Source organism: Leptospira haakeii (assembly GCF_002812045.1).
GTDB classification, from domain to species: domain Bacteria; phylum Spirochaetota; class Leptospiria; order Leptospirales; family Leptospiraceae; genus Leptospira_B; species Leptospira_B haakeii.
The window spans coordinates 1-57671 of record NZ_NPEG01000007.1; the positions used below are offsets into that span (position 1 = coordinate 1).

The 57671-nt window shown below is 38.8% G+C and carries 48 protein-coding genes (1 of these 48 running past the window's edge); 15 read left to right on the plus strand and 33 right to left on the minus strand.

Annotated features, from left to right (window positions below):
* The 6 genes from CH377_RS12100 to CH377_RS12125 all read right to left on the minus strand — a co-directional run.
* The coding region (locus CH377_RS12100; RefSeq protein ID WP_100724055.1) for a sulfurtransferase at positions 1–1379 on the minus strand (1379 nt) is incomplete at its 3' end.
* 13 nt (positions 1380–1392) lie between these two features.
* A complete protein-coding gene (locus tag CH377_RS12105; RefSeq protein WP_100724056.1) occupies positions 1393–2364 on the minus strand; it encodes a hypothetical protein in 972 nt (323 codons plus the stop codon).
* 18 nt (positions 2365–2382) lie between these two features.
* Positions 2383–2751, minus strand: a complete 369-nt coding sequence (locus tag CH377_RS12110) for a hypothetical protein (protein ID WP_100724057.1) — start codon at positions 2749–2751, stop codon at positions 2383–2385.
* 81 nt (positions 2752–2832) lie between these two features.
* Positions 2833–4380 carry a sulfurtransferase gene (locus CH377_RS12115; protein WP_100724058.1) on the minus strand — a complete coding sequence of 516 codons (1548 nt, stop codon included), beginning with the start codon at positions 4378–4380 and terminating at the stop codon, positions 2833–2835.
* Positions 4381–4784: 404 nt separating this feature from the next.
* A complete protein-coding gene (locus CH377_RS12120) occupies positions 4785–5369 on the minus strand; it encodes a helix-turn-helix domain-containing protein (RefSeq protein WP_100711761.1) in 585 nt (194 codons plus the stop codon).
* Between the two features lie 129 nt (positions 5370–5498).
* Positions 5499–6773 (minus strand): MptA/MptB family glycosyltransferase, encoded by a 1275-nt coding sequence (locus tag CH377_RS12125; RefSeq protein ID WP_243402039.1) that lies wholly within the window; start codon positions 6771–6773, stop codon positions 5499–5501.
* Between the two features lie 244 nt (positions 6774–7017).
* Between CH377_RS12125 and CH377_RS12130 the strand changes: the two genes are divergently transcribed.
* The 3 genes from CH377_RS12130 to CH377_RS12140 are packed head-to-tail and all read left to right on the plus strand — an operon-like array spanning position 7018 to position 9999.
* On the plus strand, positions 7018–7902 hold the full coding sequence (locus tag CH377_RS12130; RefSeq protein WP_100724060.1) for a sulfurtransferase: 885 nt from the start codon (positions 7018–7020) through the stop codon (positions 7900–7902).
* 10 nt (positions 7903–7912) lie between these two features.
* On the plus strand, positions 7913–9271 hold the full coding sequence (locus tag CH377_RS12135; protein WP_100724061.1) for a multiheme c-type cytochrome: 1359 nt from the start codon (positions 7913–7915) through the stop codon (positions 9269–9271).
* 5 nt (positions 9272–9276) lie between these two features.
* Positions 9277–9999 (plus strand): glycosyltransferase family 2 protein, encoded by a 723-nt coding sequence (locus CH377_RS12140; RefSeq protein ID WP_100724062.1) that lies wholly within the window; start codon positions 9277–9279, stop codon positions 9997–9999.
* On the opposite strand, the gene CH377_RS12145 is transcribed toward CH377_RS12140, so the two are convergent.
* From CH377_RS12145 to CH377_RS12155, 3 genes are read right to left on the minus strand one after another with little or no spacing between them, the layout of a single operon-like run.
* Positions 9974–12676 (minus strand): PAS domain S-box protein, encoded by a 2703-nt coding sequence (locus CH377_RS12145; RefSeq protein ID WP_100724063.1) that lies wholly within the window; start codon positions 12674–12676, stop codon positions 9974–9976. The two genes, CH377_RS12140 and CH377_RS12145, sit on opposite strands and share 26 nt — an antisense overlap.
* A gap of 19 nt (positions 12677–12695) precedes the next feature.
* Positions 12696–13901: an EAL domain-containing response regulator gene (locus CH377_RS12150; protein ID WP_100724064.1), complete on the minus strand. Its 1206-nt coding sequence runs from the start codon at positions 13899–13901 to the stop codon at positions 12696–12698.
* Positions 13898–15757 carry a PAS domain S-box protein gene (locus CH377_RS12155; RefSeq protein WP_100724065.1) on the minus strand — a complete coding sequence of 620 codons (1860 nt, stop codon included), beginning with the start codon at positions 15755–15757 and terminating at the stop codon, positions 13898–13900. The genes CH377_RS12150 and CH377_RS12155 overlap by 4 nt, the downstream gene beginning before the upstream one ends.
* Positions 15758–15894: 137 nt before the next feature.
* Between CH377_RS12155 and CH377_RS12160 the strand changes: the two genes are divergently transcribed.
* The gene (locus CH377_RS12160; protein WP_100724066.1) at positions 15895–17952 is read left to right on the plus strand and encodes a PP2C family protein-serine/threonine phosphatase; all 2058 of its coding nucleotides are present in this window, start codon (positions 15895–15897) and stop codon (positions 17950–17952) included.
* On the opposite strand, the gene CH377_RS12165 is transcribed toward CH377_RS12160, so the two are convergent.
* From CH377_RS12165 to CH377_RS12175, 3 genes are all read right to left on the minus strand, one after another.
* A complete protein-coding gene (locus tag CH377_RS12165) occupies positions 17949–19190 on the minus strand; it encodes an SMP-30/gluconolactonase/LRE family protein (protein ID WP_100724067.1) in 1242 nt (413 codons plus the stop codon). The two genes, CH377_RS12160 and CH377_RS12165, sit on opposite strands and share 4 nt — an antisense overlap.
* Positions 19187–20074 carry a M24 family metallopeptidase gene (locus CH377_RS12170; protein ID WP_100724068.1) on the minus strand — a complete coding sequence of 296 codons (888 nt, stop codon included), beginning with the start codon at positions 20072–20074 and terminating at the stop codon, positions 19187–19189. The genes CH377_RS12165 and CH377_RS12170 overlap by 4 nt, the downstream gene beginning before the upstream one ends.
* A gap of 86 nt (positions 20075–20160) precedes the next feature.
* Entirely contained in the window at positions 20161–20955 is a 795-nt protein-coding gene (locus tag CH377_RS12175) for a helix-turn-helix transcriptional regulator (protein ID WP_243402040.1), read from the minus strand.
* Positions 20956–21103: 148 nt separating this feature from the next.
* Here CH377_RS12175 and CH377_RS12180 point away from each other — a divergent pair, with 148 nt between their 5' ends.
* From CH377_RS12180 to CH377_RS12200, 5 genes are all read left to right on the plus strand, one after another.
* Positions 21104–22282 (plus strand): NnrS family protein, encoded by a 1179-nt coding sequence (locus tag CH377_RS12180; protein WP_100724070.1) that lies wholly within the window; start codon positions 21104–21106, stop codon positions 22280–22282.
* A 75-nt stretch (positions 22283–22357) separates the two neighbouring features.
* Complete coding sequence (locus CH377_RS12185) at positions 22358–23356, plus strand: sterol desaturase family protein (RefSeq protein WP_100724071.1); 999 nt, start codon at positions 22358–22360, stop codon at positions 23354–23356.
* A gap of 102 nt (positions 23357–23458) precedes the next feature.
* A complete protein-coding gene (locus CH377_RS12190; RefSeq protein ID WP_100724072.1) occupies positions 23459–23905 on the plus strand; it encodes an LIC_11090 family protein in 447 nt (148 codons plus the stop codon).
* An 84-nt stretch (positions 23906–23989) separates the two neighbouring features.
* Positions 23990–24772 (plus strand): hypothetical protein, encoded by a 783-nt coding sequence (locus CH377_RS12195; protein ID WP_100724073.1) that lies wholly within the window; start codon positions 23990–23992, stop codon positions 24770–24772.
* Positions 24773–24833: 61 nt separating this feature from the next.
* Positions 24834–25991, plus strand: coding sequence for a transporter (locus tag CH377_RS12200; protein ID WP_100724074.1), 1158 nt, complete (start codon positions 24834–24836; stop codon positions 25989–25991).
* 50 nt (positions 25992–26041) lie between these two features.
* On the opposite strand, the gene CH377_RS12205 is transcribed toward CH377_RS12200, so the two are convergent.
* From CH377_RS12205 to CH377_RS12235, 7 genes are read right to left on the minus strand one after another with little or no spacing between them, the layout of a single operon-like run.
* Complete coding sequence (locus CH377_RS12205; protein ID WP_100724075.1) at positions 26042–26827, minus strand: ABC transporter permease; 786 nt, start codon at positions 26825–26827, stop codon at positions 26042–26044.
* The gene (locus CH377_RS12210) at positions 26824–27534 is read right to left on the minus strand and encodes an ABC transporter ATP-binding protein (RefSeq protein WP_100724076.1); all 711 of its coding nucleotides are present in this window, start codon (positions 27532–27534) and stop codon (positions 26824–26826) included. Before CH377_RS12210 ends, CH377_RS12205 begins: the two co-directional genes overlap by 4 nt.
* Positions 27531–28823 carry a nitrous oxide reductase family maturation protein NosD gene (locus CH377_RS12215; RefSeq protein WP_100724077.1) on the minus strand — a complete coding sequence of 431 codons (1293 nt, stop codon included), beginning with the start codon at positions 28821–28823 and terminating at the stop codon, positions 27531–27533. The genes CH377_RS12210 and CH377_RS12215 overlap by 4 nt, the downstream gene beginning before the upstream one ends.
* Positions 28807–29247, minus strand: a complete 441-nt coding sequence (locus CH377_RS12220) for a nitrous oxide reductase accessory protein NosL (protein ID WP_100724078.1) — start codon at positions 29245–29247, stop codon at positions 28807–28809. The genes CH377_RS12215 and CH377_RS12220 overlap by 17 nt, the downstream gene beginning before the upstream one ends.
* On the minus strand, positions 29234–29842 hold the full coding sequence (locus CH377_RS12225; protein WP_100724079.1) for a hypothetical protein: 609 nt from the start codon (positions 29840–29842) through the stop codon (positions 29234–29236). Before CH377_RS12225 ends, CH377_RS12220 begins: the two co-directional genes overlap by 14 nt.
* A gap of 12 nt (positions 29843–29854) precedes the next feature.
* Positions 29855–31777, minus strand: a complete 1923-nt coding sequence (gene nosZ / locus CH377_RS12230; protein ID WP_100724080.1) for a Sec-dependent nitrous-oxide reductase — start codon at positions 31775–31777, stop codon at positions 29855–29857.
* Between the two features lie 12 nt (positions 31778–31789).
* Positions 31790–32236 (minus strand): c-type cytochrome, encoded by a 447-nt coding sequence (locus tag CH377_RS12235; protein WP_100724081.1) that lies wholly within the window; start codon positions 32234–32236, stop codon positions 31790–31792.
* A gap of 214 nt (positions 32237–32450) precedes the next feature.
* Between CH377_RS12235 and CH377_RS12240 the strand changes: the two genes are divergently transcribed.
* Positions 32451–33074 carry a Crp/Fnr family transcriptional regulator gene (locus CH377_RS12240; protein ID WP_100724082.1) on the plus strand — a complete coding sequence of 208 codons (624 nt, stop codon included), beginning with the start codon at positions 32451–32453 and terminating at the stop codon, positions 33072–33074.
* 23 nt (positions 33075–33097) lie between these two features.
* Here the strand turns inward: CH377_RS12240 and CH377_RS12245 are convergent, their stop codons facing one another.
* From CH377_RS12245 to CH377_RS12255, 3 genes are read right to left on the minus strand one after another with little or no spacing between them, the layout of a single operon-like run.
* Positions 33098–33589 (minus strand): copper resistance protein CopD, encoded by a 492-nt coding sequence (locus CH377_RS12245; protein ID WP_100724083.1) that lies wholly within the window; start codon positions 33587–33589, stop codon positions 33098–33100.
* A gap of 12 nt (positions 33590–33601) precedes the next feature.
* Positions 33602–35335, minus strand: a complete 1734-nt coding sequence (locus CH377_RS12250) for a thiamine pyrophosphate-binding protein (protein ID WP_100724084.1) — start codon at positions 35333–35335, stop codon at positions 33602–33604.
* A gap of 17 nt (positions 35336–35352) precedes the next feature.
* Positions 35353–36981 carry an FAD-binding dehydrogenase gene (locus tag CH377_RS12255; RefSeq protein ID WP_100724085.1) on the minus strand — a complete coding sequence of 543 codons (1629 nt, stop codon included), beginning with the start codon at positions 36979–36981 and terminating at the stop codon, positions 35353–35355.
* 210 nt (positions 36982–37191) lie between these two features.
* On the opposite strand from CH377_RS12255, the gene CH377_RS12260 reads away from it, so the two are divergent.
* The 3 genes from CH377_RS12260 to CH377_RS12270 all read left to right on the plus strand — a co-directional run bounded on the left by CH377_RS12260 (position 37192) and on the right by CH377_RS12270 (position 39916).
* Positions 37192–38082 (plus strand): patatin-like phospholipase family protein, encoded by an 891-nt coding sequence (locus CH377_RS12260; protein WP_100724086.1) that lies wholly within the window; start codon positions 37192–37194, stop codon positions 38080–38082.
* Positions 38079–38438, plus strand: coding sequence for a hypothetical protein (locus CH377_RS12265; protein ID WP_100724087.1), 360 nt, complete (start codon positions 38079–38081; stop codon positions 38436–38438). The genes CH377_RS12260 and CH377_RS12265 overlap by 4 nt, the downstream gene beginning before the upstream one ends.
* A 77-nt stretch (positions 38439–38515) precedes the next feature.
* The gene (locus CH377_RS12270) at positions 38516–39916 is read left to right on the plus strand and encodes an OmpP1/FadL family transporter (protein WP_243402041.1); all 1401 of its coding nucleotides are present in this window, start codon (positions 38516–38518) and stop codon (positions 39914–39916) included.
* 11 nt (positions 39917–39927) lie between these two features.
* Here the strand turns inward: CH377_RS12270 and CH377_RS12275 are convergent, their stop codons facing one another.
* From CH377_RS12275 to CH377_RS12325, 11 genes are all read right to left on the minus strand, one after another.
* Positions 39928–40290, minus strand: a complete 363-nt coding sequence (locus CH377_RS12275; RefSeq protein WP_100724089.1) for a response regulator — start codon at positions 40288–40290, stop codon at positions 39928–39930.
* Between the two features lie 6 nt (positions 40291–40296).
* Positions 40297–41781 (minus strand): MASE3 domain-containing protein, encoded by a 1485-nt coding sequence (locus CH377_RS12280; RefSeq protein WP_100724090.1) that lies wholly within the window; start codon positions 41779–41781, stop codon positions 40297–40299.
* A 203-nt stretch (positions 41782–41984) separates the two neighbouring features.
* Positions 41985–43361, minus strand: coding sequence for an MBOAT family O-acyltransferase (locus CH377_RS12285; RefSeq protein ID WP_100724091.1), 1377 nt, complete (start codon positions 43359–43361; stop codon positions 41985–41987).
* Positions 43362–43383: 22 nt separating this feature from the next.
* Positions 43384–44520, minus strand: a complete 1137-nt coding sequence (locus CH377_RS12290) for a DUF1574 family protein (protein WP_165780474.1) — start codon at positions 44518–44520, stop codon at positions 43384–43386.
* Positions 44521–44545: 25 nt separating this feature from the next.
* Complete coding sequence (locus CH377_RS12295) at positions 44546–44803, minus strand: hypothetical protein (RefSeq protein WP_243402042.1); 258 nt, start codon at positions 44801–44803, stop codon at positions 44546–44548.
* A 200-nt stretch (positions 44804–45003) separates the two neighbouring features.
* Positions 45004–47112: a choice-of-anchor D domain-containing protein gene (locus CH377_RS12300; RefSeq protein WP_100724093.1), complete on the minus strand. Its 2109-nt coding sequence runs from the start codon at positions 47110–47112 to the stop codon at positions 45004–45006.
* 143 nt (positions 47113–47255) lie between these two features.
* Positions 47256–47885: a hypothetical protein gene (locus CH377_RS12305; protein WP_100724094.1), complete on the minus strand. Its 630-nt coding sequence runs from the start codon at positions 47883–47885 to the stop codon at positions 47256–47258.
* Positions 47882–48529, minus strand: a complete 648-nt coding sequence (locus CH377_RS12310) for a hypothetical protein (RefSeq protein WP_100724095.1) — start codon at positions 48527–48529, stop codon at positions 47882–47884. Before CH377_RS12310 ends, CH377_RS12305 begins: the two co-directional genes overlap by 4 nt.
* Before the next feature lie 116 nt (positions 48530–48645).
* On the minus strand, positions 48646–49224 hold the full coding sequence (locus CH377_RS12315) for a hypothetical protein (protein WP_125172167.1): 579 nt from the start codon (positions 49222–49224) through the stop codon (positions 48646–48648).
* A gap of 23 nt (positions 49225–49247) precedes the next feature.
* Positions 49248–49859 (minus strand): hypothetical protein, encoded by a 612-nt coding sequence (locus CH377_RS12320; protein ID WP_100724097.1) that lies wholly within the window; start codon positions 49857–49859, stop codon positions 49248–49250.
* A complete protein-coding gene (locus CH377_RS12325) occupies positions 49846–56460 on the minus strand; it encodes an RHS repeat-associated core domain-containing protein (protein ID WP_165780475.1) in 6615 nt (2204 codons plus the stop codon). The genes CH377_RS12320 and CH377_RS12325 overlap by 14 nt, the downstream gene beginning before the upstream one ends.
* Positions 56461–56591: 131 nt before the next feature.
* Here CH377_RS12325 and CH377_RS12330 point away from each other — a divergent pair, with 131 nt between their 5' ends.
* Positions 56592–57539 carry a hypothetical protein gene (locus CH377_RS12330; protein ID WP_100724099.1) on the plus strand — a complete coding sequence of 316 codons (948 nt, stop codon included), beginning with the start codon at positions 56592–56594 and terminating at the stop codon, positions 57537–57539.
* Positions 57540–57552: 13 nt separating this feature from the next.
* Positions 57553–57671 carry the beginning of an LA_3334 family protein gene (locus CH377_RS12335; RefSeq protein WP_100724100.1) on the plus strand. Its footprint extends 754 nt past the window's final position, so the window shows 119 of its 873 coding nt (coding positions 1–119); the start codon lies at positions 57553–57555; its stop codon lies beyond the right edge, outside the window.

A 57671-nucleotide genomic window follows, 5' to 3' on the forward strand; every position in this document is an offset into this window, starting at 1 on the left:
CCTCCGGAGGATGCAGAACCAGAAAGATATTTTTTATCCTGATCTATGATATCGTTCGTACCTTTTGCAAAGTTGCGGTCCGGAGTAAAATATCCCCCTAAACTGGAAATATTCGAGGCGTCTATTCCGCCTTTTCCTACGTTATACGTAATTGCTTCCGAAACTGTTCCTCTATCTGTTCTCCAAGGAGAAACTGCGCTCAAGTTGGACCAAGTCGCGCCAGTATCATATGCGAGTGATCCCCATTCTACCCAGGAGCCATCGTAAAACCTCGTGGGATATCCTAGAATTGCGAGAGTGGCGAATCCTGTGATGGAAGATCTTACATTTGTCCTACAATATGCGATAATCGTTTGTCCTGAAGTATATCCGTTAGAACTCAAAAGATTCGCAAGATCCGTTTTAGGTAGGAACTCCTTATTTGCGTTTATAAAATTCGCGAAAGGAAGGTTTTTCGCACCCTTAACATGTCCTTCAAAAGGTGTATAGCAGCTAGGAGTATCCGCACAGGTAAGATTAGAAGGCCCTACAGTACTTCCAGTTCCGTCGTATTCAGTAGAAGATCTAGCATCCATAATGAAACTTCCACCCGAAGGAGCAGGAGTAGAATTCGTGAATGTCGGACTAGTGATACCTTGGACTGCATTAAAAACATCCGCGAGCGTCGCTTGCAAAATTGTATGATCTCGATACAAACTTCCTAGAGTTCCAGCCCCGCTGGATGTAGGAATTGTATATATAGAACCGCCTGTTAATTGAGATGCAGTGATTTTTGTGGATGCAGCTCCATTTAAAACCGCTAAGTGAGTTTTCTCCACTCCCCAATAATACAGTGTATACCAAGAACGTAGTGTTAACATTAAGTTTCCATCTGTAGGAACATCTTGTGCAAGAACGATCAGATCACTCGCAGGATTTACGCCGAAACGTTTCAAGAATGCATCGATATTCGCTCCTTCCGGAACGATGGTCTCGGTATCGATCAGACCGTTAAATCTGGTCTGACCAAAAAATGTATAATCCGTAGAAGTTGCAGTGATCCCATACACTCTTACACCTTCCTCAGGTCTTATATAAGAACCTGAAAGCGCTCCTCCATTGATCTGAAAGATGATCAATCTTCCGCTAATCCCAGAAGGACGGTTTGATGCCCAATTCGATCTCCAAGATTCCAAAGTGGGCGCAGTTATAAGTCCGTATGTATTACCATTATAATCGTCATTCGATACGGACAAAAGTTGGGATGTATTAAATACCTCAACAGGCTGCACCAGAGCAAGCTTTTGATACGGAGTGAGATACTCCGGAGCATCGCAGGCTTCCAAAAAAGGAATTAGTAATAAACAAATTCCTAAATTTCTAATTTTTAAACCGAACATATTCTCCTCCGATCTATAAGTTAAATGGAAAATTGATCAGGAACCCGAAGGTTCTTAAGATTGCGGTGTTATACCCGGCATACGTATGAGAATAAAAGAAGTTATAGTAATTCCCATACTTATCCGTATAACCTAAACTCACTTCTAAGTTATGATAGATTTCCTTTCTTCCCCAGGCAGGCCTTTCATGTTCCAGATAATAGTTATACCAATCCGTTCCAAAAGGTGCTATGGAAGGTGGATTTACTTGGATCAAGTTTAATGGAGGGGTTCCTCTTGGATCCGCAAATGCATATCCTCCCTGCCCGATCTGTCCTCTACTTCCAACTATGAAGATAAACGAATCCCAGAAACGTTTGTATAACGCTCCGTAATAAAGGACATCATCTGGTACCGGCTTTTCTCTTCTTCTATAACTCCATTCACCTAAAGCACCAAGCCCCCAAACATTGAAGTCTTTACCTAAGTAGATATTTACTTCAGCGCCGTTTGCTCCATCTCCTAAAGCCTGCGGGTTTCTGTCATAATCACCTTTTTTGATCCCACCAATCCTAACGCTGACAGTTGGAACCCAAATAGAGTCATAATCATATTCATCTAGGACCTTGTAACGTAAACCTGCTCTGGAATCTATGATCCCGTACTTATCCGGTTGTTCAGGAGAAGTTAAGGTACCAAAATAACGATCTATCAATTGGACCCTTCCTAATTTACCAAAACCAGTTTGTAGGTCCACGGTAAGTCTATCAGTGATCCCATATTCAAAAGCGAGAGCACCTACATTGATTCGAACATCATCATCGTACGTGTTATGGTATTTTCCCACATACGCTGAATTATAAACCGAATTTACTGCAGTAGTCCGAACCCATAATTGTCTTTGGTAAGGGGCCCAAACCGTCTGTGAAAATAATTCCCCAATAAAAAGTGGTTGGGCCAAAAATAGAAGGGGAAGAAAAACTCCCTTCTTAAATAATAATTTCATTATATGATGATTCCCTGATTAATCCTTTTTCTCCTCCAACTTCACGTTGAAGCGGATACTTACGAAAAATTCCAAAGCGGAAATCTGTTCTTCGGATAATTTGCCTGCCAGATCCTCCAAATTCACCCTTCCCTTTTCGGAGTTAGGCAAAGAACCTTGTAGGTATTCCAAACGGTTTTTCTGGGATTTTGCTAGATCTTCTTTTTTAGCGTCTAAGGCGACCTCTGCATTATAGATTGCCTTGCCTAGATTGAACTTTTCCCTTTCCTTTCCGCGAAGTGCTTGTCCAGCAACCCCCCCGCCGCCGAATCCACCGGAGGCCCAAACTACTTCCAGAGAAGAGAAGAATAATGCGCCGATCAGCGCGTAGATATATAAAGTTTTCATAAAGCAGTAACTCCCTCTTTTTATTTTATGTTACAGAATTGAAAAGAGCGGGGGTCCCCCGCCCTTTTATGTAAGTTGTGGTTATTGGTTTTTGTAATTCCAGTCCTCTACGAACGCTTTCTTGGTAGTAGTTGCAGAAGAATTGATTTGGAAATAATCCACAGTGGATTTTTTCACGCCTGAGTTATAGTGAGCGCCTAAACCGGATCCTCTCGCACCTGACTCTATCGCGCCCTGAACATCGGGAGCGAATTTAGCCGGAACTGATGGATAAGTAGAAGCTCCCGCAGTTACGTCGTCGTTAAAGTTTCCAGATGGAAAGCTTCCAGCCAATAATCCAAAGATACTCCATCCGTCTTCCAAGAACACGGAAGGACGTCCCAAAATCAACTGAGTGGAAATACCGCTTGTCTGAGTTCTTGTGTTTGTTCTGCAATATTGAAGAATAGTTTGTCCTTCTACATATGCAGGAGCGCCTGAGTTAGGCCCACCGGTAGTTCCATAAGTGTCCCAGATATCCTGAACATCAGCTTTGGATTTAAATTTCAAAGTATTGAAAGTTCCTGCGGCAGACGCACCATAGGCATAGGTGTTATCAAGATTTGCACGTTCTACTACGTTGTAATGGGGAACAAAGACTGCACCTTTCAAGTGACCTTCAAAAGCGATCGCTCCTCCGGAAGTTTTTGTAGTTCCGGTAGCATTTTCCGCACCGTCAAACTCTTGCCATCCTGCAGAAGAAGTATAAGACCCGATCGTATTAGTAGTATTCTTAGTTCTGTTATCAGATATCAAAACTGTGGAAGAAAGTCCCTTCACGCTATGATGTCCGTTATTCTTAGCAACTTCGATCGTATCTTCGATACTCAAAGTTAAAATTCTGTTATCCACATTTTTCAGTTGTTTAACAGAGAAAGTTCCATTCAAAGGAGGAACAGATTCATCTGTATCATTACCTAATTCAGCTTCAGGAAATTGCCCTTTGATCGTTCCATTCAGGATAGCGAGATGCTCGTGAGCCACACCCCAATATCTTAATGAGTAATGTTGGTGACCTATCGAACCGTAGTTGTCCCCGCTACCGCTTGCAAATACGATTAAGTCCTTAGTAGGATCCACTCCATAAGTCTGGAACCAAGCGTCGATATTCGCACCGCTAATAAGACCAAAACCCCCGGTAGTAGAAGTTCCGCCTGGTATAGAGATAAGTCCGTTGTCTCTAGTCTCTCTGAAAGTTTTCCAGGAATACAGAGCGGAATTGTTTCCATCTACTGCAAAGAATACTTTTACTCCAGTCTTCGGTAGAATTAAACTTTTATTAGCATCCGCTCCGGCTTTGCTTGTTTGATAGATCACCAAGTTTCCGGTAATACCCGCAGGCTTATTGTTTGCCCAATCGTTTACCCAACTTCTGAGAGTATCTGCAGAAATAAGACCGTATCGGTTATCATTATAATCATCTGCAGACTCGATCGCTAGATCGGAAGCGCTTGCTACTTTTACACTGGAAGTTCCTCCTCCAATTGCAGCTAACGCGAGTGCGGAACTGTCAGAAGATCCCTCTCCACAATTCCCGAATAATCCCAGCACAATTGCCAGGAGGCTCGTATGAATGAGCGTATTTTTCATTTTGTTCTCCTTTGCTGGTCCGGTCAGGGTTCCCTCTTGTTTATTCCACAGCGGACTCTAAGCACAAAGTCGAGACAAGGCTCCGTTTTTACCAAGATTATTTCAATATAACGAACATATTATCCAATTAATTGAACAATATATTATAATAAGAGACCAATTTTTTAAACAAAACGGAATAAACTCCTAAAAACAGGAAACAAAATGACTATAGAAAATACTTTTTGTAACTTTAAGATGCGACATTTTCCGTTAAAACAGAATATTCAGAAAATCGAAATTACCTTTTTATAAAGTATTCGATTCAAATGGAGAGAAGTAGCCCTTGATTAAATCAAGTCCACTTCTCATATTTATTAAAAGGGATTTTGCCCAAAGTGTGTTAGGCCGGTCGGGGATCTATTTCAATCGTCGGAAAGAGAAGAGGACCAGATCAGATATGAATCCTTCTCTCCTAAATTTGCAAGTTCTTGTAAATCCTTGCCCAAGAAGGTCATACTGTCCCCTTCTTGCAGATCGAACCATTTGCCTCCTACCTTTAAACGAAGTGCGCCCGACTGTAGGAACAAATTTTGCCTTTGCTTAGATTGTACTTTTGTAATAAAGGTTTTGGCTACTCCAGGAAGAAGTCTAATCTCAAACAGTCTAGTTTGAAATCTAGTTTCTTCATGGAGAAGAGGACGGATCACGTACTGATTCTCTTCTACAGAATTTTCACTAGAGTCTTCTTTCCTAAAAATTTTAGGAAATTCTTCCTTAGAAAATTCCATGAGGCTGGACAAAGGTAAACGAATCGCCTTTGAAATTTTCCATAACAGTGCAATAGAAGGTGCAGCCTTTCCGGATTCCACAAGGCTTAACATTCCTCTACTCACCTGAGATAACTCAGCAAGTTTTCCAAGAGAAAGACCTAACTCTTGTCTCCTCTTACGAACCAAGGTCCCAATAGATTGGATCAGACCTCTTTCAATCGGATCGATCGTTGGCATACTCGGTTCTCCTCAACTGAACCGGAATTTTGTTTATTCCGAACAGTTATAATAATAATTTATCCAACTTATTGGAAATACTGTTCAAAATAACAACCAAAATTCTTTCAAAGGAGAAAAAAATCTGATTTAGCCCAAAAGAGATGGTTTTTCGAGGGAATTGCTGATTTTAGAAGGAAACCGGACCCTATACCAGACAAGAAGGATGGGAAGAAAGAGTAAGCCGATCAAAATTAAAAGCCAATTCGGATGCGCATAATAACCTTTTTCTAATACGGATTTCCAATCTCCCAGATTCGCGTAGTTCAGGTAAGAAAGCTGCCCTAAGAATAAAAACACCCAAGAAGGCCAAAAAACTTTGGATTCCTTAAGTAAAAATGGGAACATCCAAAGAAGATACCAAGCATTTACCACCGGAGAAAAATAAAAGAATAAGAAGAATGTAATCCCTATCCTCTCCTCCTCTTCCAAATCCGAAGAATATCTTTTATTCAAAAAGAATAATATACTTAAAATCGCAGGAAGTGCCCAGAAAGTCCGAGAGAATTCTCCGAATAGGTCATGAAGGATATTATAACCCAAGGGAAAGAATGTAAAACTCCCTATAAACCTGCTTAAAGCGGTGAAATCTGTTTCCTTGGAAAATAACAGAAAAGGGAAATATGCTAAGATTATTCCTAAAATGGAAAAAGTTATATCTATCCCTATTCTTTTCCAATTCCGAATTTTATCCCAATACAACTTGAATATAAAAGGAAAGAGGAATACTCCGAATCCTTTTACAGCAATACTCAGCCCCCAAATAAAAAAGCCTAAACGAAACCTGCTCTTCTCCGCTAAATAAAAAGAATAAAATAGAAGAAAGATCCCTATAATATCAGGATGAGAATTTAAAAAGATCTCTTTGATCAGAATTGGATTCCAAAAATATAAAGAAGATGCTCGAGTCCCATATTTAGTTCTGATCAAGAAGAATAGAAGAATGTCAGGAACCAAAAGAAAAAGTTTCAGTGCCCAGAGCTTCCAAGGAAATAGAATATGAACGAGATAAAAATAGATTTCTAATACCGGTCCATAAATTGTGGGCCAATCTGGATGATTGATCCTGGAAAGTATTTCAGTTCTAGTTGGATCCAGTTCTCCAAAAAATGATTCCGGAGTGATCCCATAAGGGCTTCCTTTTTCGAAACTAATCCATCCATCCCAAAGATAACGTGCCCAATCGTCCTCGAAAATCGGAGTCGAAAAGATCAAAACAATACGAATAAGAAGTCCTAAAGCAAAACTTAATCTTCCGGGAGTTTCAAATGTTTTAGAAAGAAATAAAAATCCATAAACAATACTTAATCCGCAAAAACCAAAAATGTATATACTTCCGGTTAAACTTCTTCCTTGGTTCTTCATTTCCCAAAAGAGAAAAATACATAGATAAACAAAAGAAGCCAGGATCCAAATCAGGTTTCCGCGGTTTAGAATCTGGCTACTTCTTTCTTTATTCCTTTCAAATCCCAAGGTACATTTCCCTTTTCACTGTTAAATACCATTAAAAATACAGGACATTTGTCTGTAATATTAAAAATATTCTGTTATATAGGATTTTTTGTATTACTTATTGACGAATTTTAAGCCGTTCATCAAGTTAGCCCAAATGAAACTCATAATCTCTTTCGCCTTAGTTTTCCTAATTTCCTCCTCTCTTTTCGCCTCCGAAAAACTTTCTGGAGTCAGAGGATGGTTTATCAGCGCACCCGAAGCATTATATTTGCACGGGCAAGGTGCAGTGTTTGTGGATGCGAGAGATGGGATCAAAGTATCTACATTCTCTAAGTCAGTTCCTTTAGGTTGGCAGGAAATCTCTCAAAAAGAATTTCCTAACCAAGGAAATTTAGTCCATACTTCCGAAGCGAAGGAACTCTTACGAAAAAAAGGATTGGATGCCAATAAGATCGTATTGGTATTCGGAGATCCTACAGGAGGATGGGGAGAAGAAGGAAGGATTGTATGGTCTCTTAGAACATTAGGTTTCTCTAAAGCATTTATCGTAGATGGAGGCATTAATGCTTTGCTGAAGGCTTCTAATTCTCCGGTCCCAAATCGTCCTGAAATCTTTTCTAAAATAAATGTTTCCGTTTCTGAAAATAAAAATTGGTCTGCAGATTCAAAATTGATCCAATCCGAACTTTCGGATAAAAAGTTCGCATTCATAGATACCAGAGAAGAAAGAGAGTTTTTAGGCCAAACTCCTTACGGGGAATCCAGAGGGGGCCATCTTCCTGGAGCTAAGTGGATCTATTATAAACAATTCTTGGATAAAGACGGATATTTATTAAGTGAATCCAAAATTGTTTCTAAATTATACGAATTAGGGATTTCCAAAGATAAGACCGTGATCTCCTATTGTACTGGAGGGGTCAGATCAGGTTGGATGACCTCCGTTCTTGTCTCTTTGGGTTATAATGCAAAAAATTATGCAGGGTCTATGTGGGAATGGTCATCTAAAGGGGATCAAAACCATCCTTTAGTAACTAGATAATATTTTTATAATGTTCCTAAACAAAAGAAGAAGTTCAATATTAGCGGTTCTATCTTTATCCATAGCCGCTAGTTTATTCTATTGTATTTTTACAAAACCTAAAGATAAACCGATTCCGGTAGACGAGGTGTTTTCTCAGGCTCCCTGGTCCAAACCTTTGCCTCATCTTCCGCCTCTTGCAGGAGTGGGAGAAGTTCGAGCAGAAAATTGCGGGAAATGCCACGTAGAAATTTATGCGGAATGGAAAACATCTACTCATGCAAACGCTCTTTCTGATCTTCAGTTCCAATCCGAACTTTCTAAATCCTCTTCTCCACGTTGGCTTTGTTTAAACTGCCATACTCCAGTTGCAAACCAACGGGAAACTCTGGTTAATTATCTAAATAACGGGGATTATAGGACTCCTGTAGAAGAACCGAATCCTAACTTTGATCCTAAAATGAAAGCGGAAGGAGTTACATGCGCAGTATGCCATGTTCGTTTGGATGAACAAGGGAACTCCTACGTATTGGGCGCAAATGGAAATACTCGACCTCCTCATCCAATTAAGATTGATCCTGGTAAATTGAGGAATCGATGTCTAGACTGTCATAATGCAAATTATGTTTTGGACGATCAATTGGTATGCGCTTTCAAAACAGGGATTGAGCTGGAACAAAAGGGGAATTCGCACGGGAAGATCGCCTGCGGTTCCTGTCATATGGGAGAATTGCAGCGTAAGTTTGTCAAATCGGAACTAAACACTCCGATCAGAACTTCTCATAAACATTCCTTCATTGGAGGAGGAGTTCCGAAAAAATTCGAACTTTATGAGAAACAAATCCCTGGAGGTTATAAAACAGGGTTAAAGATAAAACCGCTCCAATGGAATAAAAAAGGAACTGATCTAGAATATTCAGTTTCTCTTGCGAATGAAAAAGCAGCCCATAATATTCCAACGGGCGATCCTGAAAGATTTATACTTCTGAAAATTTCGGTATTGGACTCTAAAGGTAAATCCATCTCCACAAAAGAGATCAAATTCGGACAAGAATGGGAATGGTATCCTAAGGCAAGGCTCGTTGCAGATACACGTATCCTTCCCGGAGAAACAAAAGTTTGGAAGGATCTGTTTACAGGGATCGAAGGCCAGTCTAAGATTGTATTCGAAATTTATCATACTCGATTGAAAGAATCGAATGCGGAACATATGAGAAAAAATAGTGAAAATGTAGGTCCGGATCTTCGTAAAAAGATCTCAGAGATAGAAAATTTTTACCCTTTCTCAAGCTTAATCCATAAAGAAGATATAGATCTAAATTCCGGAAAAAGTAGAATCTATTCTCCTGAGGAACTTTTCAGGATCTCTAAAAATAAAAGAGGAGAATAAAACTTTTGAAACCTCCTTGGGCAAATTCTAAATTTCTGATCCCTGCCCTAAACGAAGAAGAATCCTTACCCAAGGTTTTGGATTCTCTTTTTGGATTTGGGATCCTGCCTGGACAAATTTTGATTTTAGACAATGGCTCCCAGGACTTAACTCCTCAAATTGCAATCGATGCAGGAGTGATCTTGGTCCAAGAACCAAAAAGAGGTTATGGGGCTGCATGTTTAGCGGGGATCAATTATCTTCAGGAAAGAAAAATTACTCCTGAATTTATTATATTCATGGATGCAGATGGTTCAGACGATCTAAACAATTTAAAAGATCTATTTTCTCCATTCTCCCAAGATCCAAATACGAATTTTGTAATAGGTTCTCGAACTTTAGGAAATGCAGAACCAGGCTCATTATCTTTCTTACAGAAATTCGGGAACTGGCTTTCTTGCTTTTTGATCCGAATATTCTATGGGGTAAAATTCACCGATCTAGGCCCGTTTCGCGTCCTAAAATGGCAATCCCTATTGGATTTGGATCTGCAAGATCCTACTTGGGGATGGAATCTTGAAATGCAAATCAAAGCGATCCGGAAAAAATTTAAAATCAAAGAAGTCCCGGTACATTATAATAGAAGAAAGGGTGGAAAGTCTAAGATCAGTGGTAATTTGGTTGGAAGTCTGAAAGCAGGCGTAAAAATACTTTATATTTTCTTTAAGTTAACATTTTTTTCAACTTAGTCCAATTATAAGGTCTTTTTAAAACTTTCAAAGAAGGATCAAAGTCGGTTTCGGAATTCCATTCAGAGACTATAATGATTCGATCCTTATTTTTAAACTTCTCCCAAGCTGGATTTTCGGATAAAATTTCCTCTTCTGCAAAGATAGCATACATTTCAGGATAATTTTCCAAAATGGTTTTTGCCTCTTGTAAGTCATAAGCTGGAAATATTTCAAATCCTAATCTTTTTAATAAAGCAGTTAAGTAGGTTTGTCCTTTTAAATTTCTCTCCAATACCAAGATCTTTTCGTTTCTATTTTCATCATTGATCTCTGGATTTTTACTTAGGGGTAGAAAAATTTCAATACAGGTACCTTTTCCAACCTCGCTATGTACATGAACCATTCCGTTGGACTGCTTTACAAATCCGTAAACCATCGGCATTCCAAGCCCGGTTCCCTTTCCAGATTGTTTGGTGGTAAAGAATGGTTCAAATAATCTTTCTAATACTTTAGCATCCATTCCGGAACCTTCGTCTCGGACCGAAATAATACACGCGTCTTCCATCTCCACAAATCCTGGGATCATAGATCTATGTTCTTTTCCTGCGGGAGAAAATCCTGTACTTACTAAAATTTTTCCTCCATGAGGCATTGCATCTCTTGAATTCAAACAAAGATTTAGAAGTGCATTTTCCAAACCATTCTTCTCGAAAGAACAAATCATAGGAAAATCTTCTAGGCAGAATTCGATACTGATTATATCGTTTCTAATCCTAGTGAGTATGTCTGCAAAATCAGAGATCACATTACTTACGTCTGCTTGTTCAGGATTTAATGCCTGTTTACGCGAAAATGCTAATATTCTTCTGTTGAGCTCGACACCCCTTCTAACTGCGTCTTGGGCAGAGAACACCCTTTTTAATAGTTCAGGCGCTTCCCTAAGGTTTAATTCTAAAAGATCCAAATTTGCTAAAATAATATTCAGAAGATTATTAAAATCGTGAGCCATTCCTCCCGCAAGTTGGCCGACCGCTTCCATCTTCTGGAATTGTCGAAGATAAGCATTCCATTCCTTCTCTTCGGTAATATCCTGCATGGTTCCGGTTCCACCTATGAATTCTCCTTTTCGGTTTAGTAAACCTTCTCCTTTGACAGAAAGAAATTTCTCTGTTCCATCTTTCGAAACGATACGAAGTTCAGTTTCTTCAAAGATACCTTGCGAAAGAAATTTTTCATAATTTTGGATGATACGGCCTCGATCATCCTGAGGAATAAATTGGATAAAATCCTCGAAACCAGGAGGAGAATCACTCGGTTCCAAACCGAATATTTCGAACAAGCCCGGTGACCAACTTATTGTTCCGTCGAACTCCATTGTCCAACTTCCCATCTTTGCAAGCTTTTGTGCATTATATAACTGTTCACGATTTACATTCAATTGATCTGCAAAAGATTCCAATTTCTGAATGGTCAATCTGTCTTCTGTAATATCCCTGCCAAAACAAAACACAGTTCCCGATTCATGAGAATGAGATATATGCCAATAGATAAACCGGACTTGCCCGTATTTTGTTATATAACGATTTTCGAATCCTTCTCTAACACCTGAAGCTATCTTAGCCTTTGTGCGCTCTACATCGTCCGGATGTATGAATTCCAACAAACTTTTGTTTTTTACGTATTTCCTCTCGTAACCTAAAATCTTTTGGAAGGCAGGATTTGTTTCCCTGATTGTACAGTCTAAACCTATGGTGAGTATAATCTCGGAAGAAAAGGCTATCAGTGTCTTTCTTTCTTCATCTGCAACCCTTCTACTTACTATCTCAGCGAATCTTTTTGAAACAACTCCAAGTAAATCTAGGTATGCTTCTTCCGGATTCAAAACTCTTTCGGAAAGAAGTTCTATTTCATAAAATCTTCCATGAGAAAGTATAGGGATCCCGATCCAAGAACGAAAACCCGCTGCTATGGCCGCATCCTTTCTTTTTAATTCCTTGTCTGTTACTAGATCCGGTATAAAATATAATTCTCCGGATTCACTGACCTTCTTTAATATGCCTTCTTTCGTACTGAAAAATTTGTTTATGGATTCTTTGCGGAACAGAAGTTGAAGATCGGAGTCATAAACATACGGGTCTTCTTCATTTATATATACTGTATTGTCTTTGGATCTCCAGATCTGTCCGTAAGTCCATGCAGTATTCTTAATTAAGGTTTTAAGTACTTTCCCAAATGCGGAACTTAGAGTGTCAGAAGTCGAGATGTCCCAAAGCAAACTTTCTCCGATTGCCCACGAGATCTCTTTCTTTTTTCTCTGAGTAATATCCAGATAATAAACTAAAAATCCCTCAGGATTCGGATAAATCCTAACTTCTATCCATGAATTGAATGGTCCGAAGAATGTTTCGAATACGGAAGAAACTCCTGTCTCTTTTGCTTTTTTGTATTGAGCCTCGAACTCCGTCCCAAACAGTCTCGGAAAATCTCTCAGTAGATTTTTGCCGATCAGACTTTCTTTCGGCCTACGTATGATTTCTTCAGCTTTTTCATTTACATACGTTAGGTTCCATTCGCGGTCTGCGAGGATAAATGCGTCAGGTATATGATCCAATACCGAGCTTGTTTGTAGATTTGTTTCGGGATTTTGATCCGGAACCGCTTGCTCCGATGGTTTGTTACTCTTTCCCGAGGACATTCTGCCAAGGGTACTATTGTTAACCGAATTTGGAAAGAATTTCTGGGATTTTTTCCGGATGAACAGGTTTAGAATAATAATAACCCTGCCCCACATCACAACCGGCTTCTTTCATCAATCTTTCCACTTCTACAGTCTCTATTCCTTCTGCGACAACATTCATTCCTAACTTATGCCCTAAATCAACGGAAGCCTGACAAATAAACAAGGATTCCCTATCCCTTGGGGAATCCATAACGAAGGATTTGTCTATTTTCAGTTCAGTGAATGGAAATCTATGCAATTGTTTTAGAGAAGAATAACCTGTGCCGAAATCATCGATAGACAGGCCGATCCCTCTGATCCTAAGTCTAGTTAAAATATCCTGAGTAAAACGAATGTTCTCTAAAAAGCCAGTTTCCGTGATCTCCATTTGGAATTGGCTTTGTGGGATCCCTTTATTCTTAATTTTAGCAAGGATCCTCTCCGGAAAGTCCAACTCAGTCAAAGTCACTGGAGAAACGTTAACCGCTACACGTAATTTTCGTCCGTTTGTATGCCATATCCTTGTTTCATCTAACGCGAGATCTATAATTTTCTCCGTCATTAAATTCAAGATGGTAGTTTCTTTTTCCATCAAAGGTAAAAATGAATCCGGGAACACTAACCCCAATTTAGGATGGTTCCATCTTACCAGAGCCTCGAAACCTTCTACCCTTCCTGTTTTTAGGTCAAACTTGGGTTGATAGAATAATACGAACTGATCGGAACGGACTGCGTCTAAAACTTCTTCCTTCTCGAATGTTGGCCCTGATTTTCCTTTTCCACCGGCTTTAGTGCGAGAAGAAATATCAGATTCTTTTTCAGCAATTGCAGATAATGTATTTCGGATATCGGAAACTCGGATTGGTTTTTCCATAACTGCAGCGATATGCAGACCGTATTCCCCTGCCAATGTCTCTGCGCTATGAAGTGTTCTTCTATCCGCACCAGAGATCAGGATCACGTCAGGATGAACATCTTTTTCGGACAAGAAGCGGATCACGTCCACCCCGTCCATTCCTGGGATCATCAGATCCAAGATCACACAATCAAAACTTGGATCTACCTTATCTAAAAAATCAGGGGCCGTATGAGATAATGAAACTTCGAAACCGCAATCTACTGCGATCTCTCCCAAGATCTTTGCGATCTCTTCTTCGTCGTCCAGGATCAGAAGTTTTTTAGAATTTCTTGAATCCGTCATGGAAGAATTTCTCCGATATTGCGAACCGCTTCTTTCAATGAGGTTTTGGTATAAGGTTTTCGAACCAGAGGAATAGTATTAGGAAGTTCTAAACTTTCTCCTCGGCTCGAAGAAGTAGCGATTATTTTTCCGGAACCAAATCTTTCCAGTTCTTTTTTCAGATCTATCCCTTTAGAATCCGCTAGTTGGAGGTCCAACAATACGAAAGAGATTTCCGGATCACCTGAGAAAAATTTTGCCAATCGTTTCATATCCGAACTCACATGAGGTTCGTAACCCAGTTCTTTTAAGTATACACAAGCCAATTCAGCAGTTTCTCGATTTTCTTCCATGACCAAAGTTTTCTTTTTGGTCGCGATAAGTTGTTCGTCCTTTGCCTGCTCATGCAAAGGCAAGAATATTAGAAAACTGGAACCATATTCCGGCGCAGTGATAACTTTTAAAAAACCGTTCGATTGTTTTACAAAACCATAAACCATGGTCAATCCCAAACCGGTTCCTTTTCCTCCTCCCTTGGTCGAAAAAAAAGGATCAAAAATACGGGCCTTAGTGATATCATCCATGCCTGTCCCTGTATCAGTGACAGTGACCAAAAAATAATCCTTTGCTTCCAAACCGGAAATTTTGGGACCTTTTGTATCTCCATTACGAACAAATCCGGTAGAAATAAATATTTTACCACCTTCGGGCATAGCATCCCGTGCATTTAACGCTAGATTGAGTATTGCATTCTCTAATCCGGTCTTTTCTATGTCGCAAACCGTCTTCTCATCAGCAATCTCGTATTCTATTTCTATTTTTTCAGTTTTGATCCTGTCTAGAATAGGAAGGAAATCCTTTAATACCCGGTTTACGTCGCATGGTTCCGGATTCAAGGCCTGCTTTCTAGAAAAGGCAAGAAGTCTTTTATTGATCTCGACCCCTCTCTGTATAGCGTCCTGCGCAGATCTCACCCTTTTCATCAGATCTTCGGAGTCTTTCAACTTCATTTCAAGAAGATCCAGATTTGCTAATATTACATTTAATAAATTATTAAAGTCATGAGCCATTCCACCTGCAAGCTGCCCTACAGCTTCCATCTTTTGGGAATGCCTGATCCTCTCTTCCGAATTTCGTCTCTCCGTGATATCCCTTTCTATCCCCATCAAATGAGTGACGATACCTTGTTCATTCACGATAGGAAAGATATCCATCTCGATCCAATATTCTTTTCCATCTTTATCGTAATTAATTATCTCTTCGAAACAAGGTTTAGCTTCTGAGATTGCTTTTCGGATCCGATCCAGTACTGCTCTGTCCGTTTTAGGTCCTTGCAGGATCCTAGGAGTTTTTCCCAATACTTCTTCCCGTTTATAACCCGTTAGCCGTTCAAAAGCCCCGTTGACATATACGATCTTCGGTCCTGGTTCATCTATAGGAGACGCTTCCGTGATCAGAAAAATATCTTTGGATCTCTCGATCCCTATCTTAAGAAGATTTATGTTTTCTTCGGTTGTCTTAGCTTGTAGTACGAGTCTTATAGAACGGTCCAAAAGATCAACGTTCACATTCTCTTTGAACAATATATCAGAGAAATTGATCTTGGAATTTTTGAGTACTTCTCTATTTTCCAGATTTTCAGAGATCACGATCAATGGGGGAAGGATCTGGGCCTTCTTCAGAATATCTAAACTACTTTGGGAATTGTATTGGAATAATATAACGTCAAAAAATTCAGTCTTAGTCTTTTCCAAGGCTTCTTGAAAATCCAAGGCTCGTGTACAGTTAGGGGTAAAGGACTCGATCCCCCCCAATAGAGTTCGGATCCATATATATTCTTCTTCCCTATCTTCTATGATTAAAATACTGGACCGCATCAGGCATTCGACGAAAAAACGAGACGTTTAACCTGCGTTTCTCTCCCTAAAAAAAATCCGATCTAAATATTTTTAGCTATCAGAAATCTATATAGAACATAAGCCTATTGAAATTTCACAGCAGGAAGATCCGAATTTTGAGCAAGAATAGAATATCGCAGTGGCTCTTAGGATCTATACTATTCTTCTTTTTTTTAGGCTGCCAGCCTGGAAAAGAAAGCCCAAAAGTCATACAAGGTATCTTGGATCTTAGGCAATGGAATTTCCAAACGGATGGAAATATCAGCCTGGAAGGAGAATGGGAATTTTATTGGGATAGGCTTCTTCCAGATACAAATCCTAAAGAACAATCCTCATCAATCTCTTACATAAAAGTCCCGGCAAAATGGGATAAAGGACGTAACGTCACTCATAAATATCCGAGTTATGGTTTCGCAAGTTATAGGGTAAAAGTATTATTGCCGGAATCGAATACCCAATTGAGCCTTAAGATCTCTTCTATCAGTTCCTCTTATACTTTATTCATAAATGGAAAAGAGATCTCCAAAGGCGGAAATGTAGGAAAAGAAGAATCAGAATATTCTCCAGGTTATAAACCGGGTGTTTTTAGTTTTATCTCCGACAAACCGGAGTTAGAGATACTAATTCATGTTTCGAATTATAAATATTCAAATGGCTCTGGGATCTGGAATCCAATCCAGTTAGGAAACACAGCCGATATCCAACAACTTTCTTTAAGAGCGACAATGTTGGATTCAATCACGTTCGGAACCTTGTTCGTGATGTCATTATATCATTTTACGTTTTATTTAATGAGAAGAAGGGACCCTTCCGCTCTATTCTTTGCTGTACTCTGCCTGTGTATCGCGCTTAGAGTTTCTTTTTATGGAGAAAGGATCTTTTATAATGTATTTCCCATTTTCAAAAATTACGAGTTTTCCGTAAGGGGCGAAATATTATTCTTATTCTTACTTTTGCCAGGGACAATTTTGTATGTCCAATCCATATTCAAGGAACAATTCAGAAAGGACAAAGTATTTAATATTATATTTTACTTAAGTTTACTTTTAGTTTTCTCAGCCGCATTCTTTCCGACAAAATTATTCACAATGTCCTTCTTCATTAATTCTTTAGAAATAATGATGTTAGGAATTTTGACCTATCTATTTTTTAGATTGGCATTTATGTCCTTCAAAAAAGTAGAAGGAGCCAGAATCTGCTTTTTCAGCCTAGTTGTAAATTTGATCACAGTAGCGAACGATGTCTTATATCTGAATAAGTTTATAGATTCTTTCTACATGGTTCCATACGGGGTTTTAGCATTGGTTCTTTCCCAATGTGTATTACTTGCCTCACGGTTCTCCAAAGGATTCGTGCTTGCGGAAGATCTAGGAGAAGAACTCAAAAAACTGAATGTAAATCTAGAACAAATCGTAGTAGAAAGAACGGAAAACCTAAACGAATCTTTGAAACTTTTAAAGGGAGATCTTTCTCTTGCCAAAAAGTTACAGCAGAAAACATTACCTACTCTCAATTTAAACGGAAAGAATGTATCCATCCATCCTTATTACCTTCCCATGTCCGAGATAGGAGGAGATTATTACGATATTTTTGAACTGGAACCTGGGTATTTCAGATTGTTTTTGGTAGATGCGACAGGTCACGGAGTGCAAGCGGCTCTACTTACAATGACTATTAAAGCGGAATTTGAAAGTATTAAGTTTATTAAGGACCAACCGTCCCGTATATTAGAATTATTAAATGCAGCCTGTTGCCAAAAATATAAAAGTATTAATATCATATTCTCCGCAGTTTTGGCTGATATAGATCTGAATAATAATGTATTATATTATTCTTCAGCGGGGCATCCTCCTCAGGTTCTAAAACAAAAACAAGAAGGCGCGGACTATTTGTATTCCAGAGGGCCGATCATAGGCCTGAAAAAAGAGGCTACTTATAAAAATGTGACCGTACCTCTTCTTTCCGGAAATCGGATCTTCTTCTTTTCGGATGGTATTTTCGAAGAGTTCGATCAGGAAAAAAAGGAATTCGGAGAGAACCGGGTCTTATCCATTTTGAGTAGAAATACAGGCATCCAAGAAGTAGCGGAAGATCTGATCTCGGAGCTACAAATTTTTGTAGGCCCGAGAGGATTCCAGGATGATGTTACTTTACTCGCAGTAGAAGTTCATTAAAATTCCTTAATTTTCAAAGAAGATATAGGCAGAGAATAAAGCCCTCTTGAAGTTTTATCGAAGGAAGGGAAATACACTCTATCTTCGAATGGAACAGAAACGGAAATGTCCTTAATTTTAGTGCCATCATGCATTGAATAATAGAGAGGTTTTTTGCCACTCGGATCGATTACAAGTATTCCTGTATTATGGGATATAGGCAAAATTTTCTGAGGCAATGATAGGATCACTCTCTTAAGCCAAGGATTTTTGTGCACAAAATTCACAAGCCCCGATCTTCTTTTAATAATCCCGGCCCAGATCCTTCCGCTTTCGTCTCTCTCGAGTCCATCCGCAAGACCTGGAAGATTTTCGAATAATATTACCGAACTCCCTTGATCTTTTCCCGATAAAAAAGCTCGGATAATCCTAAACTTCGTTGTTTCCGTAAATACTACGGACTCTTCCTTTCCACCGGCGCTTTTTTCTAGAAGTATCCCATCCACAAAAGTGAATCCATTTAACACGAGTGAGATCGTATTTTTACTTCTATCCAACATCCAAAGTTTTCCATGAGGATAAAGCCCGATTGCCTCAGGAACAGCCCCACTTCCCATAGCTGCATCCACTCTTTCGAAAGGTTCCGTGATATAGATACGATTTCCGTCCTCGGATATCGCAAGATCGTTGCATAAAGAAAAAGGTCTTGAATTAGAAGAATTTAGATCTTTCAGGGAAACAGTAGGCATTTCCGAAAAAGAATATACTTTTTCAAATTCTTCTTTTTTTAATTTAGGAAGATCTAAAATAATCGGATCTATATTCTTATTTTCAGTATCTACTTCGTATAGCCCTACTCTATTTATTTCTTCGTAGGTCTCTCCCCCTAGCCTGGAGGCACATACTAAAATTTTATTCTTTTTCTCATCTGAATATTGCATTCCGGCTGGGTTGACCGGCGGTTTCAGCCATTGTTCTGCTTTTCCGGTTTTAAAATTAAGTTTCCAGATCCAGCCATCCATTCCGGAAGCATATCCCAATCCTTTCGAACGATCGAAAATTAGATCATCATGCCCAGGTAAATCGGTCATCTCCACTTTTAATCCGCCTATGAACGGATCTTGTTTATCCTGAACTTCTGAAATGGAAGAAGGTACATCTCCCAATTTATAAGGCTCCCCTATCTTAATCCCGGAAGGATTACATGCACCCGCAATGGCAAGATTACATAATATTATAATTATATGATTTAGTTTCATACTGCTTCCAATAATTTTCCGTATTTCTGAACATGAGGAACTTCTTCATCCAGCCAATAAGCCTTGTCTTTTTCCACAACTAAGATCTCTTCGAATTTAAAACCGGTTTTCCCTCTTCCTAAATGAGGCTCTATCGCCCATAGACCTGTTTTTTCCCCTTCATGATCCGGAGTGAGAAGTTCAGGAAGAACCTTATGACTTAAGAACTCTAAAGATCCTTGCAAACTGAACCAACTTGCGAAACTAATCGGCAATACAGGAAAAGAAATATTAGGCAAATGAACTTTATAAACTCTATGACCAAGAACTGCAAATGGATACAAAGAGTGAACATTATCGAACCCATTCTGTTTGGAATCTTGGTCAATCTTATGCCAGATCTCGGAAGAACTCATGGAAGAGGAAAATAATTTGGGAAGTTCTGCCCTAAGTTTTAATAGATATCTCATTCCATTATCCAACTCGGGATTTTTATCCAAAGAAGAAGAATATCCAATGTCACCTATATATCCGTCCACAACAGGAGAAACATCCAAGATGAAAGATTCGTTGGCTTGTAATCTTCTTTTGCTTGGATGGAATTGAGTGAATCTTTTGTAACCGTCAAATCTTGCGTGCTCCCCGAACCAAGCAAAAGGACGATGTAGGAATACTTTAACTCCATGGTCTTTTAAGAATGTTTCCATTCGTTTGACTGCTTGTTTCTCGGTCCAACCTTCTTGCATTTCCTTTTCCGTTTCGGTAACACATTTGTATGCTAACCTTTGCGCCTTTAGAAATCCTTCCTTTTCTTCTTGTGTAGGAGTATGGATGGATTTGGAAGTGTATCTGGAAATTTTTGAGGAAAGTTTGGATAATAATCCTCTTCGTCTTTCTATTGGCATATAGTTTCCCTAAGCTCGTATGAAGGAAGAGTAACAGAGAGAAGAAGATCCTGCTTGAACGATTCCGGTATAGGGTGAAATTTAAATTAGATCAGATCTCCTGATTCACAAAATCGAACTTCGATCGCTTTTAAGTGTCCAAAAAATAGAGAAGGCACAAATCCGAAATTTTCTTTGAAGGTTCGGGTGAAATGAGCTGAGTCGGAAAATCCCGCGGAATGTGCAGCTTCCGTCAAACTTTTTCCTTCTTTCAAAAGTTTTGCCGCTTCTATAATCCGAACCCATAATAGATATCTACGCATCGGAATTCCCATATTTTCTTTAAAAAGACGGATAAGCCGATCCTCCGAGACGGAAAAATTTTTACCTATCTCTTTCATTCTGATACTATCAGGCATTTCCTTACGGATCATATTTGCGATCTGAACAATCCTTTCATCCATTACCTTTTCCAATTTTTGGAAAGGAAACACTGAGCGCAGAATATCTAAATGTAATTCCCAGGCTTCTTCATCATTTAATTTTCCGTAATATAATTCCCATAGTCTTTCTATTAAAGGTAAAAAAGGAGAAATTTCCAACTTCTTCACTTCTCCTACTCTAGCAAACTCTGAGATGGATGAATATTCATAGGTTTCCGGATCGATCAATAGTGCAACCATCTCCACTCCCGGCGAAACAGTCTTATGATATGTATTAGGTCCGACCAAGGCGACACGATATTCTTCTCTTCCTTTTTCAGTTTCGATATGGATATTATCTTTTAAAGAAATGGCCAAGGTAGCCGCATAATGGGAATGAAAGTCCGTCTGCATGGAATTTGTGGCAAACATCACACGACCATTCCATAGATACAAAATCCCTCTGCTTGTAAAATCCATCTAGAATTATAACTCGTCTTTCTTACTTTAAAGAAACAAGGAAAACGATTCTCCTTGCGAAATGAGGAAGATCAAGGAAAAAAGTTAGAAGGTCCGTTTTTGATTCATATCAAAGACAAAGGAAGAGCCCCATCTTATAATAGAAGGGATGAAATCAGTTCTGGATTTTCGTTCTGCAATCTGGTCGGTTGCATTTCGCCCGTTTTTTTTATTTAATTCGTTTCACGCTGTATTTGCTGTACTCGTTTGGATCTTGATCCTATTTTCCATTATACCTTCTCCATTTCTAACCGGAGGAATTCAAATCCATTCGTATGAGATGGTTTTCGGTTTTGGAAGAGGAGCAATTATAGGATTCCTTTTTACAGCAGGCCAAAATTGGACAAAAAGAGTTCTGGCCAAAGAAGGATATCTAGCACTTCTATTCGGACTCTGGTTTTTTGGTAGATTCGGATTTTTATCCAATCAGTATCTTTCCTATTTCGCACTTACTGCAGATCTGTATTGTGATCTACTGGTCCTTTTCTATCTCGCTCCTCCTTTATTCGCAAAAGGTCAGGAACATAACCGAGTCGTTGTGGTTACTTACTTTCTATTATTCTTACTTCATATATTGACCGCATTTTCATTTTTGAATATTTTACCGGAAGTATGGAGTTTACATTTCATTCATCTTTCTCTTTTTGTAATACTTCAATTTGTGATACTGATAGGCGGAAGGATTATGCCCTTCTTCACCTCGGCTGCTATCCCGGGTTCAAATCCGAAAAGATTCCTAAAATTAGAGAGTTTGATTAGATATGGAGGATTTATATTTTTAGCGATAGAAACTTGTGCTTTCTGGTTTCCTCAGATCATTCCATTTGCAGGATTATTTTGTCTCGCTTTCGGAATGTTAAACTACTCTCGCTGGCTTTTCTGGGAACCTTGGAAATCAAAAAAGGTACCTATTCTCTGGATCTTACATTCAGGTTATTTCTGGTTATGCTCCGGATTTTTAGTATATGGACTTTCTCATTTAGGGTTTTTTCCGACTTCTTCCGCTTTTCATGTCTTCACTGTGGGAGGAATTGGAGTTTTCGTATACGGTATGATCACTAGAGTCTCACTTGGTCACACAGGTAGACCGATTAGAGCCTCAAGATTGATAATCCTTGGATATATTTTGATTAACTTAGCAGTTGTCGCCAGGGTGTTTTTTCCTTTAATGAATAAATACAGAGAAGCTTACCTATTTTCAGGCATATTCTGGATAACCGCATTTTTGATCTTTGCTGTTAAATATTCTAAAATTCTAATAAGTCCCAGAGCATTCACCAGTTCTTGAGATTTCTCAGACTTAAGCCCCGAAATTTCGATTTGACTGCATTATTCCCAATAAAGAGAATTCAAATTGAGTTCTATGCATTCGTATTTCATGGAGATTTTTCGTTCTCTTCTTAGTCCGATACGGATCGTATTTCTGCCTTCCGTAAAGATATATTGGTTCTATATTTTAAGCTCAATCCTAATCACTCTACTGTTGATCCTATGGAGAAGCTGGAAGGAAAAAGGATTTAGATCAAAGGATTATCTTCGTGAAAATTTATCGAAGAAGATATGGCTGCATAAATCTGCCGTATTGGATTATAAATATTATTTAATAAATACGTTCCTATTTGCGCTCTTCTTTAGCTACTTCGTTATATCAGGCGCAGGCGTATCCTCAGTCGTAAGCGGATTTCTATTCAAAATATTCGGAGAGATGAATCATACTTACTCTTCCGGAACTTTTTTCATTTTGATTTATTCTATCCTATTTTGGCTTGCAAACGATTTCGGAAGATTTTTCGCCCACTGGCTTCTTCATAAAACATTTCTCTGGGAATTCCATAAACTACATCACTCTGCGAAAGTATTAAATCCTCTCACAGTGTATAGAGTTCATCCTGTGGAAGCAATCCTAGTAAATTCATTAGGAGCTTTTTGTTCTGGGATCGTGACCGGGTTAGCAGTTTTCCTATTTCCGAATGGTATCAATATGTTGTCTTTCTTAGGAGTGAATACCGGAATTTTCGTATTCAATCTATATGCCAATTTAAGACATTCTCATATAGGTCTTCGATTTCCTAAATGGTTGAGCAAAATATTTTTAAGTCCCGCTCAACATCAAATCCATCATAGTACAGATATTAATCTTCAAAATAAAAATATAGGAGTATCTTTCGCATTTTGGGATATTCTTTTCGGAAGTCTTTATATTCCGAAGGAAGGAGAAGCAGAACATACAATTTTCGGTTTAGAGGAAGAAGAGGATTCCAACTTCGAAAATCTTTTTAGGATCTATTTTTTACCTTTTCAAAAAATTCTGAGTAAGGCCGGAGCATTAGTCACTCTTTCCAAACACGAATCTAAATCTTGAGATAAATCAAAATACTAAACCAGTTTTTAACCCTTCAGATTGACCGCAGTCAATGCATTTCGATCGTAAGGAGTTAAACTTAATTCGTTAGAGTCTTTCGAGATGAAAACGATTATAATTTGGTTTTTAATTCTGATCTTTTTTCCACGCTTGCTTGTCCCTGCAGAAGGAAGCTTGTTCGAAAAATTATTTTTAGGAAATTTGATCTGCCAATGTAACCACAATTCAAATCGAGAGACTCACCCAAATAAGGAGGATGATTTTTTTAGAACCAAGACGGGACTTGTAAAATCTACCGATTCTGAAAAACAGAATCGTCCAAACTGTCATTCTAATTCTGAATCGACTGCACATGAATGTGGATGCAAAAAGGAAAATTCAGATCGGATCTTCTCCCAAATTAGAATATTCTCCTATTATGTAATTGCTCCTCGAATTTATATTATTCCGGTCCTAGGATCTACCTTCGGAATGAAGGAATTATACTCCATAGAATTATCCCAAGCCCATAACAGAAAATTCGAACGTCCACCTAAACATATTTCCTGAGCTTAATCATGTCATCTTCGAAAACAGCGCATGCTGTTTCGGGGAATTATTAAGTGTATATTCATAATATAAAGGAAAGTAAATATGCTGTTTCGCAATATTTCAACAACCGTGATCATTCTCTCTTTTTTCCATTTCGATTGCTCCCAGTTAGGTTCGCTTTCGAACGGAACTTCTTCAGAACAACAACTTATGCAGACTCTCATCCTCGGAGTAGCCGCAAAGGAAGGATGTTCTATCCAAAGTCTAACTCCAATTTCGAATACTCTCTCTTATGTACATCCAAAACGCACAAGATATGATATCCAAAATTGTTCTCCGAATGATTTAGAAGGACTAGGATTTGCCGGAAATACATCCAATCTACAAAAGGGACTGAGCGGAAATTCTTCGGACTCTTCATTCTATAGCGTAGGAAATGTTGTTCTCTCTAGTTCAAGTGGAGGGACAAATTTAGAAGTATCTTTCTCAGTTAAAACGGGTGGGAGTTTGACTGCCTATGTTTATGGGTCAGGCACTCCAATCTCAGGCCCAGCATTCCGGCTATCGGACTCAACCAAAGAACAATTCTATTCCGATATGTCAGGAAACTTTGAAGTAGTAAGTAAAGGAACAACGGCCTTGTCCGCCGACACGAAATACACATACTGTATCGATTTTCAATACGCAAATTCAGAACAATGGATCAATGCCTGGCCAAAAGCCTGCTCCGAAGTCACTCAGTCGGAAAGAAGTTCCATGATGATGTTCCCCGTCATGCAAATGATGAATGTACCTGCTTATTCCGGAAATAAGATCGGTTTCATTTTGAATGGAGCAAAACTAACGTCTTTTACGATTGGCTCGATTTTGTCCCAAGTCGACTGATCGTCTCCACTGGGGGCCGCTTAGCGGCCCTCTTTTTTTATCCTGGTACTTGGAGGCAATCATGAAGTATCATTTTTTCATTTTTCATTTTTTAATTATATTTTCTTTTCATAATATTTTCCCCGGCGAAATCGAAATTCCTAAACCTACGGAAGAAATAGATCCTCATGCCCACCACCGTAAAGAATCTAAAGAACAAAGCCATCATCACGAATTGAGGGCCGACCAAATTGCGCCTGCAGGCCTAATGTTCCCTCATGTTCATCGCAAAGGTTCTTGGGTTTTAGATTTTCGTTATATGGGAATGCAAATGTCGGGACTTCTGAATGGGAGCAAATCTATGGGAACCTATGAGGCCCTTTGGTTTCCTCAATTCGACCCAAGTGTTTCTATGCCGAGTGGAAGTTTGCTGACAGGAGGACCTAACATTCCTCAGACATCGGCCAACGGATATCGTTATATGTCGGTTCCGAAGTCCATGTTAATGGAATCATATATGACAAGTGCAATGTATGGAATTTCGGATGATACGATGATCATGTTCATGGTTCCAGTCGTAAAAAACCAAATGATGATGGAAACCAGCAACTTTGATTCTTCTGCAATGAAATCCGGAGGTGTAGGAGATATTTCTTTTTCTGCAGCACATCGTATCTTAAAACGGAATGATCACGAATTCTTTCTAAACTTTGGGATCTCTCTTCCCACCGGTTCGATTGATGAACGAGATTGGATGCCAATGATGGGAAACCAAAAGGTTCCTTATAATATGCAACCAGGAACTGGGACGATCAATTATTTACCCGGGATTGCTTACTCAGGAAAATCGGATCGTTTCTCTTGGGGATTAGGAGCAAATGCAAATCTTCGAAGTTCCAAAAATCAAAACCAATATCGTTTCGGAAATATATATGAACTTAATTCCTGGATCGCTTACTCTATATTTTCTTGGACAAGCATTTCTATCCGAGTCCAAGCGGTTTATTGGGATAATATAAAAGGACAAGACGGTTCATTAGACCCAAAAATGGATCCTCAAAACGATCCGAATCGACAAGGGGGAAATCGAACAGACTCTTTAGTAGGCATGAATTTTCTTTTAGAAGAAAAAATCAGATTCGGTTTTGAAGTCGGGAAACCTTTTCACCAACATCTAAACGGACCTCAACTTGCAATGCAAACAATGTTCAATGTATTTGTTCGTTATGATCTAAATTGACAAAAAGTGTAGAAGGCCCGGATCAGTTTGTATAGCGGGCCTTCTTCTTTTTAGAAATTTCGGACTAAAAATCTTTTATAAGAAATACTTAATGGCATCATAACCCAGAACATTATGAATAGCATAGATAATAGAACCACTATCGATGTACCTAAACTTCTGATTAAAAATGCTCCAGAGAATCCGAGTAATACGGAAGCCTTTGTCTGTAGAATGATCAAAATTCGCACGAGATCAACTGGATTAAATAGAATAACGAGCAATGCAGGGATCTCTACCGGGTAATCACCCAGATAGATGCTTAGCATAAATACAAAAGAATCAAAAAGTAAAAAGAAATATAGCCAGACAAGCAATGCTCCGGAGACAATCAATTCTCCTTTTTTAAAAAAAGATGCAAGCAAGAAGCCCAAAGAAACAAACACTAGGATTAATACAGTTCCGAAAAGGATCAACTCGGAGAATAAGATCGCAAGTTTAGGTTCGCTAAAGAAGAGAGGAATGCCCGGAATTCCTAAACCGATCAGAAAACTTAAAAAAAGAGATAAACTTACCCCACAATATTTTCCGAAAAAGTATTGGGACCTGGTTAATGATTTAGAGAGAAGCACTTCTGCAAAAGGAAGAGACTCGTTAAATGTTAATCCAGAAAATGTAATAGAAAATAAAGGAACGACGAATAATACCAGATTCATCTGGCTTATTACCAATCTTCCCCCACTTTCATCTCCGAAATAGTTAAGTGCTCCTGCAGAAATCGCAAGAAAACCTGCAAACACAAACATCCATTTACTTCTGATATTTTCCCGCAGCTCGAATAGGATTAGTTCTTTCATCTTCTTTCCGAATATTTGGTATTCCAAAATTCCATTAATGTGTTCTGAAGATTCCCGCCAGATTTATTTTTTACGAAATTTCCCGGTGAATCATCAATTAATAAAGAACCTTCAGACATAAGCAAAAAACGATCCGCTATCTCTTCCACTTCACTTAGGATATGAGTTGAAAAAACAAGCAAAGCCCCTTCTTTCTTTTTCCTGAGTAATATTTCTTTTAAAAGATTAGAGATATAAGGATCTAAACTTGCAGTAGGCTCATCTACTATATATACAGGCTTACGGACCGAAAAACATTGTAGAATATTTACTTTTTGTTTTGTACCCCCGGATAAGGCCCCGAATTTTATATTTTCATAATTCTTCAAACCGAGTAACTCGAATAATTCATTAAATTCTTCCGGATCAGAAGACTCCAGTTTTTTCAAAAAATCAACAAGTTCGGACACCTTCACATTTTTAGGAAATAAAGGAGCCTGGGGCATATATCCGATCTTAAAACCAATCTGCCCTTCTTCCCTTCTCGCAAACTTTATACTACCATGACTAGGTTTCACTAAACCCACTATACTTTTGAGAACTGAACTTTTTCCGGAGCCATTCGGGCCGATCAAAGACAAAATATTTCCTTCTTTCGCATCGAAAGAAATCCCTTTAACGGCAAGAGATTTTCCATATTGAACGGTTAGATCTTGCACCTGCATCATACACGGCTCCTCATCTTAGGTTTTGGATCTTCCAGATCAATAGGAGTAACGATCGGGAACGCCTTTTCGATTGCTTGTAAAAAGTTCACGACCGGGGAATTATAAAGAACCATTAGAAAAGGATAAACTACTACCCAATATCCGAAAAAATGAACAGGTTTATGAGGAATATCCCCAAACCTGTCCAGATCGAGATCATAACCATCGTAACTATCCCAAAAATTCTCCCTAAATGAATTCGTACTATGTTTTGTATTTGTACTAATATCGAATACATTCTCCTTAAATTCATTTTGCACGAACTGATTAGATTCGCTATTTCCTAATATACGGACTCCCCAACCGTTATCTTTCAGGACATTATGAGTAAAATAATTTCGACTACATCCGTCCGCAAAGATCGCCACTGTATTATGTACGAATAAGTTTTTTGTAAGAATACTTTCCGAAATTTCCTTTAACAAAAGACCGTAGGAGCTATCTCCCCAATTGTTCTCGAAGCGGTTATTTTCGATGAGTATATTTTTACTGTACATCACAGCAACTCCAGCGGAGTTATTTTCGAATTTGTTCCCTCTAAAATCATTATCCGAAGAAAACATAAAGTGCATTCCATAGCGGATATTATCCTGTGAGAAATTATCTTCTATTTTGAGATTACTCGAAAATTCCAGATAAATCCCATCCCTATGTTTTTTTAATTCGTTCCCTTCTATCCTGACCCCTTTGGAGGACCAAAGATGAATCCCATTCCCGCCGGAAACTTCATTGACCGCATTTCCTGTGGAAATATTTCCTCTTACATTACAATCCTCTACTTCTGCCAGATAGATTGCGTAAGCATTGTCCTCGAATATATTATTCTCTATTACGCAGTACATTATTTTTTCTGCATGAACTCCGGAATACTCCGAAGTATCCGATACCCCGCTCCCTATAATGTTCAATCCGCGGATTACGACATTATTCGATCGAATATCCAATACATGTTTTTCTTTTTTACCATCTAAGATAACGCCGTTGGAGCCTTCCAAAACTAATGGTTTCGAAATGGATATCATTCCTTCTTGGTAAATTCCTTTTCTGATCCGAATCGTATCTCCAGAACTTGCAGAATCGACTGCAGTTCGGATAGAGGAGAAATTACACTTATCCTTACACACTTCTAACTCTTTGGAAAAAATATCAAAAGGAGTTAAGCAAAAGAGGAAGGACAACATTACAATCAATCGAGAATATCTAAAACCGATCCGAGAATTTTCATGATGCCAATCAGCGGTTTTTTTCATTCTTGCGACTCCAGATAGAGCCTTTATGAGTATTCAAAAAATCTTTTGCTCGCTCTATAGAGGAGAATGCGGCAAGACCTTCTCCCATGGGAGAACGTAGTTCCGAAGAACTTACGAGTACTGCTATTTCCTCGGGGATCATATGATCTGGATTTTCAAAATCAGCAAACCATACTGACCCCGAAGAATACCTGGCGGATTTTTCAAAAGAGTGAGAACATTCTATGGAATCGAAATAGTATCTTCTTCCCTTCTCCGTTAATAACTGAGCATGGAAACGTTTATCTACTATTGCCATGGAACAGTGAGCACAAAGTTCTCTTCCGAATTCGGGAAGGATCGGTTCTCTTTTGGAACAGAGAACTGAAACCGATACAACCAAGAGCAAAATGATCGCCGAAAAACCGAACCTATTTCGAAACATCTACCCTTCTCCTCTCATCCAATATCACCCAAACGAGAATTCCGAGAGCTACGAATAGAATGATTCCTCCCCATGAAGGAAAACTGCAAGCGGTGATATTTAACATCTCCTTACATCCCAACAGTGGAGGCTGGTAGGCCATCCCTGGAACCACGATCGGAGCTTCGGGATTTAGATTATGACCGTAATTATATTCCCATCTCCAGAAATCGTACATTCCCAAAATCCCTAATATTACAATATTCAGAATTCCTAAAACGATTAGATATACTTTTGGATGAAGAAACGTCACAAATGCTCCGAAGATCAAAAATCCCAAAACATAAGGCATAAATAATAATTCCGGAACAGATTCCGAAACGATCTCATGCATTCCTATATAATGATTTAGCAAATTAATATTCTGAAGATCGTAAGTAGAAGAACCAGTAATCTTATCGATCCAGATCTTCATCCCTAATCCTTCCGGATACTGAGGAGCTGCTAAGGATATATGCCAGATAGGTAAAAAATAAACTGATACAAACAAAAGACCGACTCCTAAAATTAGGAGCCGGTTCATTTTGGAGATCTTCTTTAAGAGAAGTTCCTGCATAAGATCCCTCGATTAAGGAAGCACCCTTATGTACTGCTGCATTTCTTGGTGAAGAGCCGAACAGAAATCCGTGCAGTAGAACGGATATATTCCAGGCTTAGGTGCTTTCCATTTGAAGGTCCTGGTCTGTCCCGGCATGATCAGAAGGTTAGGCATTTCTGGCGCCCCACCCACTGCAAAACCGTGTGGAATATCAAAGTCTTGTTCTAAGTTAGTCACATGGAAGAAGACAGTATCTCCACTTTTCACCTCGATAGTGTCCGGTTTAAAGTGAGAACGTATCTGCGTCATATAAACGCGGACAGTATTTCCTTCACGAACAACTCTCGCATCCTTCTCATTCTTGATCGCATATGGATGTTTATTTTCTTCTAATGGATAAATTTTCGCTGCCTTATCCATAAGAAGTTTTGCAGGGATCATCTGAGAATAATGAGGCTCTCCTACCGTAGGGAAGTCGGAGAGAAGTTCCGCCTTACCTCCGGAAATATCATAGAGCTGAGCACTCTGAGGTAATTCCATACCTACAGGAAGATATCTATCCTTAGTGATCTTATTCAACGCGATCAGATATTTTCCGTAAGGATCTTTGGAACTTCCACCTACGATAGAGAGGTGACCAACGCTATAATAAGCAGGAAGATGTTGCTCCACTTCCCAGGTTCCCAATTCCCATTTTACAACTTCCGAACTTACGAAACAAGAAGTGTAAGCATATCCCTTGCCATCAAACTCTGTATGCAAAGGACCTAAACAAGGTTTCTTAACTTCTCCAGCAAGAGTGGATTCGTATTTTAAGATCGGAATATCCATGATCATTCCGGATCTATGTTCAGGTTTGTCTTTCACATCCATAAGTTTAGAGAAGGAGTGAACCGGGATAACCGTAGCGAGTTTTCCTCCACCCACTATATATTCTCCGGTGGGATCCACGTCTGTTCCATGAGGACTCTTAGGAGTAGGCATATAGTACATGATTCCCGGGCAGTCCTTAGGTTGGAGCATTTTCACCCCGCTCAATTTTTCAGAAATTGTCGGTTGGTTCTCCGGTAGATAGTTTCTATAATATTCTCCACCGAAGTTAGATGCTTTTCCTTGGTCCAGACATTGTTTAGCACGAACCCAATTGAATGCTAAGATATAGTCCTTATCATTCTTGGAAGCTCCAACTTCTATCATCTTATAAGCTTGTTCAGAATTATAAGATGTGAAGAAGCACCAATCGTGTGATTTTCCTTTTCCACAATGTGATAGATCGTAATCGAAACCAGGAACAAGGATCTGGAGTTCCAAAGAAAGTCTTCCCGATTTAGGATCTACCTTCACCATCGTAACTGTTCCCTTAAAATCTCCTTTAGAGAAATTTTCTATAGGAACACTTGCTTGAGGTATTGGAACGGAGAACCTAGTAGCTGCCATCAGATACTCAGTGTTTTCCGTAGCAAAAGGAGAAGCATGGTTACCCGCACTATTCGGGATCTCGATGATCTCTTTGGTTTCGAAAGATTTCAAATCGATCCGAGCAAGTCTAGGCGTATTGTTTGCATTCAAGAACAACCAACGACCATCTTGTTTTCCATCAGTCATGGAGGCTTCTATATGGTGACTGTCATCCCAAGGAACATATCCATGAGTAGTCCTAAGCATGTTCTTAGTTTCCTCATCGTACCCATATCCGTTCTCTGGAAAAACGGAGAAGACCGGAATGATCTTGAATAAACGTGTAGAAGGAATTCCGTAGACCGACATTTGGCCGCTGAACCCTCCGGAAAGGAAGGCGTAAACTTCGTCCTTTTCTCCCGGCGCAACATACACTCTCTTCGCTGCATCGGAAGCGAGAGCAGCAGTTGCAGCCCCACCCTTACATCCGTACCCTAAACCGATTAGGATAATCAGTCCAATAGGCACAAGATTCCTGAACTTGTGTATTTTCATTTTGTTCCTCCCTTATTTCTTATCCATTTTTCTAAGATATTCCAAGATCTCTCTGGCCTCAGATTCTTGTACGTTTTGGAAAGTCATCTGAGTTAGATGTTCTGCAAGAAGTTCCTGAGCGATCGGATCCTTCTGAGTCATCTCTATAGGATTCAAGATCATATTCATGATCCACTCTGGAGTTCTTCTTTCAGTTACTCCCTTTAGCGCGGGCCCCACGACCTTCTCTTCGAATTTATGACAGGCACTACATTTTGTTTCGAAGTTCTGTTTCCCTTTTTGAGCCATCCCTTCATCCAATGTGCCTAACGTAACAGAAGTGACCGGCCCTATCCCTTTACTACCGACAGAACTCTCGGCTTCTGCCGGTTTTTCTTTCCCGCAAAAAGAGAAAGCGACTAAACCTAACAGTACCGGAGTGATCTTACCGAATTTTATGATATTCTTAATTATCTTCATAAACACCCGAGAGTCCGGATCTTTAGTTTTCTGTGATCAGATCCTATAACCGGACTTCAACTAATCTAACTACGTTCGGAGCAGAAGCTCCTTGACCCGGGTCAATCTACTTGAAAAGCCACAGATGATAATTGTCATACGGTCTAAAGAATGACCGAGTCGTTTTCAGATCGTCAAAACATATAGAAAAGAATCGAATGATAATGAGAAATATATGGGACTGATGATCTTCGATGAAATATCTAAAGAAGAGATGTTATCTATCTTTTCAGGTGGAAGGAAACGGATCCTAAAAAAAGACGAATTCCTATTTCATCAAGGTGATGAGACAGACTGCTTACATCTTCTTACAGAAGGCAAATTGCAGATATTCAAATATGATTCCAGTTCTAACGAGGTTACTTTAAATTTTTTCAATCCTGTTTCCTTGATCGCGGAGCTCGCACTTATAAACGGGATCCCTTTTCCTGCCTCGGGTAGATTTGTAACAGATGGAGCGGTTCTATCTCTTCCTTTTAAAGAGTTACGTGAAAGGATAAAAACGGATATCTCTTTAAATCATCTTTTGATCCAATCTTTGTTCGGTAAGATCCAGGCCTTAAATCTTTCGATTAATCGTGGAATGACCATGGATTCCTTACAAAGAGTCGCTCATTTTCTATATTATTTTCCTGAGAGCCAGGCAACACTTGCTCATTCTCAGATCGCTTCTATGCTCGCCCTAAGACCTGAAACTTTTTCAAGAACACTCAAACAACTTAAAGATAAAGGAATTATAAACCCGGAAAGAGGCTTGATAGAAGTTTTAAAAAAAGAAGAATTAAAAAATTACTTCTAATATCTATTAGGGTAGAAGGTCCTCTAAAACGTAAAACCTCTCGAATACGCAAGCCCCAACACTGCAATCAACAAAGAGATCAGAAGATTGATCCTTCCGAAAATGGATGCATATTTTCTGCTACGGCTATCTGACCTAATTCCGTTCTGCATATCCTTGAATGCTGTTGGACCGATCAAAAAATCATGAAGAACGGAGCTCAAGAGGAGAAGAAGGAATAAGATCATCTTAGCAAGGAAGATTGCTCCATGAGGAGATATCCAATACGAGACCTGGGAATAAACCTCAAAATATCCCTTCAGATAGGCAATACTGATGCCCGAGCACAATAAAATTACAAATACATAATACGAAAGTTTCCTGAACTGTAACGCGATCTTAAGCAATAAAAGGGTTTTCACATCCGAAAGCTCTTTATCCTTATATACCGGGCGAAAGATCAGTACAAAGAAGAGCATTCCACCTACCCAAAAGGCAGCCGCGAAAAAGTGAAATAATAGAGCTACAAAATACATGGGAAGAAATCTTTAGCCCGTCAATTTTCTCCAAAGAGCACGACCAATAAATCTGAATTTCTCTCCCAAAGGAAATCTTCCCAAATTTGCTTGGACCACTCCTTTAGTGAATCTAGTCGCCTTAGAATAGTCTATCTTTATATCCACAATAACAGGTCTTCCTTCGTCTGAGATACGGAATGCCTGTTTTAATATAGACTCTATGTTCTCATTAGACTCAAGAGAAAGATATGCGGCTCCTGTTCCTCGAGCTATTCCTTCTAATTGTAACTCACCTAATATGGTGCAAGTTTTGCGAGAATAAGGAATCTGCTGTCCTTGGGAAATCTGGCTTAGTTCTCCATCGTAAAATACACAAATTACTACACCTACGGCATTTGTACTAGCAGTGAGTAATTCTAACCCAGTCATTAAAAATGCACCGTCACCCACTATACCGACAACATTCCGATCTGGGTTTGCAATTTTAGCTCCTATAGAAGCAGGTACACAATACCCCATAGAATTAAAATCACTAGGAGAGATAAATGTTTTTGAGCGAATTGCCGGGAACAGTTCGGCAGCTAAAAAAGTGTGATTCCCGTCGTCCACGACCAGAATATCATCTTCTTTCATTTGTTTTCGCAATTCACGAAAGAAGATAGAAGGATTCACTTTATCCGGAACGGAATGTTTTTCCCATTCTGTTTCGTATTCTTTTTTCTTTTTCAGAATTAGGTCCTTCATTTTTTCGGATCCTTTTTTCTGAACTCCTTCTTTTTTAAATTTCTCTAATATTGCTCCTAATATATGTTTGGCGTCCCCTTCCAATTCAAATTTTGCAGGATAGTTTTTGGAGAATACGTCCGGATTCACATCTATATGGATCAAATTTTCAGGGACCTTCATACTGAAACTTCCGGTAGGGATTTCCGAAAATCTTGTTCCGATTGCTAAGAGGCAATCGCAATTTTCGAATGCAGCTTCTCCTGCCGGAACTGAATATGGACCAAATCCCATCCCAGTATGAAGAGGATGATTACCTGGAAATACACTTAATCCCTGCAAGGTAGTTGCAACCGGAGCACCTATAAGTTCTGCAAGTTCTATCAATTCCTTAGTTGCTTCTCTTGCTCCCCAACCTGCAAAAATCCCCGGATGTGAGGAGTTCTTTAAAAGATCATAAGCATTTTCCAATGCTGCCTCATTGATCTTCCATACATTCCTCTCAGGCGCAAATGTTGGAATATAGGAAACCTTTCCCGAAAACAATTGAATGTTTACCGGAATTTCTATAAAAACCGGTCCAGCCTCGTCTTCTGTCGCTACCTCATAAGCTTCAAATATGATCGGGATAATGTCGTCATGTGTTTCCACTCGGAAAAATTTTTTCGTAATCCCTTTCAGAAAACCTGACTGATCCATTTGATGTAATTGGAATTTTCTTCCGGTATCCGTTCTTACTCCACCAGAAATGATCAGCATTGGAATTCCATCCAAGTATGCTTCTCCAATCCCACTTAATGCATGAGTCGCACCGGCTGCAGGAACGATCACAAGAGTACCAATAGATTCAGAAGTTCTACTGATTGCATCCGCCATAAACGCTCCCCCGCATTCGTGGGTTACTAGATAAGGAGTGATACTCTTAGATATATTCAATTCGTCGTATAATTCTGTATTATGAACTCCAGGTATTCCGAAAGTGAATTTCACTCCGATTTGCTCCAAGGCATATACGATCAACTCTGCTCCGGTCTTTTTCATGATGATTCCTAAGTAATTTATGGTTTTATAATAGAACGAGCGGCTATTCTGGAAGTAAGTATACAACTTCCTAAGAAGGTCCCTTCTAAAGCGCCTTTGCCGTGGATTCCTCCTCCACCGAAACCGGCGGCTTCTCCAACCGCATATAGACCTTCTATTGGATTTCCTTTAGGATCTAAAACTCTGGATTTTAGATCTGTTTGGATTCCGCCCATTGACTTTCTGGTAAGTATAAATTCACGTATCGCAATTAGAGGCATTGCTTTTCGATCTAAGATCTTTTGGAACTTGCAGGTTCTAGCTCGATCTCCCCGATAATTACGAAGTTGAGTGATCCTCCTGAGTTGATCGTCGTTATGGAACGCTTCTCCCCTTTCAATCATCTCATCGTATTCTAAAATTGTTCTTTCTAATCTTTCCGAATTAATAGAACGATCTTCATTCAGTTGGTTCATTCGTTCTGCAAGTTCCGAAACCGAATCTGCGACTACAAAATCCGTGCATTCGGAACTGATCTTTTTTATGAAAGGTTCGTTTCCAAAAAGTACCGTTTTCAAAAATCCGAAAAAGTCCTTATTGCGGATCGAGTCGTTAAACTCCGAGCCAGAAACGGCAAGTTCTTTAACTGCAATTTTCCAATTCATGATCTGCCAAGAGAACTTTTCTTCTTGAGCACAAATCCTTTCTACAAGATAGCGAGTATCAAAACCGGTGACCAAAGGGATCGGCCCGATCCTTTCTCCTTTCGAATTCAACCAAAGAGCGGATTTAGGAGGAACTAGGCTGAGGCCTTCTCCCTCCCATTTCGGATCGGGATGATGAACACCTGCTGCATAATTCCACATTTTATCTAGATGAGTTAGATTCGCTCCTATCTTAGCAGAAGCAGTATGAAGATCTCCGATCGCATATTTGTGGGAACCGTTCAAAATGATTTCCGGCGGTTTTCCAAGAGATTTAGGCCAATGTTTCCGGATTTTTTTCATGTCTCCGGCAATTCCACCGCTAGCAAGTACGGTATGTTCTGCGAAGATCTCGTATCTTCTTCCGTCCGCTTCAGATTCCGCAATACACCCTTGGATCCTTTTTCCAGAACGGATCAGTTCTTTGGCTCGAGTTCTAAATAGAAAGCGAAGTCTATTCAGGTTTTTATGAGAGTATAAATTTTTCTTTAATGCGGAGATCAAACCTTCTCCTGTTCCCCAAACCATATGGAACCTAGGAACACTATTCCCTGGTTTGAACATTCCTCTTTCCACCCAATGCACGACAGGGAAAAAACCTACTGATTTTCCCTTCAAATAATAGAATATATCCTCTAAAGATCGGTTAACGTATTCTTGTGCCCAAAGTTTTGGGAACTTATCTTTTTCCGAAAATTCAGCAGTAGAATTCCAATCAGAAAGAGCTAAAGAAATATTATCCTGTATTCCGTTCCATCTTTGGATCGGGGTATCTACCATAAAGATACCCCCGAAAGATAGTCGAGCAAGACCTCCTAGTCGATCCTCAGAATCACGATCTAACAAGATCACTTTTTTGCCGGCATCCAGAAGATCCAAAGCAATGACGATTCCAGCTAGACCACCTCCAATCACTAAAACTTCGGTGGATAAGGATATTTTTTCTTTTTTCTTCTCTTCCATTTTCGGAATCAAATTTTAACTGAAAATCTTTCTAACGCAATTGATCGATATCAATGTGCGCATTAACATTTATCATGTTTAATAAGCTGAAATGAATTTCTTAACTGTGGAGTCTTCTTGAATTTGCAACCTTTTAGGAAGAGATGATCTCTTACCTTTTGTGAATGAGAACGAAGAATAAAATTCTAAGTTTCGTTCAAAGGAGAAATTATGGAACTTCCTAAAGCAAAAAAAGGAAAGCGAGCATTATTGGTAGAAGGAGGAGGAATGAAAGGAGCATTTGCAGGAGGAGTTTTACATTCCTTAAATTGTATTCTACCTGCTAAAAATTTCGATCTAGTCCTGGCTGTTTCTTCAGGAGCCTGTTGCGCAGCATATTACGCAACCACTCCCGATCCTGAGCCGGTCTCGGGAGATCATACACTTTCTATCTGGAAATATGAACTCGCAGGTAAAAAATTGATCTCAGTCTTCCATCCACTTTTCGGAAAACCGTTCTTAGATCAGAAATATTTAATAGATTATCTATTTCAAAAAAAATATAGGATCTTAACCGAAAATTTAGGAAAGAAAGGATTACCTGAACTAAGGATTGCAGTAAGTAATCTTCGTTCCCGATCCGTAGAATACAGAAAAGCCACAAAAGAAAATCTTTTTGATCTATTGAAGGCGGCTACATCACTTCCGATAGCAACCAAGGGGAAATATAAGGTAGAAGGAGAATATTTATCCGATGCAGCAATTTTAAATCCATTACCATTACAAGATCTCATTCAGGCAGGATACAAGGATATAACTGTAGTATTAAATTCCCCTATCCAACATTCCTCACCTCCTCTCACATCTATTAGCAGATTTTTATCCTTTCCTTTAGATCGGAAATTATCTAAGATCATGAAATTTTCTCATCATACAAATTATAATACCGCAAGAGAGATTGCTTCTAATCCTCCCAAAGGAGTTAAAATTTATACAATCGCACCCGAATCAAAACTTCCTGTCGGGCTGATCACCACTAAACAATCCAGGTTAGAAGAAACAGTCGAACTAGGAAAAGAAATCGGAAGAAAGGCCGCAAAATTTTTAAAACGCAAACTATGAAAACGATATCCTTCCCCTCTCTAAAACCGGCACTCGAAAGAATCAATCATGAATTGATAATGGACTTCGAAGAACATCATCCTAGGGTGTATATCCATCTAGAATGGAATTCTATAGAATATAAAAAAGAGCCACGTTATGAATTCCCGGAAGGGGGATTACTTTTTATTAATGTTCCAACTTGGGAGTGGATGGATTTTATAGATGGGATCCAACCTCCTGAGATGGAGATCCGGGACTTCCGAATCGAATTCATCTGCTTTCCAGAAGACAGAAGAAAAACTGAAACTGCGTCCAGGTTCTCTATCCGTTTTCCTTCATATCCACAGCCTATGGTTTATCTCACCAGATTCTAAAAATTGACTTGGATCAATGCAGAACTTGTAGTATTTTGTATAATTTGAGAATGAATCTCGGAATTAATATCAAATTTATGAATAGATTTCCTCGATCTAAAAAGGTTTCTACTACCTTCTTCCTAACACTTCTCTTCCTTTCATTCGAAACTTCTTTGTACGGATTCCAAGGGATCATGCCCACTTCATTCGGAGCGAGGCAAGCAGGGATGGGAGGTGCATTTCAGGCAGTCGGCGGATCCGTCATGGACTTGGAATCAAATCCATCTCATTTAGCGAGACTCACTGCCCCAAAATGGGAATTCGGGACCTCCGTTCATTTTGCAAAAATAGAATATTCAGATTCTTTTATAGACCAGGACCCTAACCTTTCCTACCAAAATAAGATCGTGGAAACTCCAAGAGCGGTTTTTCCTTATATGGGTTATATCCATCCGCTTACAGATCGTCTCGGGATCGGATTTGCATTGTATACACAAGGAGGAGGTGGAGGACTATTTTCCAATATTAATCGAATCTCGCCTGGCAAACAAACTTTGAATGATACATTAGGTGGAGATGTACCTTTAGGAACGGAAAGAAAAATACAAGAAGATCTTAAATTTAAATTTATGCTTACTAAGTTGACTATAGGAGCCGGATATAGATTCGGAAATCTATCTGTGGGCTTAGGACTTGATCTCGCATATGCATTTATGGAAATGAAGAAGACAAATATGGATTTGAGCAGGACGGTCGAGCTACCCGGAAGTTTAGCCTACAATAGCGATCCAGCTTACTCCTATGGAGGAAAATTAGGATTTTCTTATGAACTTTCCTCTAATATCAGGGTCGCTTACTCTTATACGCTCCGAAACGTTTTGCATATGGACGGACAGATGAAGGTAGAAGGAGAAGATCCAATCGTAAAAAACGAGTCACGTGTATCCAGGTATATGGTTTGGCCAGATAGACATATTTTTGGGATCTCTTATAGAAACAATTCTTGGATCTTCGATTTTGATATTAAATTTATCCCTTGGTCCCAAAGTTTTCACACAAATCGTTTTATCTTAAATCAACCATTATTGACGACGCCGGTTGGATCAGAATCAAACGTAATGCAGATGAATTTCAGATGGAGGGACCAATATTGTTTCGCATTCGGTGCAGAATATGAGTGGAAATATGGATTTAAATTCAGAGCGGGCTACAGTTACGCGAAAACTCCTATGACTCCCCAAGGATTAAACCCAATGCTCGGAACCACAAATGAACATCATCTTGCAGGAGGTTTAGGATATTACACAACGAACGGTTCCGCACTTCAATTTGCTTTAGAATACGCGTTTCCAAAATCAATGAAAGGTAGCGAATCCTCGGATTGGGCTCTTGCACATTCTATCTTCTCTGCAAAAGAGATCCAATTGGCCCAATTCCAATTTAGTAAATCCGTTTCGGTATTAAGCCTAAGTTTCGGCATTGAAAAAAATATTTAAAGCAATAAGCATCAAAAATGGGAATCTATCAAACTCTTCAATTGATCAATCTGTAAAGGTTTTACAAAATAACCTAGAGGTTTAGTCAAAGCCGCTCTTTCTCTAGTAGCTTTATCCTGATATCCAGTCACAAAAATGATGGGAATATCCGCATTCTCTTTTATCTCGGAAGCGGCTGCGATCCCATCCATCGCGCCAGCAAGAGTGATATCCATTAAAATGAGATCCGGGCAATCGTCTTTTGCGATTTGGATCGCTTCTTCTCCCGAAGTAGCGAGATCTATCACATTATAACCCATCTTTCTCAACTCTCTTCGGATTAGCATGGCTATTATAACCTCATCCTCTACAAGAAGCACGTTTAAATTTTTCATTTCCGGCTATACTCGCTTTTTATATATATTATTCGGGAAATCGATCTCACATTGAAAATTCGGACCGGTCTTAAAACGGATCTTACCGGACAACTGACTTTCCGCGATTCCTTGCACGAGTTGTATTCCTAGAGAGCTGCAACTTCTAAAGTCATAATCTTCTTTCATCCCGACCCCATCGTCAGAATACGTTAAGTGAAATCTACTATCCCGACCTTCGTAAAAATGGATCGATATGTTCCCGGAAGAAACATTCGGAAAAGCGAATTTGATCGAATTATTCAAAAGTTCGGAAAGGATCAACCCGATAGGGATAACCATATCAAAAAGAAGTTTCCGGTCCTCTATCTCCGTATGAATGCTCAGCTTACAGGAAGTATTATCGTTGTTTTGTAATGCGTAATTCGATAATCCAGAGATATACTCTTTTATAGACACGGAAGACAGATCCTTCCCTGAGAATAGCAAGCGATGTACAAGAGAGATAGACTGAATACGATCCTGGATCCTATATACAACCGTTTTGACTTCAGGATTATTTGGATAAGCTTCCGCTTGTAATAAGATAAGGCTACCGATCACCTGCAAGGTGTTATTGGAACGATGATATATCTCTCTGATCAGATTTTCTTTTTCAAGCAAGGACCTGGACAACTTTTTGTTTGTATCTAAAATTTCTCGATATGGGCTATTAACTGAGTCAATAAATACTCCTTTATAAATAAGAAAGAAGGAAATGATCTTGTAAATATGACCTAGAACATTATATATATCGAATACAGTCGTATATACCGCAAAGACCAACTCGCTGGACACACAAAAGATAAACGCGTAAATATAATATTTAGTATGATCCCAACCAAACTTAGGTATCCTAAATCGATAAGCAATAAGAGCGAGGGTCAGGATGAAAATGATAACGAACTCCGAAACCCTTTTGAAATGTGTTAAACCTATCTCAGGAGAAAAAGTAACAGGAAGAAGGTCCGAATAATAAGTAACTGCAATAAACGTACATGTAGAGACTAGGATCGGAACGAGGAGTAACCACTCCTTCCTCTTAAATAAACCATTCTCATTTGGAATAAATGCACTCGCCAAAAATGAAACAGCCGCAAAGAAACGAACTATGATCCAAAACTGAGTCGATTTATTAGGAGAATTCGGAGTGAGTAGATCCGACATGCCGGAATATCCGAGCATATGCATCATATCCATTAAACCTATCCCCAAAAAGGCGATACCTAAGAATAAGGTGTGACTGTCCTTACTTTGCTCGTAAGTAAACCATCCGACGCCGAAAATAGACATCGAAACGATAATGCTGAATGATTCGGCTATATTATGAAAAACAAGATAAGGAGGAACCCTAGATTCGAAATATACGGACGAATGGAAAACTTGAATAATCAGAATAGGAAGAGAAGCCAAGAAAAACGCAGTGGTTACGTTTATCCAATGACGATTCGAATAAGAAATTTCCTGATCCATTACCGTCATTCCGAACCTGAAATCCATTTATAGATAACGGACTTTGTCATTCACAATTCTTAGATCAGGAATGATCAGGAGATTGACAAATATCAGCAAAGAATATCAGCCACTAAAAAGCCAACGTTTCTAAACTCAATGCGATCCCAACTAGCTAATCAAATATCCGTTTATACAAGAGCATGATAAGATCAGAATTCTTGTTAAAATTGAAAATAGATAAAGGATCTTTCACCGGAAACAGTGCCCGCAATCCAAAATCCGACAAAAATCGCCACTACTGGAATTGCATAGCGAAAAGCTATTTTTAAGCTTTCACGAGTCGGTTTCAGTGGACGGTATTCCAACCAATGAAGAATTAAAAAAGAAAGAAATATCCAATTCGTACCCCAAGGTAATTTTAATTTTTCGCCGGAGAAACTAAATAAACCAGAGATAAATCCAAATGCGCTCGTAACCGAGTCCGCTCGAAAAAACACCCAACCGATACAAACGAGATGGAAAACAAATAATGCGGAAACAAATTGTGGGGTCCGTTTGAAAAAGGAAAAACGACCATCAAACAATCTTTCAAAACCCAAAAGTATTCCGTGCCAGGCCCCCCAGATTATGAATGTATAATTTGCTCCATGCCAGAGCCCTCCCAGAAGCATGGTGAGAAAAAGATTGATATTAGTTCTCAAACCGCCAGCCCGATTTCCGCCTAATGGTATGTACAGGTAGTCTCGTAACCAAGTTGATAACGATATATGCCATCGACGCCAAAATTCCCGAAAAGAACCCGAAAAATAGGGAGCTAAAAAATTAGGCGGAAGTTTGTAACCGAGAAGTAAAGCACAACCCCTAGCGATATCAGTGTAACCTGAAAAGTCGCAGTAAATCTGAATAGCAAAGCCATAAAAAGATACCCAATGCGCTTCCGCATTGTATGCTCCCGGAGATGAATATACAGTGTCTATCCAAACGGATATCTGATCTGCAATTAGTACTTTCTTAATTAGACCAAATAAAAGCCACCAGCAACCTGTCGTTGAAAATAGTAAGTTGGGCTTTTTCGGGACATGAATCCTGGTTAAAAAATCTTTTGCTCGTAATATTGGACCCGCAATCAATTGGGGAAAGAAAAGAATAAACAGTAGAAAGTCCAAGAAGGATACTTTATATTCAAAATCTCCCCGATGTACATCAACTTGGAAAGAGATCATTTGGAATGTATAGAAGCTAATCGCTAAAGGAAGAATCCATTCACCGCTAACCGACAAAAGATCCCCACCCAAGCCGATATCGGATATTACTCGTTTAAAGAACGGATAGTATTTGAAAACGAAGAGGTTCGCCAAATTCAAAATAAGAATCCAGGCCAGCCTTTTGCGGTCACCTCGACGTTCGAAAAAATAGTAAAAGGCGTAGTTCAAAACCACGATCAACACGAAATGGACAAGGAAAAGGACGTTCCAATATCCATAAAAAACCACGGAAGCAAAAACGAGAAATTCCCGTCTCCACTTATGATTCAAAGACCAGTATATCAGATAAACAAACGAGAAAAAAATCAAAAAAACAAGGCTGTTAAATAACATATTTTCCTAATGCAATGGCAACTCAACGTACAGGTAAAAGAAAAGACGAAAGCTCGGTATAGCAACGTCGCGACAAATGGCTGGCATCGGAAAAATAATCGCATTTCATAGGAAGTTCATTTGCGTCCACATAATGAACACCGCTTCTTCGAAGCGTATCCAAAACTTTAGTTTCGAATTCTACCCAATTGGATTCAACCCGCTCATAATTGTTTAAAATCGGATGGACTCGAGGCCGCCAGTAAACAGTTGGAATTTTTCTAGCCTTTAATAACGCGATAGTTTTTTCCAAATATTCTAATTCTTCCGAATCGACCGTATAGGTATTAGTACCAGCTTCCTGTTTTATAATAAATAAACAATCTTCGAAAAATTCTTTATATATGGGTCCCTTCCCAAGAGTTAGAACATTATAATCTTTAAAATTGCCTGATTCCAATTTTTTGCGATCTTTTTTTCTAACCGATTCGTAACCAGTTCCACCCGCTAATCCGAAGAACGTTAATTCCCAGTCTCGATTCTCACCTTGCAATAGTCTCCAGAAATTTTTGGGAGAAAATTGGTATTTATACGACAAAAACATCTTGGGGTAAAGAATATTCCAAACCGCCGGCAACCCTAGTTCCTTGTGATGTTTTACGGCAAAGTCCGATGGAATAACATTTTGCTTTAAAAATTCTTTAAACTTTCCATTCTTACTAAAGCTCATCATCGAAATTTCGACGATTACAAAATCGGGTGTCCACCCTTTCTCAAGAGTTTGTAATAGGCGGGCATACATTAAGCGCATGCTAGCCCCCGCCATTGCAGTACTTAAACCTTCCCAGTTTTCCATTCTATGAGCTATTTGCGGAGTCAAAAACGGATCCTTTCGCGTATAGCCGGGGTTCGGATAACCGTTAAAAGCTATACTCCTTGAAGTTCCGAGCGCTAAAAAAACATTTTTGGAATTGATATAATCCAACTCAACAAGGTCATCGTTATTGATCAGTGGTAAAAAATTCTCGGTATAAGGGAGATAAGCCGCCAATTTATCTCTCAAGGGTTTTATAAGAAAAACTTTATCAACGATAAGATAGGCACTTAAAGCAATAATCGGTATTAGGAAGGCGACAAATTTTTGTCTCTCTCGTTTCTTAACGAGTATATTGAAATTCACAATCCATATGTATAGTCCAATTACTCTAAAGCAATTCTTTTTTAGAACTGTGCAAGAAGGGTTTCAAATGTTTAAGTGCTTTGCCCACACCAAAAATAGACATTGATACGATGATACTGAATGATTCGGCTATATTGTGAAAGACAAGATAAGGAGGGACTTCGGATTTGAAATATAAAGACGAATGAAAAACTTGGATGATCAGAATAGGTAGAGAAGCCAGGAAAAACGCAGCGGTTACGTTGATCCAATGACGATTCGAATAAGAAATTTCCTGATCCATTACCGCCATTCCGAACCTGAAATCTATTTATAGAAAATGGATTTTGTCATTCACAATTCGTAGAGCAGGACAGATTAGAAGAATGACAAATATCGACTCAGCTTACCCATTCCTGAATTTCGAAGAGACAATCAGTATTTACTTATTAATGATAATTGTGCCTTTGCTACGGGATAATCTTTAATACTGTCCGATCTTTTCTAGTTGTCCCAAAAAGAACTTACACCTTGAATAGGATAACCAGGTGTATTCTGCCCACCCATTACCCAGATCTTATTCATCCAAGCTACTGCAGTGTGAGTATCCCGAGCTCCCCAGGGAGATTCGAACTTCTTCCAAAGTAATCCGTCTTCTGAACGATAAGAGTCGAGTAAAGTGTTGTGTCCATCGAATCCGGAAAGAATATACATTGCATCATTATATACTACTCCAGCGATAGAAGAACGTGGAGTCCATCCGGGTGCGCCTGTGACGAATGTCCAATTTACTCCATCCGAACTATTCCAAACAGTTTGAAATAGTGAACTGTTGTCAGGAGAAAAACCACCAATCATCCAGAGCTTATTTTGAAAAGTTAATAGAGAGAAAGTTGATCTCGCTGACCAACTAGGAGTATTTGTTGCTAAAGTCCAGTTCACTCCATCGGAGCTATACCAAACATCACGCAAACCTTCATCATTATATTTTTTACCGGCTACTACCCAGATCTTATTATCGAAAACAACTGCTCCAAATTCAAAACGCCCAGTCCATGGTGCGCTTTCCAGTTCTCTTGTCCAATTCACTCCATCGGAAGAAGACCAGACGTCGTTCCTTCTAGTGTTGCTCTCATTCCCCCCTAAGACCCAAATCTTATTATTGAATACAACGCTGGCGTGATAGGCCCTTTTTCCCCAGGGAGCAGCAGAAGTTTTCAGTTCCCAATTCACTCCGTCTGTGGAGGAATACACATCCTGGTAAAAACTTGTGCGGTATGCTCCACCTAAGATCCATAATTTATTATCAAAAGAAACGCTAGTATGCCCTCGCCTTGCCGCCCAACTCGGCGTTGCACCTCCAAAATCAAACCCTCTCAAGGCTGCTTGAAAGGTGTAAGGGTTTTCATCACAGTCATTATTCGGAATTGAAAAATTCGCCAAATTCACACCTGGATTCTTCGGTTGGGCATTTATAGAAAACGTTTGCCACGTTCCCGGCTGAATTGTACTGATCGGCTTATTAAAAGCGAAACTCGAAACTCCGTTTCCAGAGACTTCGATGATAGACTCGCCTGTCAAATATAAGGTCTCATTCCCGCGATTATGAATACCTATACCGAGACTCAAAGGAGGCTCCATCGAATGAATATAAGTATAACCTAATTCTTGTAGAGAGCCGATCGGTAGCTCCGACCCCCCTACATAATAAACATAAATTTCAGGATTCCCTTGAGAAGTCCTAAAGTTAAAACTAAATCCCGATTCATCAGGATCATCATTAGGAATTGTTACCGTTGCAGACCTTTCTCCCAATGCTCCAGTCGGAGAAAAACGGATAGAAAAATGAGTCGCTTGGGACATTGGAATGGAAGAGTCAGAAGGTTCAGTAACTACAGTAAACAAAGAAGCATCCGGGCCACTGATTAGTATCTTTGGGTTACCAGTTAGATTGAGAGTTCCTAAACCTGTATTCAGAATAGCAAAAGAATATGTCTTGGCGCCGCCGCAAGAGTTTTCTCCTCCAAGATTGATGCTATCTCCATTCTCTAAAGCCGCATTACCTTGGTAGATCAAAATATCCGGATCAGGAGCCGCACTGGATTTAACGATAATTTGAAAATAACTCTCGTCAGAATCTCCATTTTCAATATAGATACTAGCACTCGCAGAAGCCTGGATTGTAGGGCGGAAATTAACATAAAGGACTCCACTCTCATTCGGTGCTAATTCCCTTGATAAAGAATTAGAATTTACCGTAAATTGTCTCCAGTCCCCAGTAGATCCTGGCATGACCAACACACGGCCAATGGAAAGTGGTCCATTTCCGATATTACGAATCGTTATCGGAAAATCGTCTCCAGTTTGATTTAAATCTACACTAGGAATTGAAATGGAATAACCAGAAACCAACTCTATGGAGTTCGCCTCTACGACTATCTCCGGAAAAACAGACGGAGGGTGAAAAGGAGGCGCAATGCCTCCGAAAGCTCCAGAAATGGAAGTTGCAGTAATTGCCTTTTGGAAGAAGGAATTTGTCCAAGAATCGGATGAAAAACAACCGTTCAAATAAACTGTAAAAGACAGCAAAAATAAAAGTCGAAAAACAGTCACGTTATGTATATCCAGTCTCCGTCGGTCTAGGACAGAATTAAAAGATAAAGTTGGTTGTAAATTAGGAAAAAAGTATATTACGGCTATTTACTTGAGAAAAACTAAATTCTAAATAAACGTTTTGCAAATATAGAATTTAAGCTTCACCTGCTATTTGAGCTATGAATGTAATATTTAATTTCAGCAGCTTGAAAATTCCCGCCTAATCGAATTGGCGTAAGAGCGGTATATATTATTAATCCATCCATATATGAATCATTAACTACTCTGAATGTAATCTGATGAGTTTGTTTAGATTTAAAGATGAGTCCTTTACAATTATATCTAAGAATACCAACACTTCCCTCGAGGGAAACCCCTTTTAAAGAACAATCTTTCTTATCTAGAGACTTTTCAAAATCCCTCGAAAAGTAAGCTACCGCCATTGAACTCCGGGAACCGAAAGAAGGACTCTTGGACCAAAATATCATTTTTCCATATGGATAATAACCTTCCGGAATTATTAAATGTAATGGCTCGTTTGATTTAATCGGATAATAACGTATAATCGGATCCATTTCACAATTCCTTTCCAGATCTTGCTCTGTTCTACCCAAACAAAATTTAGTTAGTACCATTTCTTTATACTCTGGCATCAAGGAATTGTCTAAATCGATTTTCAAAGTGACATCTTTTCCGGGAAAAATGGGAGGAATTTGTTTTATATAAGGTTCCGTATTGCAAGACCAGAGTATGAAAAATACAAAGATATAGATTTTCTCGAAGATTTTCATTTCATAATCCTTTCTATAGCATCTTTGAGTGGAATTACCGAAAACCCAACCCGATCTTTACCTCTATAGATTAAAACTTCCATTTCTTCTGTAGAGCCAAATGCTTTATATAGAGAAGGCAGTAAAACATTAGTCGCCTTTGAAGTCATCGGAGAATTGACATATTCAATATCATTTATCCTAAGGATTAACGTTAGTCCATTGGTATCTGTGTCTTTTAGTTTGCGCTGATTTACGACTATTTCTCGATTATATATCTCATCAAAACTTGGGTTCCAAGTCCGAAAAGGAATTGTAAATATGCATTCGAAAAATGAACCAATTACAAACCCGAGTGCCCAACCGCTACGACCATATCCTAATTTTGTATACTTTTGATAAATTTCCGAATATTCTACTTTATATACTTTCTTAACCGTCTCTTTCTCCAATACTTTATCGACATCTTCTTCAACTAACCCGCCGTCAAAAGACAAAAACAGAGTCTTATCTTTAAACTCATAAGAGATGGTATACATCTCCGATGCTCTCGTCAGCTTTTCTGATTTCAGTATTTCTTTACTTAATATTTTCTTACCGTTTTCACTTACAGTTAGGCAACCACTCAGCAAAGAAATGAAAATATAGTAGATTATTTTTTTCATATATTTCATTCTTCACACGCGCGAATATTATAATCGCAAACTTTAGATCTATTAACTTAGAAGTTCTACAATTCATAGTGATCTAAAAATACTATCAACCTGAATACAAAACTAAATTACCTATTTGGCGGAGCATATTCCATATCCAAATGTATAAGCTGAGAAGGAGAAGCAATTAAACCTAGGGAGAAGATAGCTACTAACAGAGATTCGGTTCCCCAAGCCTCTTGTTTGCTTGTTACTTTTATTTTAACTTTCGTGGTTTTACCCGGCTTAATTTCAAGATTCGGACAATCGAATCTATCATACGGAAGGAAATCGCTTTGAACAAATGATAGCGAACATTGAGAATTAGTGGGTTCTTTGAAACCAAAATAGGTTACAAGGGAGTAATCCGAATCGCCAGAATTCTCACGAATAGTCAGTCGCGCAGAATAATTACCTTCAGGGATAAATATTTCAATTTGATCATTCTTACGTAAATCGTATTGCCAAGCTAATTCGATATCTTCACAGGAACTGCGAGGATCGGTTATTTTCTTTTCTCTGAGGCATAAATGCCGTATCCTAATCTTAGAAATATTTTTTCCAGAATCATCTGTCCAAGAAATTAACAATTTCCCTTTTTCTTTATTTGAAGTTTCAGGATATTCTTTTTTTAAAATACTAGTGCAAGACGTTAATAATAAGAACAAGATTAACAATCGTACAAGTAATTTCATTTTAAAGTAGAAGAAAACTTAAGGATAACTTCGGCAGGTACGAAAGTAGGACCCAAGATGATCTTATCAATAAGCCCTCCTCCACTTCCCGATTTTTTAAGTTCCTCGTTTCCGAAGAATCTGAACTGAATATTTTGAACCTGCTTCGTATTTTCTACTAATCCTTTACAAAGGAATTTGGGGAATCCCTCCACCGAAACACCTGATAAAACACAGTTTTTAGAAGAATAAACTTTATGACTTTCATCAAAATAAACGGCAGCTTCAGCAGACTTTAGTAAACTAATATATTGGAATAGTACCTTTGCAATTGCTTTCTTATGTAATGGAACTTGTAATCTTAAGGGATTTTTTGGAGAGATTGTAAAATTCTTTATTATTGGATCTATTTCACAATTTCTCTCAAGGTCATTTATATTATCACCCAAACAAAATCTTCGAATCAACACTTCCGTATCGTCAGCGATATTTTCTTTTAAAATAGAAAATTCAAGAAATATCTTATCTTCTGTGCCTTGTTTTGGAAACAACTTTATATAATTATCATCAATACAAGTCGCACAAAAAAATATGCTCACGATTAAGATATATATCTTAATCACAGTCATAAAACTCTTGCCCTCCAACCATACAAGCTCCAGGCGAAAGACCAAATTTTTTATACATATACATAATCATGATATTTCTAAAAATTGGATTTTCGTCAAAACCCCATTCATTATATACAATTAACAGTCCGATCAAACCTATCGGGCTAAGTTTTTCATAAATTCCAAATCCTCTATTTTCATAACTAGCCCAAATCGATACATCAATTCCTAATCCAACAAAGCCAAATTTAAAGAATTTATCACCTGTTAATAAATAAATGCCGTGTTGTAACCCTCCGGAGAATATTCCGGGAATTACTCTATCCGCCAACCTTGACCATCTATCTCCATCGGTATGTCGTTTACCAAGAACTTCTTGCTCGAACGCTTCACCAATTCTTCTTGCAGTTTGGTCCACACCTCTCGCAGCCGTTCTGAAACCCCGGTCAATCCTTGCCATTGTCCTTCTAAATCCATCATCCACTCTACGAAAATGAGCCTTAACTCCATGATCCAAAGCCGTTAAATAACTTCTAACACTATGATCAATCTCACGTGCATAACCTCGTAAGCTATGATCGATCGTTCTTAATGGACCTCGGATCGCGTGATCTATCCTTCGAAAATGCCCTCTCCATTGATGATCAATATTATGCATATATTGTTTAAACGCATGATCTACTTCCCGGAAATATCCTCTCCATAAATGATCGACACTCCTACCTGCATACGCCATTGCTCCGTTCGCGTGATGGAACATTGTTTTTAGTATTTCATTAAACATATGAACATATTCATTATGCCCGCCAGGATCTCTAAAGTTTACCGGATTTCCGCTCACATACATATAGCGGTTCATCCCTTGAGATTTCGCCGAAGCAATAACTGAATCCGGTTGTAAAAATCTTCCAATCTTGGGATCGAAGAATCTGGCTTTATAATAATATAAAGAAGACTCTCGATCTTCTTGTTGTCCTGTATATTTGTAACGGAAGATATCAGGTCCCGAAGAATTTGTTCGATCTATTTCGCCATAAGGCTTATATGAGATCAAGCTGGCTCCACCAAGATCGCCCCCAGTCATGACACCTCCTTCTCCATTAGAAACCATTGAAATGGAACCTAAATGGTCAGGATGGAAAAATATCATTCCTGGTATCGGAGTTCCACCTATAGATCCTGACCCTCCTCCAGATCCATTACCTGGCGAATCTATTGAAGGAGCCCCGTCAGTATTTCCCAAAGGAATTAAAGCCCAAGGAGGAACACCTTCTTCTCCTTGATTCGGGATAAATATTCCGCAATTATTAACTGTAGAAAAGATCATCACAGTTAAAATGATAGGTGCGACTGAAGATAGACGAGGACTTGAGAATTCCTTGATTCTCTCTCTATTTTTCCAAAACCAATAATACGCTGTTATAAGTATTAATGCCCAGACTAGTAAGTCATAACGAAGAGATAACTTACCATTATAGTCATATAAGAAAGAATGAAAACTTGATTTGCTTATTCCTACTAATTTATCGATTCCAGGTTTCCAATATGCTTTTGTTAATTTATTCGAATCGGATACTTCCATTGCAGAAATTAAATTAGCATCCTGCCTAGCTAATTGAGATACTAAGTCTCCAGAAAGTCCTCTTATGTATAGAGTATGGGTATCCGGTTGACCTGGTTTGCGAACAACTTCATAGCTAGGATCCGGATAATATTCGATGGATGCGTCGGCATCTCTTACTTTTTTAACCCGAATTCCATCGAAGCCATAGTTCATTCGAATACGATCTCCTCCTCCATAAGGCTGAATATCTACCAACTTACCGAAAGCGTCGTAAGTTAAACTATCGCCTCCTCTATTAACGATGTTTCCAGAACTGTCATAGCTATAGGTAGTTGTTCCTGCTAGATTGGAAATCGCTGAGGTAATTCTATAAGGTTTAGAAGAATCGGAATAGTTTAAGGTAGTATCACCTTTTTGCCTCAAGTTTCCTCTTGAATCGTAAGTGTAACTTTCTGCACCGTATTTTCCTGTTGCAGACACCAATCGATTCAAAGAATCAAACTGGAAATTTTGAGTTCTATCTGGTCTAAGTAGATCTATTATTTTTTTGATATTATCTTTAGAATCATAGTCATATGTTAGATTCTGAGCCAAAGAACCATTCTTTAAAGTAGTCTTAAGCCCTGTAGGACGCTTAAGGATAGGATCAAATGCGATATCTGATTGGACTCCATTTCCTAATGTTCTCAATACTCTAAAATTCCCCGAGGTTCCTGGGAAGGGACCTTCGTATTTTACTACCGGATGATTATAACTTCCTAAATCCGGCATATCCATTGTGATCCCGGTCATTATACCCATTTCAGAATAGAAATAATGACTTACACTTCCGTCAGGATAAGTAAAATCTTGTAACCTGTCTTGGTTGTCGTAGGTATATCGGAATACGAAAGTTAAATCATCAATTGCTCTTACTTTACGGACGATGTTTCCTTTAATATCATACTCCAGGTTCGTTATTCCTGAGCCGTCACTAACGGAAGCCGGTTTTCCAATACCATTCGGAGCTGAATCGTAGGCATATAAGATCTGAGTTTCACTTCCGTCTGTATATGTCCGAGTAATTCGGTTAATATCATCATACTCATTTCGAATCGATCTTCCCCTTGCATCTGTTGTTCGTATTAAGTTCCCTTCAGAATCATAATCGTGAGATGACGTTCCTGTAGAAGTATCAGAAACCGTTTTCTTATTTCCTAATAAGTCGTAAGTAAAGTTTGTTTCCCCTTGTGCAGGATCAAGGATCTTCGTAAGACGGTTTGCCTCGTCATATTCGTAAGAAATTATAGCTCCGTTAGAATTTTTAGAAATCGTATTTCCGAAAGTATCTTTGGTCTCAATTTCCGTATTTAGAGTTTCAGATCCATTTTTAATAACCGAAGTAGTAGTTAAGCCGCTATACGTTATGTTTACAGTTTTCCCATCTGGAGAAGAAACAAAACTAACTCGTCCTTCAGGACCAGAGTATTCATAATTTACCCAATCGTTTGGAGTCACATTCTGGATATATGGAGTAGACTGCCTTAGAAGTTTTCCGTCCGCCCTATATTCAGCTTCTTCAACAAGGAGAGAGCCTTGGATAGAGGTACTCTCCTTCCTACGTATATTACCGAAAATATCAGTGTATTCTTTATAACGAAGTTCTCCATAGGAATCATCTCTTACAGACTTTTGAGTGTATTCCTCATTTGGTTTTCCTGTATTCCCATATTCATATTCTTCGGACCAATCGGATTCGCCCGGTTTTATTCTTCTTAAAATTCTCCCATACGCGTCAAACTCTCGGGAATCAACTCCCCCATTTGCGTTGGTTACTTTTGTTTCTAATCCATATACGGATTCGTATTCCATAGAGGTGGCATGACCTAGCGGATTCATAGTCTTGGTAACGAATGTAGAAGTAGCTGAGTCATACTCGATGTTCGTTTCCTTTCCTTTAGAATCAGTTACTGTTATAGGATTACCGTAAGTATCATAGGCAAAAGTTCGAGTTTTTGTTACGGATGTATTCGGAAATTCGGTCACCGTCCGAAGTTCTTTATCATCATACGAATATAACTTATTATCCGTAAGAACACCGTTGTGCTCTGTCTTATCCGTTAAAGGTTGGTTCAACACCCAATTTGTTGTATCGCAAGTAAAAACCTGAGTACGAGTAATTGTACCGGAAGTTCCAATTTCACTACTTACTTTAGAGTTTCCACACGAATCATAGGTAAAAGTCGAGGAAGAAGATGCTACCTGAACTCCTCCTAAGTATGTTGTCTCAGACGAAGCACTCAGGCGGTTATAGGGAAGAGAGTTAAAACTCGCCGACTCGTAAGTATAAGTCTTTTGCGTGACTATACTTTCTTGCGCTCCATTAATATATCTCATCTCTTCCGAGATTTTGTTTCCAGAAAATAAATATGAAGATTGGTTATAAGTTTCAATCGTCTTTACGTTTGTTCTCGAATTAGTCGTCGTAATTTTCGAAAAACCCAAATATCCACTGGTGTATGGATCTCCGATCGCTATCTTACCGTTTTCATAAACGTAAGAGATCGTTTCAGAGACTGTATCGCTTATTTTATTAAATATGGAAGAAACAATTAAGTCCCCTCCATTATCCGCTATAATTGGATAGGAATTGCTCGAAGGCAAAATTAGACTAGAAACACTTGGATCATTTCTGCGAACATACGAAATACTACTCTCCAAGCCATAAGCTCCAGTGATTTTAGTAAGAATGTTACCAGGTAATCCTATTTTAGAAATATAAGCTTCCCAACCTCCAGTTATGCTGTTATCAGGAACCTTATAAACCACTAGATCTAAGCGACCATCTGAGTTCAAATCGACTAGATCAAATTCGTCTGAAGCTGCTATAGTTTTTACAGGGCCTGAAAGTATCTTCGTCCCATCGGATAAGAAAATTCTAATATTTGTTCCGTTTCCTGCAATTAGGTCATCATAACCGTCTCCGTTTACGTCTCCGAATCTATACGACTTAAATTTGTTAGGTTCGTTATTAAATGTTAGACCCGAGATACTCACTGTTGTAGGGGTCGTGGAAAATGAATCAAATCGGTTCCAGTAGATTTCAAGTGTATCGTTTTCATAAGTAATGAAATCCAGTAAACCATCTCCATTCGGATCTCCCCAGAATCTAGTAGCTAAACTACCTGAATCCGGATTAAAATTAGCAGCCTGACCGTTATTCCCTACTGTATATGTATTTAAAACTAGGCTATTTAAATCAGAACTAAATCGGTAAACTTCAATTCCATTAGAAGAAGTATATCTTACAAATTCAGGTATCCCGTCGGAATTAATATCAAAGAACTCTCCGGGATTAGAAGTTACATCGGGAACAGAGTAAATTTTTTCATTTGTAAAGTTGGTTCCATTAGAAAAGCGGACTCGAATTTCGTCTGGTCCTGTTATTCGGATATGATCTGATCTTCCATCTCGATTTAGATCGTAGAGCCAACTTAAAGTGTAAAACTGAGGGACTTCTGTTAAATAAGTAGGGGAAGCTATAGAGAAAGAAAAATCATCATTGGATAAATATCTTGAACCATTAGTTATGTAATTTTTAAGAATGGAACCGTTTGATAAGATTAGATCTGTTTTTGCATTTCCATCGATATCTCCGTAAGCTAAACTCCTAATAATATTAAAATTAATGCTTTGAACCAAGACATCAAAAGTTGGATTACTTGAAGTATAGCTCCCATTTTTATTATTAAACAGAACTCCTATTTGAACGTCGCCATCCTCATCTCCATAGAATCTCGTGTAATCGGGATATCCGTCCCCATTTGTATCCGCCCAAGCTCCAATAGAACGAGGCGATTTTATTCCATAATTGCAAGAATCGAAATAGGCTTCAACATACAATCTGCACGCTAAAAACCAAGTCGCCTTAGTGTTCTCACATGCAGTATACGCAGCAGGTTCCGCTGCCAAATAAGAACAGTCTGTTGTCCCAAATACAGTACATGCATACGCTCCTTCCGTACAGCGTGTTTTATCATACATGGGAGTCCGCGACCAGAACTTTAATTGTTTATTAGAAAGGTCCCAACCTGTATTTCTATCTAAAGAATAACTTCCATATGCAGAATACTGAAAATTAACTGGAATGAATGCCCCTGATCCAAATTGTGGATGAGAATCTTCTCTATCTATAGAAATTAATCTTTTTCTTCCCTGTTCACCAGTTTCATAATCAAAAGAATAGCTACGTACTTGTGAGCCATCAATCGAGATTTGAATTTCAGAAAGTAATTGGCTGCCTATAACTTGGAGTCCTCCAGAATAAGAGATTATGTTTGACCCAGAACTTTCATAAACGAATGAAATTGTTTTATTCTGATAGCCTATGCTTTGAGGATAGAGCCTTTTAACATTTGGAAGATAAGAAAAAGTATAAGAATTTCCAAATCGATCTTCAGCCTTCGTTAATCCCCAAATAACGGGAATACCGGTTGAATTGGTTATAATAGAATCGGATGAGCCTCCAAAGGTGTATGTATTTCCAGCAGGATCTTTTACGATCCAAGTGCAGGATGAATCATTGCAAGCAGATTGTTTTTGGAATCGGAAAAAGCTTTCCGGTTTTGATCTATACTCTGTCCCATTCCCACTAACATCAACAAGGCGACCAGCCAAGTCGCTTGTAAAAACATCATTTGAATCGTAAGTCATTCCGGAAGAAGTTTCTCTATATATTCCTGAAAATCCGGAAAGAGACCAACCTTCTCCGAGTAAACCTTCCCCCGATTCCCCAGAATAAGAAATATTTAAGCTTGGTCCCCAATCTTTTCGAGCAGGAGGTAATTCGATTGGAAAGTTCGCTCCGATCTTTCCTCGGAAATCTACATCCAAAACAGGTAGATCAATCGGAATCTCAGATTCTTGCGTTAGGCTTCGTAGGGCGGAAGAGAAATATCTAGAAAGCGGCGCAAAAGAGAAGCCTAACGTAGTCCCTGCTGCAAAAAGCAAAACTATCCCAAATTGGATAGATCTATTGATCTTAATCATCCTAAACACCTTTTCCACTTCTAACATTCCCCAAAAAAACATTGCATTATTAGGGAATTCTAAAATTTGTCTATTTATTGGAATAAAAACGAAGTATTTCCGATATTGTGTCAAGTGAATTTGTTTAAATGAAAATTAATGCCAATTCTTTGCGGAAAATGAATTCTTTTTCCGCTTTTATACAAATTTTCAAATTTCATCTAACGTATGGAATTATTCTCCAGGGATTTCTATCTTGTACGTATGTTCCTGTTTCTGGATGGGGTACTGTTACTGGTGGGGAAGCAAAAAGAAAGCTAGGGGCAGCTATTTCTTCTCAAGCATCTATCTCAACCTTTCTGAATCTATCCGGAATCAGTAATGGTGGGACCTGTGGAGGCGGAGCAATCAATCAAAATCTAACTGAGAATGAATCGAATGGTAACGATACATTTCAAGAAGCATATTTATCTAGTTATAATAAAGTATTAATTCCTGGCGTTAACGGATCAACAATGACTTACACAGGGGCTATTGATTCAGATAATGAATTTGATTTCATTTACGTATATAGTAATGTTCCTTCTCAAATAGATATTCTCAAAACAGGCGGAACTGCAACCTGCGGAGCTTTTTTTGGACTCGAATATCATAATAATAATACTAGTGAAGATGTTGGATTCGGTTCCCCTGATCCAATCGGGCATGGTTTTTATGGATCAGGGCCTTCTCTGACAGATAATGACGAAATTTATATTAGATGCACAGGTACGACTGCCCAAACATATACTATTTTGTTCACCGACCAAACCCCTATATCCCCAACTACACCTACTATTACAGATCCTTCAAATGTATCTGATAATTCTTTTTTAGCTAGTTATATCTTCTTTAGCACTGCTCATATAGATCCGTCAAAAACCTATACGGAAGAATCCGTAGATTCTTGCATTTCAGAGATAAAGAAAAAAGGACCTATAATCACATTATATAATGCAGAAGCAAAACGTCAGGCGTCTCTATGTGGTAAGGAAACCGTTACAATAGATAGAAACATTATGCTTGGCAATGCTTGTAAATTGGAACAAGCAAAAGTAATCCAACTTGGAGATCTAGGGTTCCCTTAAAGGTTAACACTTAATGCGAATTTTTTTATACCTATTCATATTTATCCTTTCCTCTTATCAAGTCAAAGCAGCAGAATTATTACTAAAAAATGGAAACTCTTACTTACTTGATGTAGTCCACGAAGACGATCG

What these genes read in the sequence shown, in the direction of transcription:
- CH377_RS12180 (WP_100724070.1), top strand. Translation starts at nt 21,104, where the DNA reads ATGAAATCAGTTCTGGATTTTCGTTCTGCAATCTGGTCGGTTGCATTT.
- CH377_RS12285 (WP_100724091.1), bottom strand. Translation starts at nt 43,361, where the DNA reads ATGTTATTTAACAGCCTTGTTTTTTTGATTTTTTTCTCGTTTGTTTAT.
- CH377_RS12150 (WP_100724064.1), bottom strand. Translation starts at nt 13,901, where the DNA reads ATGACGGATTCAAGAAATTCTAAAAAACTTCTGATCCTGGACGACGAA.
- CH377_RS12320 (WP_100724097.1), bottom strand. Translation starts at nt 49,859, where the DNA reads ATGACTGTGATTAAGATATATATCTTAATCGTGAGCATATTTTTTTGT.
- CH377_RS12330 (WP_100724099.1), top strand. Translation starts at nt 56,592, where the DNA reads ATGAATTCTTTTTCCGCTTTTATACAAATTTTCAAATTTCATCTAACG.
- CH377_RS12250 (WP_100724084.1), bottom strand. Translation starts at nt 35,335, where the DNA reads ATGAAAAAGACCGGAGCAGAGTTGATCGTATATGCCTTGGAGCAAATC.
- CH377_RS12110 (WP_100724057.1), bottom strand. Translation starts at nt 2,751, where the DNA reads ATGAAAACTTTATATATCTACGCGCTGATCGGCGCATTATTCTTCTCT.
- CH377_RS12185 (WP_100724071.1), top strand. Translation starts at nt 22,358, where the DNA reads ATGCATTCGTATTTCATGGAGATTTTTCGTTCTCTTCTTAGTCCGATA.
- CH377_RS12240 (WP_100724082.1), top strand. Translation starts at nt 32,451, where the DNA reads ATGGGACTGATGATCTTCGATGAAATATCTAAAGAAGAGATGTTATCT.
- CH377_RS12175 (WP_243402040.1), bottom strand. Translation starts at nt 20,955, where the DNA reads ATGGATTTTACAAGCAGAGGGATTTTGTATCTATGGAATGGTCGTGTG.
- CH377_RS12260 (WP_100724086.1), top strand. Translation starts at nt 37,192, where the DNA reads ATGGAACTTCCTAAAGCAAAAAAAGGAAAGCGAGCATTATTGGTAGAA.
- CH377_RS12225 (WP_100724079.1), bottom strand. Translation starts at nt 29,842, where the DNA reads ATGCAGGAACTTCTCTTAAAGAAGATCTCCAAAATGAACCGGCTCCTA.
- CH377_RS12295 (WP_243402042.1), bottom strand. Translation starts at nt 44,803, where the DNA reads ATGGATCAGGAAATTTCTTATTCGAATCGTCATTGGATCAACGTAACC.
- CH377_RS12275 (WP_100724089.1), bottom strand. Translation starts at nt 40,290, where the DNA reads ATGAAAAATTTAAACGTGCTTCTTGTAGAGGATGAGGTTATAATAGCC.
- CH377_RS12205 (WP_100724075.1), bottom strand. Translation starts at nt 26,827, where the DNA reads ATGAAAGAACTAATCCTATTCGAGCTGCGGGAAAATATCAGAAGTAAA.
- CH377_RS12190 (WP_100724072.1), top strand. Translation starts at nt 23,459, where the DNA reads ATGAAAACGATTATAATTTGGTTTTTAATTCTGATCTTTTTTCCACGC.
- CH377_RS12120 (WP_100711761.1), bottom strand. Translation starts at nt 5,369, where the DNA reads ATGCCAACGATCGATCCGATTGAAAGAGGTCTGATCCAATCTATTGGG.
- CH377_RS12255 (WP_100724085.1), bottom strand. Translation starts at nt 36,981, where the DNA reads ATGGAAGAGAAGAAAAAAGAAAAAATATCCTTATCCACCGAAGTTTTA.
- CH377_RS12125 (WP_243402039.1), bottom strand. Translation starts at nt 6,773, where the DNA reads ATGAAGAACCAAGGAAGAAGTTTAACCGGAAGTATATACATTTTTGGT.
- CH377_RS12310 (WP_100724095.1), bottom strand. Translation starts at nt 48,529, where the DNA reads ATGAAAAAAATAATCTACTATATTTTCATTTCTTTGCTGAGTGGTTGC.
- CH377_RS12130 (WP_100724060.1), top strand. Translation starts at nt 7,018, where the DNA reads ATGAAACTCATAATCTCTTTCGCCTTAGTTTTCCTAATTTCCTCCTCT.
- CH377_RS12135 (WP_100724061.1), top strand. Translation starts at nt 7,913, where the DNA reads ATGTTCCTAAACAAAAGAAGAAGTTCAATATTAGCGGTTCTATCTTTA.
- CH377_RS12220 (WP_100724078.1), bottom strand. Translation starts at nt 29,247, where the DNA reads ATGTTTCGAAATAGGTTCGGTTTTTCGGCGATCATTTTGCTCTTGGTT.
- CH377_RS12105 (WP_100724056.1), bottom strand. Translation starts at nt 2,364, where the DNA reads ATGAAATTATTATTTAAGAAGGGAGTTTTTCTTCCCCTTCTATTTTTG.
- CH377_RS12325 (WP_165780475.1), bottom strand. Translation starts at nt 56,460, where the DNA reads ATGTTAGAAGTGGAAAAGGTGTTTAGGATGATTAAGATCAATAGATCT.
- CH377_RS12305 (WP_100724094.1), bottom strand. Translation starts at nt 47,885, where the DNA reads ATGAAAATCTTCGAGAAAATCTATATCTTTGTATTTTTCATACTCTGG.
- CH377_RS12115 (WP_100724058.1), bottom strand. Translation starts at nt 4,380, where the DNA reads ATGAAAAATACGCTCATTCATACGAGCCTCCTGGCAATTGTGCTGGGA.
- CH377_RS12145 (WP_100724063.1), bottom strand. Translation starts at nt 12,676, where the DNA reads ATGTCCTCGGGAAAGAGTAACAAACCATCGGAGCAAGCGGTTCCGGAT.
- CH377_RS12170 (WP_100724068.1), bottom strand. Translation starts at nt 20,074, where the DNA reads ATGCCAATAGAAAGACGAAGAGGATTATTATCCAAACTTTCCTCAAAA.
- CH377_RS12195 (WP_100724073.1), top strand. Translation starts at nt 23,990, where the DNA reads ATGCTGTTTCGCAATATTTCAACAACCGTGATCATTCTCTCTTTTTTC.
- CH377_RS12280 (WP_100724090.1), bottom strand. Translation starts at nt 41,781, where the DNA reads ATGGATCAGGAAATTTCTTATTCGAATCGTCATTGGATAAACGTAACC.
- CH377_RS12245 (WP_100724083.1), bottom strand. Translation starts at nt 33,589, where the DNA reads ATGTATTTTGTAGCTCTATTATTTCACTTTTTCGCGGCTGCCTTTTGG.
- CH377_RS12215 (WP_100724077.1), bottom strand. Translation starts at nt 28,823, where the DNA reads ATGAAAAAAACCGCTGATTGGCATCATGAAAATTCTCGGATCGGTTTT.
- CH377_RS12155 (WP_100724065.1), bottom strand. Translation starts at nt 15,757, where the DNA reads ATGCGGTCCAGTATTTTAATCATAGAAGATAGGGAAGAAGAATATATA.
- CH377_RS12165 (WP_100724067.1), bottom strand. Translation starts at nt 19,190, where the DNA reads ATGAAACTAAATCATATAATTATAATATTATGTAATCTTGCCATTGCG.
- CH377_RS12265 (WP_100724087.1), top strand. Translation starts at nt 38,079, where the DNA reads ATGAAAACGATATCCTTCCCCTCTCTAAAACCGGCACTCGAAAGAATC.
- nosZ (WP_100724080.1), bottom strand. Translation starts at nt 31,777, where the DNA reads ATGAAAATACACAAGTTCAGGAATCTTGTGCCTATTGGACTGATTATC.
- CH377_RS12270 (WP_243402041.1), top strand. Translation starts at nt 38,516, where the DNA reads ATGAATAGATTTCCTCGATCTAAAAAGGTTTCTACTACCTTCTTCCTA.
- CH377_RS12200 (WP_100724074.1), top strand. Translation starts at nt 24,834, where the DNA reads ATGAAGTATCATTTTTTCATTTTTCATTTTTTAATTATATTTTCTTTT.
- CH377_RS12210 (WP_100724076.1), bottom strand. Translation starts at nt 27,534, where the DNA reads ATGATGCAGGTGCAAGATCTAACCGTTCAATATGGAAAATCTCTTGCC.
- CH377_RS12235 (WP_100724081.1), bottom strand. Translation starts at nt 32,236, where the DNA reads ATGAAGATAATTAAGAATATCATAAAATTCGGTAAGATCACTCCGGTA.